The organism is Polaromonas sp. P4_F9 (assembly GCF_056401235.1).
The window spans coordinates 1-56665 of record NZ_JBFUJT010000029.1; the positions used below are offsets into that span (position 1 = coordinate 1).

The 56665-nt window shown below is 58.5% G+C and carries 56 protein-coding genes and 2 pseudogenes (1 of these 58 cut by a window edge); 37 read left to right on the forward strand and 21 right to left on the reverse strand.

Annotated features, from left to right (window positions below; genetic code table 11):
• Positions 1-290 precede the first annotated feature (290 nt).
• From AC1DUB_RS21460 to AC1DUB_RS21490, 7 genes are all read left to right on the forward strand, one after another.
• Positions 291-1127, forward strand: coding sequence for a substrate-binding periplasmic protein (locus AC1DUB_RS21460; RefSeq protein ID WP_477731209.1), 837 nt, complete (start codon positions 291-293; stop codon positions 1125-1127).
• Positions 1128-1188: 61 nt separating this feature from the next.
• Positions 1189-1968 (forward strand): amino acid ABC transporter ATP-binding protein, encoded by a 780-nt coding sequence (locus AC1DUB_RS21465; RefSeq protein WP_477731210.1) that lies wholly within the window; start codon positions 1189-1191, stop codon positions 1966-1968.
• A gap of 8 nt (positions 1969-1976) precedes the next feature.
• A complete protein-coding gene (locus AC1DUB_RS21470; protein ID WP_477731211.1) occupies positions 1977-2645 on the forward strand; it encodes an amino acid ABC transporter permease in 669 nt (222 codons plus the stop codon).
• A 13-nt stretch (positions 2646-2658) separates the two neighbouring features.
• Positions 2659-3324, forward strand: coding sequence for an amino acid ABC transporter permease (locus AC1DUB_RS21475; RefSeq protein WP_477731212.1), 666 nt, complete (start codon positions 2659-2661; stop codon positions 3322-3324).
• 102 nt (positions 3325-3426) lie between these two features.
• Positions 3427-4686 carry an NAD(P)/FAD-dependent oxidoreductase gene (locus AC1DUB_RS21480; RefSeq protein WP_477731213.1) on the forward strand — a complete coding sequence of 420 codons (1260 nt, stop codon included), beginning with the start codon at positions 3427-3429 and terminating at the stop codon, positions 4684-4686.
• 13 nt (positions 4687-4699) lie between these two features.
• Positions 4700-5776 (forward strand): proline racemase family protein, encoded by a 1077-nt coding sequence (locus AC1DUB_RS21485; protein WP_477731214.1) that lies wholly within the window; start codon positions 4700-4702, stop codon positions 5774-5776.
• A 290-nt stretch (positions 5777-6066) separates the two neighbouring features.
• Positions 6067-6279 (forward strand): hypothetical protein, encoded by a 213-nt coding sequence (locus AC1DUB_RS21490; protein WP_477731215.1) that lies wholly within the window; start codon positions 6067-6069, stop codon positions 6277-6279.
• A gap of 173 nt (positions 6280-6452) precedes the next feature.
• Here AC1DUB_RS21490 and AC1DUB_RS21495 read toward each other — a convergent pair whose 3' ends face one another.
• The 6 genes from AC1DUB_RS21495 to AC1DUB_RS21520 are packed head-to-tail and all read right to left on the reverse strand — an operon-like array spanning position 6453 to position 11159.
• Positions 6453-6962 carry a cupin domain-containing protein gene (locus AC1DUB_RS21495; protein WP_477731216.1) on the reverse strand — a complete coding sequence of 170 codons (510 nt, stop codon included), beginning with the start codon at positions 6960-6962 and terminating at the stop codon, positions 6453-6455.
• A gap of 31 nt (positions 6963-6993) precedes the next feature.
• Positions 6994-7566: an NIPSNAP family protein gene (locus AC1DUB_RS21500; protein WP_477731217.1), complete on the reverse strand. Its 573-nt coding sequence runs from the start codon at positions 7564-7566 to the stop codon at positions 6994-6996.
• A gap of 20 nt (positions 7567-7586) precedes the next feature.
• Positions 7587-8339: an SDR family oxidoreductase gene (locus tag AC1DUB_RS21505; protein ID WP_477731218.1), complete on the reverse strand. Its 753-nt coding sequence runs from the start codon at positions 8337-8339 to the stop codon at positions 7587-7589.
• Entirely contained in the window at positions 8336-9175 is an 840-nt protein-coding gene (locus AC1DUB_RS21510; protein ID WP_477731219.1) for an aspartate dehydrogenase, read from the reverse strand. Before AC1DUB_RS21510 ends, AC1DUB_RS21505 begins: the two co-directional genes overlap by 4 nt.
• Complete coding sequence (locus tag AC1DUB_RS21515; RefSeq protein WP_477731220.1) at positions 9172-9951, reverse strand: alpha/beta fold hydrolase; 780 nt, start codon at positions 9949-9951, stop codon at positions 9172-9174. Before AC1DUB_RS21515 ends, AC1DUB_RS21510 begins: the two co-directional genes overlap by 4 nt.
• Positions 9952-10010: 59 nt before the next feature.
• Positions 10011-11159: a LacI family DNA-binding transcriptional regulator gene (locus AC1DUB_RS21520; protein ID WP_477731221.1), complete on the reverse strand. Its 1149-nt coding sequence runs from the start codon at positions 11157-11159 to the stop codon at positions 10011-10013.
• A gap of 243 nt (positions 11160-11402) precedes the next feature.
• Here AC1DUB_RS21520 and AC1DUB_RS21525 point away from each other — a divergent pair, with 243 nt between their 5' ends.
• The 7 genes from AC1DUB_RS21525 (at position 11403) to AC1DUB_RS21555 (ending at position 18145) form a co-directional block, all read left to right on the forward strand.
• Complete coding sequence (locus tag AC1DUB_RS21525; RefSeq protein WP_477731222.1) at positions 11403-12368, forward strand: tripartite tricarboxylate transporter substrate binding protein; 966 nt, start codon at positions 11403-11405, stop codon at positions 12366-12368.
• A gap of 256 nt (positions 12369-12624) precedes the next feature.
• Positions 12625-13467 (forward strand): ABC transporter substrate-binding protein, encoded by an 843-nt coding sequence (locus tag AC1DUB_RS21530; RefSeq protein ID WP_477731223.1) that lies wholly within the window; start codon positions 12625-12627, stop codon positions 13465-13467.
• Positions 13468-13522: 55 nt separating this feature from the next.
• Positions 13523-14200, forward strand: a complete 678-nt coding sequence (locus AC1DUB_RS21535) for an amino acid ABC transporter permease (RefSeq protein WP_477731224.1) — start codon at positions 13523-13525, stop codon at positions 14198-14200.
• 3 nt (positions 14201-14203) lie between these two features.
• The gene (locus tag AC1DUB_RS21540; RefSeq protein ID WP_477731225.1) at positions 14204-14860 is read left to right on the forward strand and encodes an amino acid ABC transporter permease; all 657 of its coding nucleotides are present in this window, start codon (positions 14204-14206) and stop codon (positions 14858-14860) included.
• 181 nt (positions 14861-15041) lie between these two features.
• On the forward strand, positions 15042-15767 hold the full coding sequence (locus tag AC1DUB_RS21545) for an amino acid ABC transporter ATP-binding protein (RefSeq protein ID WP_477731226.1): 726 nt from the start codon (positions 15042-15044) through the stop codon (positions 15765-15767).
• A 19-nt stretch (positions 15768-15786) separates the two neighbouring features.
• On the forward strand, positions 15787-16785 hold the full coding sequence (locus AC1DUB_RS21550; RefSeq protein ID WP_477731227.1) for a 4-hydroxyproline epimerase: 999 nt from the start codon (positions 15787-15789) through the stop codon (positions 16783-16785).
• A gap of 121 nt (positions 16786-16906) precedes the next feature.
• Entirely contained in the window at positions 16907-18145 is a 1239-nt protein-coding gene (locus tag AC1DUB_RS21555; protein WP_477731228.1) for an NAD(P)/FAD-dependent oxidoreductase, read from the forward strand.
• A 106-nt stretch (positions 18146-18251) separates the two neighbouring features.
• Here the strand turns inward: AC1DUB_RS21555 and AC1DUB_RS21560 are convergent, their stop codons facing one another.
• Both AC1DUB_RS21560 and AC1DUB_RS21565 read right to left on the reverse strand, forming a co-directional pair.
• The gene (locus tag AC1DUB_RS21560) at positions 18252-19244 is read right to left on the reverse strand and encodes an ABC transporter substrate-binding protein (RefSeq protein WP_477731229.1); all 993 of its coding nucleotides are present in this window, start codon (positions 19242-19244) and stop codon (positions 18252-18254) included.
• Positions 19245-19364: 120 nt separating this feature from the next.
• A complete protein-coding gene (locus AC1DUB_RS21565; RefSeq protein ID WP_477731230.1) occupies positions 19365-20420 on the reverse strand; it encodes an ABC transporter substrate-binding protein in 1056 nt (351 codons plus the stop codon).
• A 173-nt stretch (positions 20421-20593) separates the two neighbouring features.
• Between AC1DUB_RS21565 and AC1DUB_RS21570 the strand changes: the two genes are divergently transcribed.
• From AC1DUB_RS21570 to AC1DUB_RS21580, 3 genes are read left to right on the forward strand one after another with little or no spacing between them, the layout of a single operon-like run.
• Positions 20594-22009, forward strand: coding sequence for an aminotransferase (locus tag AC1DUB_RS21570; RefSeq protein WP_477731231.1), 1416 nt, complete (start codon positions 20594-20596; stop codon positions 22007-22009).
• A complete protein-coding gene (locus tag AC1DUB_RS21575) occupies positions 22006-23100 on the forward strand; it encodes an ABC transporter ATP-binding protein (protein ID WP_477731232.1) in 1095 nt (364 codons plus the stop codon). Before AC1DUB_RS21570 ends, AC1DUB_RS21575 begins: the two co-directional genes overlap by 4 nt.
• Positions 23101-23134: 34 nt before the next feature.
• The gene (locus AC1DUB_RS21580; RefSeq protein WP_477731233.1) at positions 23135-23833 is read left to right on the forward strand and encodes a GntR family transcriptional regulator; all 699 of its coding nucleotides are present in this window, start codon (positions 23135-23137) and stop codon (positions 23831-23833) included.
• A gap of 13 nt (positions 23834-23846) precedes the next feature.
• Here the strand turns inward: AC1DUB_RS21580 and AC1DUB_RS21585 are convergent, their stop codons facing one another.
• The 7 genes from AC1DUB_RS21585 to AC1DUB_RS21615 form a co-directional block, all read right to left on the reverse strand.
• Positions 23847-24902: a histone deacetylase family protein gene (locus AC1DUB_RS21585; RefSeq protein ID WP_477731234.1), complete on the reverse strand. Its 1056-nt coding sequence runs from the start codon at positions 24900-24902 to the stop codon at positions 23847-23849.
• Between the two features lie 5 nt (positions 24903-24907).
• The gene (locus AC1DUB_RS21590; protein WP_477731235.1) at positions 24908-25951 is read right to left on the reverse strand and encodes an ABC transporter substrate-binding protein; all 1044 of its coding nucleotides are present in this window, start codon (positions 25949-25951) and stop codon (positions 24908-24910) included.
• Positions 25952-26033: 82 nt separating this feature from the next.
• Positions 26034-27071, reverse strand: coding sequence for a histone deacetylase family protein (locus AC1DUB_RS21595; RefSeq protein ID WP_477731236.1), 1038 nt, complete (start codon positions 27069-27071; stop codon positions 26034-26036).
• A gap of 29 nt (positions 27072-27100) precedes the next feature.
• Positions 27101-27856: an SDR family NAD(P)-dependent oxidoreductase gene (locus tag AC1DUB_RS21600; RefSeq protein WP_477731237.1), complete on the reverse strand. Its 756-nt coding sequence runs from the start codon at positions 27854-27856 to the stop codon at positions 27101-27103.
• On the reverse strand, positions 27853-28770 hold the full coding sequence (locus tag AC1DUB_RS21605; RefSeq protein WP_477731238.1) for an aminotransferase class IV: 918 nt from the start codon (positions 28768-28770) through the stop codon (positions 27853-27855). The genes AC1DUB_RS21600 and AC1DUB_RS21605 overlap by 4 nt, the downstream gene beginning before the upstream one ends.
• Positions 28767-29591: an ABC transporter permease gene (locus AC1DUB_RS21610; protein WP_477731239.1), complete on the reverse strand. Its 825-nt coding sequence runs from the start codon at positions 29589-29591 to the stop codon at positions 28767-28769. Before AC1DUB_RS21610 ends, AC1DUB_RS21605 begins: the two co-directional genes overlap by 4 nt.
• 9 nt (positions 29592-29600) lie before the next feature.
• Positions 29601-30854, reverse strand: a complete 1254-nt coding sequence (locus tag AC1DUB_RS21615; protein WP_477731240.1) for an ABC transporter permease — start codon at positions 30852-30854, stop codon at positions 29601-29603.
• Positions 30855-31226: 372 nt separating this feature from the next.
• On the opposite strand from AC1DUB_RS21615, the gene AC1DUB_RS21620 reads away from it, so the two are divergent.
• From AC1DUB_RS21620 to AC1DUB_RS21640, 5 genes and pseudogenes are all read left to right on the forward strand, one after another.
• Positions 31227-32681 (forward strand): NAD-dependent succinate-semialdehyde dehydrogenase, encoded by a 1455-nt coding sequence (locus AC1DUB_RS21620; protein WP_477731241.1) that lies wholly within the window; start codon positions 31227-31229, stop codon positions 32679-32681.
• Positions 32682-32748: 67 nt separating this feature from the next.
• Positions 32749-33624: a transketolase gene (locus AC1DUB_RS21625; RefSeq protein ID WP_477731242.1), complete on the forward strand. Its 876-nt coding sequence runs from the start codon at positions 32749-32751 to the stop codon at positions 33622-33624.
• A gap of 3 nt (positions 33625-33627) precedes the next feature.
• Complete coding sequence (locus AC1DUB_RS21630) at positions 33628-34614, forward strand: transketolase family protein (RefSeq protein WP_477731243.1); 987 nt, start codon at positions 33628-33630, stop codon at positions 34612-34614.
• Between the two features lie 126 nt (positions 34615-34740).
• A complete protein-coding gene (locus AC1DUB_RS21635) occupies positions 34741-36051 on the forward strand; it encodes a D-amino acid dehydrogenase (RefSeq protein ID WP_477731244.1) in 1311 nt (436 codons plus the stop codon).
• A 278-nt stretch (positions 36052-36329) separates the two neighbouring features.
• Positions 36330-37706, forward strand: a pseudogene (locus tag AC1DUB_RS21640) (IS4 family transposase).
• Positions 37707-37746: 40 nt separating this feature from the next.
• Here the strand turns inward: AC1DUB_RS21640 and AC1DUB_RS21645 are convergent.
• Positions 37747-38406, reverse strand: coding sequence for a TetR/AcrR family transcriptional regulator (locus tag AC1DUB_RS21645; RefSeq protein WP_477731245.1), 660 nt, complete (start codon positions 38404-38406; stop codon positions 37747-37749).
• A gap of 311 nt (positions 38407-38717) precedes the next feature.
• Here AC1DUB_RS21645 and AC1DUB_RS21650 point away from each other — a divergent pair, with 311 nt between their 5' ends.
• The 7 genes from AC1DUB_RS21650 (at position 38718) to AC1DUB_RS21680 (ending at position 44238) form a co-directional block, all read left to right on the forward strand.
• Positions 38718-39698 (forward strand): Bug family tripartite tricarboxylate transporter substrate binding protein, encoded by a 981-nt coding sequence (locus AC1DUB_RS21650; RefSeq protein WP_477731246.1) that lies wholly within the window; start codon positions 38718-38720, stop codon positions 39696-39698.
• The gene (locus tag AC1DUB_RS21655; protein WP_477731247.1) at positions 39698-40468 is read left to right on the forward strand and encodes an SDR family NAD(P)-dependent oxidoreductase; all 771 of its coding nucleotides are present in this window, start codon (positions 39698-39700) and stop codon (positions 40466-40468) included. Before AC1DUB_RS21650 ends, AC1DUB_RS21655 begins: the two co-directional genes overlap by 1 nt.
• An 11-nt stretch (positions 40469-40479) precedes the next feature.
• Positions 40480-41253 (forward strand): alpha/beta fold hydrolase, encoded by a 774-nt coding sequence (locus AC1DUB_RS21660; protein ID WP_477731248.1) that lies wholly within the window; start codon positions 40480-40482, stop codon positions 41251-41253.
• Entirely contained in the window at positions 41250-42200 is a 951-nt protein-coding gene (locus AC1DUB_RS21665) for an aspartate dehydrogenase (RefSeq protein WP_477731249.1), read from the forward strand. The genes AC1DUB_RS21660 and AC1DUB_RS21665 overlap by 4 nt, the downstream gene beginning before the upstream one ends.
• Positions 42201-42208: 8 nt before the next feature.
• Entirely contained in the window at positions 42209-43036 is an 828-nt protein-coding gene (locus AC1DUB_RS21670; protein WP_477731250.1) for an aspartate dehydrogenase, read from the forward strand.
• Between the two features lie 79 nt (positions 43037-43115).
• Positions 43116-43688, forward strand: coding sequence for an NIPSNAP family protein (locus tag AC1DUB_RS21675; RefSeq protein ID WP_477731251.1), 573 nt, complete (start codon positions 43116-43118; stop codon positions 43686-43688).
• Positions 43689-43725: 37 nt separating this feature from the next.
• Positions 43726-44238 (forward strand): cupin domain-containing protein, encoded by a 513-nt coding sequence (locus AC1DUB_RS21680; protein ID WP_477731252.1) that lies wholly within the window; start codon positions 43726-43728, stop codon positions 44236-44238.
• 577 nt (positions 44239-44815) lie between these two features.
• On the opposite strand, the gene AC1DUB_RS21685 is transcribed toward AC1DUB_RS21680, so the two are convergent.
• Positions 44816-45778: a LysR substrate-binding domain-containing protein gene (locus tag AC1DUB_RS21685; RefSeq protein WP_477731253.1), complete on the reverse strand. Its 963-nt coding sequence runs from the start codon at positions 45776-45778 to the stop codon at positions 44816-44818.
• Positions 45779-45863: 85 nt separating this feature from the next.
• Here AC1DUB_RS21685 and AC1DUB_RS21690 point away from each other — a divergent pair, with 85 nt between their 5' ends.
• The 5 genes and pseudogenes from AC1DUB_RS21690 to AC1DUB_RS21710 form a co-directional block, all read left to right on the forward strand.
• Positions 45864-47060: a threonine synthase gene (locus tag AC1DUB_RS21690; RefSeq protein WP_477731254.1), complete on the forward strand. Its 1197-nt coding sequence runs from the start codon at positions 45864-45866 to the stop codon at positions 47058-47060.
• Positions 47061-47093: 33 nt separating this feature from the next.
• A complete protein-coding gene (locus AC1DUB_RS21695) occupies positions 47094-48059 on the forward strand; it encodes a tripartite tricarboxylate transporter substrate binding protein (RefSeq protein ID WP_477731255.1) in 966 nt (321 codons plus the stop codon).
• 194 nt (positions 48060-48253) lie between these two features.
• Positions 48254-48490, forward strand: a complete 237-nt coding sequence (locus AC1DUB_RS21700; RefSeq protein ID WP_477731256.1) for a S26 family signal peptidase — start codon at positions 48254-48256, stop codon at positions 48488-48490.
• Positions 48487-48822: a hypothetical protein gene (locus tag AC1DUB_RS21705; protein WP_477731257.1), complete on the forward strand. Its 336-nt coding sequence runs from the start codon at positions 48487-48489 to the stop codon at positions 48820-48822. The genes AC1DUB_RS21700 and AC1DUB_RS21705 overlap by 4 nt, the downstream gene beginning before the upstream one ends.
• A gap of 430 nt (positions 48823-49252) precedes the next feature.
• Positions 49253-49519, forward strand: a pseudogene (locus AC1DUB_RS21710) (FMN-binding negative transcriptional regulator); the annotation flags it as partial.
• Between the two features lie 563 nt (positions 49520-50082).
• Here the strand turns inward: AC1DUB_RS21710 and AC1DUB_RS21715 are convergent.
• The gene (locus tag AC1DUB_RS21715; RefSeq protein ID WP_477731258.1) at positions 50083-50334 is read right to left on the reverse strand and encodes a hypothetical protein; all 252 of its coding nucleotides are present in this window, start codon (positions 50332-50334) and stop codon (positions 50083-50085) included.
• A 443-nt stretch (positions 50335-50777) separates the two neighbouring features.
• Here AC1DUB_RS21715 and AC1DUB_RS21720 point away from each other — a divergent pair, with 443 nt between their 5' ends.
• The 3 genes from AC1DUB_RS21720 (at position 50778) to AC1DUB_RS21730 (ending at position 53884) form a co-directional block, all read left to right on the forward strand.
• Positions 50778-52121 carry an MmgE/PrpD family protein gene (locus AC1DUB_RS21720; RefSeq protein WP_477731259.1) on the forward strand — a complete coding sequence of 448 codons (1344 nt, stop codon included), beginning with the start codon at positions 50778-50780 and terminating at the stop codon, positions 52119-52121.
• 93 nt (positions 52122-52214) lie between these two features.
• Positions 52215-52433 (forward strand): hypothetical protein, encoded by a 219-nt coding sequence (locus tag AC1DUB_RS21725; RefSeq protein ID WP_477731260.1) that lies wholly within the window; start codon positions 52215-52217, stop codon positions 52431-52433.
• Positions 52433-53884, forward strand: coding sequence for an amidase (locus tag AC1DUB_RS21730; protein WP_477731261.1), 1452 nt, complete (start codon positions 52433-52435; stop codon positions 53882-53884). Before AC1DUB_RS21725 ends, AC1DUB_RS21730 begins: the two co-directional genes overlap by 1 nt.
• Positions 53885-54342: 458 nt before the next feature.
• Here the strand turns inward: AC1DUB_RS21730 and AC1DUB_RS21735 are convergent, their stop codons facing one another.
• The 3 genes in view from AC1DUB_RS21735 to AC1DUB_RS21745 are tightly spaced (at most 23 nt apart) and all read right to left on the reverse strand, a layout consistent with a single transcriptional unit that may run on beyond the window.
• The gene (locus AC1DUB_RS21735) at positions 54343-55521 is read right to left on the reverse strand and encodes a pyridoxal-phosphate dependent enzyme (RefSeq protein ID WP_477731262.1); all 1179 of its coding nucleotides are present in this window, start codon (positions 55519-55521) and stop codon (positions 54343-54345) included.
• Positions 55518-56543, reverse strand: a complete 1026-nt coding sequence (locus AC1DUB_RS21740; RefSeq protein ID WP_477731263.1) for a succinylglutamate desuccinylase/aspartoacylase family protein — start codon at positions 56541-56543, stop codon at positions 55518-55520. The genes AC1DUB_RS21735 and AC1DUB_RS21740 overlap by 4 nt, the downstream gene beginning before the upstream one ends.
• 23 nt (positions 56544-56566) lie before the next feature.
• On the reverse strand, positions 56567-56665 hold the end of the coding sequence (locus AC1DUB_RS21745; RefSeq protein WP_477731264.1) for a M24 family metallopeptidase. Its footprint extends 1104 nt past the window's final position; only the last 99 of its 1203 coding nucleotides appear in the window; its start codon lies off the right edge, out of view; its stop codon occupies positions 56567-56569.

The window sequence follows — 56665 nt, forward strand, 5'->3', positions numbered from 1 at the left end:
GCGGCATGGATACGAACCGCATGGGTGCAAGACAAGACTTGACGGCTCCCGATTAGACCATTCGGGTTTATCCCCATGAAACAGTTGACCACAAATACTTGCTTACATGCAAGTAAGTTTGGTAGACTCCCCATTGCCTGCGCTGGAAAACGCCGGCATTTCCCTTACATCACCAAGGATATCTATGTCGAACTTTTCCTCTGGCCTCAGCTGGACGCGCTGCGCGCCTGAAATCGGTTCCGTTTTTACCAACCATGGCGTAACAAAGCGCCTCGACCTGGAGATTTAAAATGCACCTGAAGTTGCCCCAACTGCTGAGCAAAGTTTTGCCTGTATTGGCATTGAGCTTTGTGGCTTTGACCTCCGTATCTACATCCGCGCAAACCAGTGAAAGCTACTGGCAAGGTGTGCAGAAAGCTGGCGTCCTGCGTTGTGGCGCAGCGGTGGCGCCACCGTATGTGATCCGCAACCCCGCTACCGGTGAGTATTCGGGCTTCTTCGCCGATATGTGCAAGGACTTTGCTGCGGTGTTGAAAGTCAAGCCCCAGTTTGTCGATACGACGTGGGACAACATTGTGGCGGGACTTCAATCCGGCAAGTGGGACATGGCAATGGGTCTCAACCGCACACCACTCCGGGCCATGGCCATCAACTTTTCTGTCGCGGTCGTGCAGACCGAAATCACCTTCGTCTACAACAAGACCAACAAGAAGATCCCCGCTTCACTGAAGTCCGTTGCCGACATCGACAAGCCCGGTGTGACCCTTGCCGTCATGTCCGGTAGCGCGCAAGAAAAGGCCCTCACCGGCGCTGTGACCAAGGCCACCATCTTGCGCCTGCCCACCAATGACGAAACACGTCTGGCACTGACTGCAAAACGTGCGGACATGGTGGTCGATGCCGATGACAGCAATCTGCTGCTCGTGCAGAGCAACCCGGATTGGGCCGTGGCGTTCAACCCTAAGCCAGCGCTGACCAAGCAAGGCGTGGCCTTCGGCCTGCCAAAGCAGCTGAGCTACAGCGACATCGAAGCCGTGAACATCTTTGTCGAGGAAAAGATCGCCACTGGTGCTGTCGATGGTTACATCAAGAAAGCTGTGGGCGAGCTGATGAAGGCTTCCAAGTAATTTTTCCTATGCCCTGGCGCAAGCCAGGGCAGCGCAGACTTAAAAACCGCAATACATCACGATGACCATGCAAACTTCATCAGCCCTCGTTTCCGTGTTGGGCCTTTACAAGAACTACGGACCGAACATCCAGGTACTCAAAGGCCTGAACATCGAAATGCGGGCAGGAGAGCGCCTCGTCATCATCGGTCCGAGCGGTGGCGGCAAAAGCACCTTGCTGCGCGTGATGATGGGCCTGGAGCAAATCGATCGCGGCAGCATCACCTTTGACGGCAAGCCTTACATCAGCGCCGACGGCAGCGGCAAGCCGACGAATATCGAACTGAAAACACGCCGGAAAATCGGGATGGTGTTCCAGCACTACACGCTATTCCCACATCTGAGTGTTCTGGAAAATATGATTCTTGCGCCTTGCAAAGTCAAAGGAGAGTCGAAAAAATCGGCGTCGGATCGGGCCAAGGATCTGCTGACCAGGTTCGGTCTAGGCAACAAGGTAAACGCCTATCCCTCACAACTTTCGGGCGGCCAAAAGCAGCGCGTGGCAATCGCGCGCGCTCTGATGCTGGACCCGAAGCTCATGCTGTTTGATGAAGTGACCTCCGCGCTCGATCCTGAGTTGGTCGGCGAGGTGGAACAGGTGATTTTGCAACTAGCAAAGCAAGACATGCCCATGATGATCGTGACGCACGACATGTGGTTCGCTAAAAACATTGCTTCTCGGGTGATCTTCTGCGCCGGCGGCGAGGTGGTCGAAGACGGCCCACCAGAACAGGTTTTGGGCAACTCCAAGGAGGAGCGCACAGTCGAGTTTCTGAACCGTGTTTTCCACCTGAGCCATTGAGGCAAGACATGGAATACAGATTCGACTTTTTCTCGGTGTTCAGGGACATGGATCCCCTGGTCAACGGGTTGATCATTTCCCTGCAGCTGACGGCGGCCGCCAACATCATCGGGCTGACCTTCGGATTCGCACTTGCGCTGATGGTTTTGAGCAAGTGGGCGATCGTTCGTTTTCCGAGCATGCTGTTCATCGAATTTTTCAGGTGCACGCCGGCCATCGTGCAGCTGATCTGGTTCTTTTACTGCGTGCCGATTATTTTCGACGTTTATCTCGACGCGATCACCATGGGGATACTGGCGCTCGGGTGCAACGTCGCCGCCTTCAACGCGGAGGCTTATCGGGCATCCATTCAGTCGGTTCCCCGCGAACAGCTGGATGCCGGCGTCGCACTGGGCCTCAACCATTGGCAGCGGATCAGATGCATCGTCCTGCCGACTGCCATCAGATCGTCGATACCGGTGCTGGCGACCAATGCGGTTGTGATTTTCCAGCAATCCTCGCTGGTGGCCATCGTCGCCATCCAGGACCTGATGTACGCCGGGAAATCCTTGGCGACGCAAACGTACAGACCAATCGAGACCTTCACCTTGGTAGCCGTCATTTACTTTTTGGTCTCCTTTCCCATTACGCAAGCCGTGGAGTACTACACCCGGCGCCGCGAATCAATGACCGGCTGAACTGGAACTAATCATGGAACTTGATTTCTCGGTCGTCTTCCGTTTCAAGGAAGCCCTCGCCACAGGCCTCTTGCTCACCGTTCAGCTCACGTTGATCTGCATCGTGTTGGGATGTACCTTGGGGTTCATCACCGGACTGGCAAGGAGTTCGAAGAGCCGGATCGCTCGCACGATCGCCAGCGTCTACGTGGAATTTTTCCGCGGGACACCCGTCCTCATTCAGCTGTTCTGGGTGTTTTTCTGCCTCCCATTGCTTTTGAAGGTCGAACTCAGCAATCYGACGTCCGGCGTGCTGACCCTGACCCTCTACATGGGGGCGATCAGCAGTGAAACCTTCCGGGCATCGCTCAAGATGATCGGCAAGGAACAATATGACGCCTGTGTCGCACTGGGCCTTTCCCGGTGGACGCAGACCATCAGTGTTGTGTTGCCCCAAGCCCTGTTGCGCGCCGCGCCGGTGTTGTTGTCCAACTGTGTGAGCCTGTTCAAGGAAAGTGCCCTGGTGTCAGCGGTGGGCCTGGCAGACCTCATGTATGTCGGACAGAACATTTCTAACAACACGGCCCATCCGGTGGAACTGCTGACCGCGGTCGCGGTGATTTACTTTGTCATTGCGTTTCCCCTGACCCGGGCTGTCACTCGGATCGAGCGCCGGATGCTGACCAAGCTCGCTGTGTGACTTTTTCAATTTCTACCCATTTCCTTAAAAAGAAAAACCACGAGCGAAATCCTCTGCGTCGTCACCGCAGCGTTTGAGATGACAGATTAGGAAGGAAATCAAGTGAACACAAGTGGAAACGGCGCTGCACCAATAGCCGTTGTAGGCGCCGGCATCATAGGTGTGAGCATGGCTTACGAACTCAAGCGGAGGGGGAAATCCGTCCTCTTGGTGGACGGAAATCCGCCCGGCATGGGGGCCTCCTATGGGAACATGGCGAACATCGGCCTCACGGAGTTCATGCCGGCCTCGAGACCTTCCGTCTGGGCCCGTATTCCTGGCTGGCTGCTGGATCCTGAAGGGCCCGTGCGGGTGCGCCCGGGCTACCTGCCCAAACTCATCCCCTGGTTCTTACGCTTTTTAATGGCCAGCCGCCCGGGCAAAGTGCGGGAGCTCGAGGCCCAGGGTGCGGCCCTGTGCAATCGCGTATACGAAGACCTCATGCCCATGCTGGAGTCCGCGGGTCTTTCCCACATGCTGAGCCAAGATGGTTGCCTCAGTCTGTACGCCAACCGTGCGGAGTTGGATGCCGACCGGGAGCACCTGGAGGTGATACAACGTTTCGGTTTTGCGAATCGGTTGCTTAGCGGGTCGGACATCCGGCAGCTGGAGCCAGCCTTATCGGAAAAAATCGAATACGCGGTTTTGTTTCCCCAGAACCGGAATATCAGCAACCCCCATCTGCTGGTCAAAGCGCTCTTCGATCGCTTCATGACCATGGGCGGGCAATTTGTGCAGAGCCATGTGCAATCGCTCGAACGCAGCGACGCTGCAGTAACCCATATCCAAACCACGCTTGGTCAGCGTCTGGAGGTGTCACAAGTCGTATTGTGTGCCGGTGCCCGTACCGGCGCGTTGTGCCGATCGATCGGGGACTTCATTCCTCTGGAGACCGAGCGTGGCTACCACACCCAGATCATGGCGCCTGGCATCGAAATGCGTCACTCCATCATTTGGCCCGCCAAGGCCTTCATGGTGACACCGACAGCAGGTGGCATCCGCGTCGGCGGGACCGTAGAGATGGCCGGCCTGGAGGCGGCGCCCGACTACCGACGAGCCAAGGTCCTGGTCAGACACGCTCAGCAGGCCCTACCCGGACTCCAGTCCGAGAAGATCTCCGAATGGATGGGCCACAGACCCGCCTTGCCCGATACGGTACCTGTCATAGGACCGTCAAAAACAACCCGAGGTGTTTATGTCGCCACTGGACACGGTCATCTGGGCCTGACCTTTGCGGCCACCACCGCGCGGCTCATGGCGGACATGGTGACGGGTCAGCCCACCCCAATTGACATGCACCCCTATCGCTTGGATAGATTTTGAAAGCTAACTGACCATGGAAACGCTAAAACAAATGAACAGCAATCTCAACCTACATTGGACGGACTCCATCAAGCTTGTCCAGGTGCACTGCCAAGGCGAAATCGGAAAGGTTATTTTCGGCGGTGCCCCAGAAATTCCAGGGGAGTCGGTGGCCGACAAAATGGACTATATCAACAATGTGGATGACTCCTTGCGTCGTTTTGTGACCCTGGAGCCACGTGCATGCGTTCAGATGTCCGTGAACCTGTTGCTGCCGCCGACCAGGCCTGATGCCGATGCGGGCTTCATTATTCTGCAATCGGACCGGGCGCATCCCATGTCTGGCAGCAATACCATTTGTGTGGTCACTGCGCTGCTGGAAACCGGCCGCGTGCCCATGCAGGAGCCGCAGACCGTGGTGCGCCTGGATACCGCGGCCGGGCTGATCACGGTGCATGCCCGTTGTGAAAATGGACGATGCCTATCTGTCAGCCTGGACAACGTCCCGGCCTTCGTCGAGCTGCTGGATCAGGTGGTGGACACCCCTAAGTGGGGGCCCATCCGGGTGGATATTGCCTTCGGCGGGGTGTACTACGCCGTGATCGATGTCAAGCAGTTGAATCTGAGCATCACACCCGAAAATACGCGAGCGCTGGCCGAAGCGGGCATCGCCCTGGCCGATATGTTGGCCGAGACGGTAAAGGTGCAACACCCGGAAATTCCGAGCATCAACAGCATTGCCTACGTGATGTTCGCAGATATGGAACCGGACGGCAGTGTCCGAACCTGCACGACCCTTAAGCCTGGGCGCGTGGACCGCTCGCCATGTGGCACAGGAAGCTCGGCATACCTGGCCATCCTGCATGCCCGTGGTCTTGTTCAAGCAGGGGATACGCGCGTGACCCGCTCCATCATCGGGGGAGAGTTCAAGGCGCAAGTGCTTGATATCACGTCCGTGGGTGGACGGCCAGCGGTGCTGCCCCGAATCACCGGCAAGGGATGGATTTATGGCGTCGAAGAACTTCGCGTGGATCCTGCCGATCCATTCAAGACAGGCTTTGCCCTGTCGGACGCCTGGGGCCCGGACATTGAAGCAACGCAAAAAAAGTGAACGCCATGTCAAATGAAAATCTGCCGCTGGCCAATCAGATGATGTTGGTCGCTGGCGCGTCGTGAGAAATCGGCTGTGCCATTGTCCAGTTCTTGGCCAGGCTGGGCGCAAGACCCATCAGCCAAAAAACAGAAGTTCACTACTGGTAAATAGCCGCTGGTGAGACTTGGCGCGGGTTTGCACGGATTTGGCACACCCCCCATGGGTGAGAGCAAACGCAAACGAATGGTGGCCCATGCCAAGGCCGAAATAGGCGGCGATCAGGCGCCGGTGGTGGACTGGGTTGGCGCATGCATGTGCGCTGGGACGCGGGTGTCGCAGTCACGCGGCACAGCCAATTGGTGTTCTTCGCCGAGTTTTTGGCCGCCACCGGCGTGTTCGAAGTGACTCGGGCTATTGGCAACGAGGGCATCCTGCTGGAGCTTGACGTTCGCAATCAACTGTATCTGCTGCGGCTGCGCCATACGGCCAACGTGCAGAAGGATTGGCAGGGATTCATGTAAAAAACGGTTGTGGTAGGGACGGGGGTTACCCCCCGCCCTCCGCACAGATCCGTACGTGCAGCATTACCGCATAGCTGCACATCGGGGAGGACAGCCAAAGCGGCCTGGCGCACAGCGCCATGGCCACGGCGGTCAATGTGCATTACAAGCTCCCGCGCTTGCTCGGTGCGGTGTTAGCTCTTGGCGAAAACTGTCGCAGCTTCAATTGCCTTAACGTCCTCCGGACGTGCAAATGGCTCCGGCGTCGGCTGGCCCACCTCACGTGGTTTTCCGATTCCTTGGAAGAAATCTTCAAGTCCTCCCGGCATGAAAAACCAGACCCATTTTAACTCCGTCGTCCCATCGTTGACAAAAGTGTGCGTCTGGTTGTGCCCAAGATAAAGCGTCGTGTTGGGCGCCATGCGGTAGCTTTTTCCGTTTACTTCAGCCGCACCTTGGCCTTCTAGCACGTAGAGAACTTCCTCGCTACGATCATGTGCGTGAAGCCGGACTTTGCCACCCGGTGGAAGCATTTGGGTACCGCAAGAAAATCTGTGAACAGAGCGAATGTTTTGCGGCGAGAGGATGACTTCCGCGTATCCATTGGCTGGTTGAGGCTGCCAATAGCTCTTTGACGTGTTTTCTGCAATAACTGCAGACTGGCCATTGGGGGCATCAAAGCTAAGGGGTTGAGAATCGCTCATGGGGTTCCTCGTCTGTAAATTGCTGTGGGCATTAAAGCCACTTGCTGTTGATAGGGTTAAGTCTGATGCTCCGAGAGGAAAGAATATTTGCGGAAGTCTGATTTCCTGCGGATAGCAATCCGAGTGGATCCGCGTCGTCAGTAAGACAGGCCACCTCGTTCGGATCCGAAAATTCTGTTGTCCAACTGGCGTTGCTAGCAGTATTGAGCTGTTCGGCGAGTACGGGGGAATAGCCGACAGCGCAGCGGTATCGATGCAGATAGCTTAGGCGGCAGGCTGAAGGCTTCAACGCCCCACAGCTCCCAACTGGGTTCAAAACGCTCAACGTCTGGGCCCGAATCAGCGGACGTGCAGGAATGATGAATTGATCTATCCAGGCGGGAATCCTTCCTAGGAAATTTCGCGCCGCGGCTCTCGTATCCAGAGACTCGTAGGCCCAAAGATGAATAAAACCAATCAAGTTGTCTTCGGCCTCGCAATCCCAAGCAGCTAGAAGGCGACCAAATTGATTGCGACGAGCAGACATCCCCTTTTCCTCAAAGAGAATCTGATATGTTGGCCAGTCCTCCCGCCTAAAGCGGTATTCGCGAAGCTCATGAATCATTATTCGGTCCGGCCTTTTAATTACCAGGCCGTGTAGCCGCCGTCCACGGTGAACATGGCACCGGTGGCGAACGAAGCCTCTTCGGATGCCAGCCACAAAATCATCGTGGCAATCTCATTGGGCGTACCCATGCGATTGATTGGCGAACGAGCTTCGAGGCCCCTCTTGAATGCCACCGGATCAGGTACCTGCTCGAACATGCGATCGTAGTAGCTTGAAGCGATGACACCAGGGGCTACGCTATTGACACGAATCCCCTGTGCCGAGTGATCCAGTGCCATGGCACGGGTTAAGGCGGCAACACCGCCCTTCGCGGCGACGTAGGCTGCGCGGTCCTTGATGCCGACGACGGATATCGTTGAAGCCAGATTGACAATGGCGGATTTTCCGCGTTTCGCCAACTCAGGGACGGCGTACTTTGAACAGAGAAAGACGCCTTTGAGATTGACGTCCATTAGATCATCCCATTCCTTTTCTTCAAGCGATACGACCGTGCCGAGGCATCCGTAGCCCGCGTTGTTGACGAGGATGTCCAGGCCGCCAAAATGGTTGACCGTGGCCTCCACCATGGCCTTGACTTCGGCAGATTTAGACACGTCGGCTGCGACTGCAAATGCGTTATCACCAAGCTTTTTGGCCGTGTCGCGTGCTTTTTCGATGTCGCGGTCAGCCACCACGACCTTGGCACCTTCCTTGATGAATAGTTCAGCAGTCGCGGCACCGATACCGGCTGCGGCGCCTGTGATAAGAGCAATTTTGTTGGCTAGTCTCATGGTGAATCCGTAGGTTGAGTTGTGTTGAACGAAATGCGTAAATGCTTCCGAAGCGCAGACTCGATGCTGAGTGCGGCAAGCCAGGAAGTCTTCGGGTTATCTGGAAGAGGCTTGTTCTCGAGCCGTATGCTGAAGCGACCGAAAGGACCGTGAACGTCGAGTTCATGTACGTTTTGCTCGATGCCGGGATCCGCGATGAGACATACATCTGTTTGATCGAATCCAATACCAGCCAATGCCACGGCAGCTGTGACATTTGCGTTCTTGGGATACAGCCGGGCGGCCTCGCCGGCAGATCCACGGAAAATCTCTGTAGGCGCTCTGATGCTGTCAAGGTTGAAAAGGCCGTCTGCGGGCGTCCCACGCCAGGCTCCAGGTGGCTTTCGACCGGTGTAAACCACGGTATCAAGACCGGCGCTTCGTGCAGCGTCCAGCGCGTCAAGCCCGCCGATAGCGCCCGAGACAGTCAACAACCTTGAGCCCCCTTTTAAAGATGCGCTTTCAAGGCGATGCCGAAGTTCCTCGTCTACCAGTGCACCGATTGAGACGACCATCACATCGACCCCTGCAGATAACAGTTGCGGAACAATGGACGACACGACTCCATGTCCCGCGCATTCGATAGCGAGTTGGGGGTGCCAGTTGATCAAATCGGTCACGTCCGAAAAGTGGGATACCGTCGGCCAAGCATCGGCGTTGCTCGGTGCTTCGGGGCGATCAAATGCGGCGTAACTCGCATCAGGCACCAGGGAGCCCTGCAGGCTGGTGAGTACGCGCCGTCCGATGGCGCCGATGCCGAGTACCGCGATGCGCGAGACAGTGGTGGTTTTTTTCAAAGGGAGTCTCCGAGGAATGCCGCGACCAAGCGGACATAGTCGGCCGTACGTGTGGTCGACGAGAAATGTCCACCGGATAATTCCGCGAGCTGTGCCTGCGAAATGCGGGAAGCCAGGTCTTCGGAATGCGAGAAGGGAACAATGTTGTCGTCCTTAGCCCCGACGACCAGTGTGGGTTGTTTGATTCGATGCAATTCTTCTGCTCGTTGATAGCCCAAAAGCATGTCAATCCGCTCGAGAGCCAACGAAACATTCAAGCCACTCAGCCGATTGAACGCTGGCGCATCGCTTTTCGCCATGTTTGTTTCGTACCAGTCCGACGGGAAAGCCAAAAGCTGACCCAGCATTACGTAGGCTTCAGAACCGGCATGACGTAGAACCTGCTGGCGTAGCCTGAACAGATCACGGAATCGGAGATCCGGCTTTGCCCAAGTGCTACTTAGCACCACTCTGTTAATTCGGGTGGCGTGATCGAGGGCTAGCGCCTGAGCGACCAGTCCCCCTGTCGAATGGCCCACGACACTGAACTGCTCGATGCCAAACTCATCCATTAGATGAGCGACCTGTTCGACGATCGTCGGGATTGACTGCGGGCCACAGGGGGGTGACGCACCAATGCCTGGATGGTCGATCGCAATCAGCCGATGACGCATCGCCATATGGGTCATCACTGGCTCCCAAAACCTCCCGAGACCTGCCAAGCCCGGGATGAGGACAACCATGGGCCCTGAGCCCATTTCCCGGTAAGCCAATGACGAATTTGAAGAACTTGCCATGGAATGAAATGTAATCGATTACAAATCGCGCCGCAAGCCCTGTCGGAAAAAGTCTGCTCTTAACGTTGGTTTTTCGGCGCTTTGCCTGTGGATTCGCGAATTATCAGCGTGGCGTCCAGGCGTTGGCCTCCACCTGTTTTTCCGTGTTCCAAGGCTTTTAGCAAGGTCTGCGCGGCGCCGTCGCCCATGGCGTCTGCGTTCACGGATATCGTGGTGAGGGGTGGGTTGAGGAGGGCGGCAAACTCTTGGTCATCGAAGCCTGTTATTGACATTTGTTGAGGGACTTGGATGCCCATGCGGTTGGCTTCCAGCAGCGCTGCCATACCGTAGCTATCGCCGTTACAGACGACGGCCGTGACTTCGGGGTGCTGCTGTACCAACGTCCTGAAAGCCGCAACGCCATACTGAAGCGAATAGCTTTGGGCATGCTCAAAGATGCGTGGCTCGCCTTTGATGCCGGCGCGAAGTAGTGCGTCTTGAAATGCCCGGCGACGAGCCTGCTGTCGATCATTCCCCTGAATCGGCCCTGACAGCATGGCAAACTCCCGATGTCCAAGAGTCAAAAGATGATCCATCACTTTGGTCGTCGCTGCATAGTTGTCTATCCCGACAGATGGGAATGGCGCATCTTCAAGGGCCGAATAAGTGCAAACAACGGGGATCCGTTTATCCAAAAGATAGGCGAGAAGCCGGTGATCATCGATCCGGCCCACAATCATTAAAGCCTCGACTCCACGATCCACCAGTTGCTTCACGGGGTCAAAGATATGAGAGTTGTCAAAGCCTACTTCAAGCAGCACGGATAGATATCCGGCCTGGCTCATGCGCCGTTGAAAACTGGAAAGGACACGAGCGTACAGACCATAATCCGTGGTGGGAAATATTGCGCCCACCATAAATGAGCGCTGCGAGCGAAGCGCTTTTGCGGCTGGATTGGGACGGTATCCGAGCCGAGTGGCCGCCTCCAGCACAAGTTGCCGGGCGTCATCACTTACGGCCGTCGGCAGATTGAAAGCCCGCGAGACGGTAGCGACCGACACTCCCGCGGCCCTCGCTACGTCTTTAACATTGGCTGGTCTGCTTTTCTCGGAGTGCGTGGACTCTAGGTTGCTTGCAGATTTCATTGCTTTAATGTAATCGGTTAAGTGTCTTGAACCCAAAACCCAAAGAAGAGCCTCGGCGATAAAAGATGCACCAGAATGGCTCATTGGCCCGAATAAAGTGCAGCCAGGGAGGTGCATACCCAACCAAACAAGCTGATTACTGGCGCGCAACCTGCTTAAAGGAAGCGCCCTGCAAGGGTTTGCACTAATGTCTGCCGGAAAAATTCCACTGACAATGTAATTGATTACATAGCACGTGTGAGCCGAAAATTTCCGACTATGCTGGCGCTAAAAATGTAATCGATTACTTTTGCGCAAATCTTCTCACCTCTATTATTTGGAGCCCACATGATTTCCATGAAGACTATTCTCCCCTTGGCACTGCTGGGTTCGGTCGCATTGACCTCCCCTGTAATTCAAGCCGAAACCTCATATCCGTCAAGGCCGATAGAGCTGGTTGTCTCGTTTCAGCCCGGTGGCGGCACAGATTCCATGGCACGCGCGTTTGCCGAGGCGGCACGTCCTTATTTGTCCCAGCCGATCATCGTCAGCAACAAAGCGGGAGCCAGCGGATCAATCGGATTGTCGTACGTTGCCACCGGGGCGCCAGACGGCTACAAGATGACAATGGTCTTTGCCGAGTTGCTAACGATCCCGCTCATGGGCATCAGCAAGGTCAGCTACGAAGACTTTCAGCCAATTGCAAGGTTCACTTCTGATCCATCGTCGATCACCGTGCGAGCTGATTCGCCCTGGAAGACCGTCGAAGAGTTCCTCGGTTACTCGAAAGCCAATCCCGGCAAAGTGACGGTAGCGAACGCCGGCAATGGCTCCATGCCCCACCTCGCGGCAGCGTCTCTAGGAGACAAACTGGGAATTACCTTTAACCATGTGCCCTACCTCGGATCTTCCCCAGCGATTCTCGGCTTGGTGGGTGGACAAGTCGACGCGACCACGGTGGCCTACGGCGAACTCAAGGCGCACGTAGAAAGCGGAAAACTGCGTACTTTGGCGGTCATGGCTGACAAGAGACTTCCAGGCTTGCCGAACGTACCGACGCTGAAAGAGCGGAGTATCAACATGACCTCCAATGTTTGGCGTGGCGTCGCTGTTGCCAAGGGCACCCCACAGGAAATCGTCGACAAGCTGCGCGACGTAGCGTCAAAGGTGGCCGCCGAACCGACGTTCAAAGAAACCCTGCAAAAACAAAACCTTACCTACTCTTATGCGGATGCCTCCGAGTTCCAAGCCGCCATGGCCGCGCAAAGCGAGGTTTACAAAAAGCTAATACCTGCGCTCAAACTTAAGGAATGAGGTCCGTGAAAGCGGTGTCAGCCCGCGCCTCAGGGGCTGAAAGAACATCGTGCAACAGTGGAGGCCGACTCGGGTGTTCAAGCTCGGGTAGTCCATCAAGCTTGCCGAGGAACCTGTTGAAGGCACCGCAGCGACCGCGAAGCCGCTTGTCTAAATCAGGCGGGAGAAGAGCGCAAACGCATCAATGCGATTACTTTGAAACCCATTGCCCTATCTCTGGGCAATTGAAAATGAGTCCAACTTTGAAGGAAATATCATGAAGCTGAAATCTCTAAAATCTTCACTGGCTCGCATGCTATCTGCGCTAGCTGCAGGCTGCGTTCTGGTGGGGCCAATATGGGCCCAAACTACGTCGACGCTGGATAAGGTACTCGCATCGAAGACCTTGCGATGCGGCGTCCAGCTCGACCAACCGCCCCTGGGCTTCCGCACGCCGCAAAACGAGCCAGACGGCTACGACGTTGCCTATTGCAAGGACATGGCAAAGTCGTTGGGCGTTACCGCTCAGATCATCGAAACGCCATCCGGAGAGCGCATCCCGGCGCTCGTGTCGAACCGCATCGACGTGCTCGTCGCGGGCACTTCAATCACGCCGCAGCGCGCCTTGACGGTCGCGTTTTCGCAGCCGTATGCGAGCTTTATTAACGTCGTCCTGACAACCAAAGATTCCGGCATCCAGAAATTCGATGACCTGAAAGGTCGCTCGATCGGTGGTGTCACCGGAACCACGACCGAGCAGGAGCTACGCGCCAGTTTCGACCGCTGGAAAGACCCGAAAGGAAAATATATTGGATACGGGAATGAATCTGAGAGCTACCTGGCGCTGTCGCAGAAAAAAATTGATGGCTTGATCGTGCAAGCAGGAACTGCTGGTGCCTTGCTAAAAAGTGGCCAGTTTCCTAGCCTGGTGATCAGGGGGGCCGCTCCGACGCCGGCCGATATTGCGGGCATCGCCGTACGCAAGTCCGATACCGATCTGCTGCGATGGGTGAATGTTTTTATTTGGAATCAGGTCCGCACAGGCCGCTACAAGGAGCTTTACACCACCTACTTTGGCGACAGTAAAGCGCCATCTCTAAACGCCGAAGGCAGCTTCTGAAGAACCCTCACGCTTAGGACACGGCAGACTTGTGTCTGTCGGCGAAGCGTCTCAAATGAATGATCGCACTATGCTCGACTACACCTTCTACTGGTCGGTTGTCTGGGACAAATGGCCAGTTCTACTGGATGGAGCATTGCTCACCATCGAAACGACCGCTTTGTCCATGCTGATGGGCACCTGCATTGCGCTCCCGCTCGCCTTGATGCGGCGGGGCGCTGGTGCCGGTTACCACTTCGCCACTGCTTGGGTCGAAGTGTCGCGCAACACGCCTGCCTTGTTCCAAATCTACATGGCCTATTTCGGTCTGGGTGCCGTCGGCATAGACATTCCGAGCTTTGTAGCCTTGCTGGCGGCGGTCACTTTTAACAATGCTGGCTACTTGGCGGAAATCTTTCGCGGCGGGCTTACCTCGGTGGCACCCACGCAAATGGCCGCCGCTCGCTCGCTCGGCATGTCTGCTCCGCGTGCTTACATGCACGTTATCTTTCCGCAGGTCTTCGTTTTAGTGTTCTTTCCTTTCATCAATCAGCTCAATTGGGCGCTGCTCAACACTTCGCTGGGTTCGATCATTGGCGTGCGAGAGTTGACCGGTGCGACCCAATCGGCCCAGTCGGAGTCATTTCGCACCTTCGAATTTTTCATCGTTGCGGCCGCTATGTATTACGTAATCTCGAAGTTGATCACTTTCGTTGCACGCTTATTGGCATGGCGCCTCGTGGGCAAGGGGTAAGCCATGCAATTTCAGCTTGCCTACTCTGGACTCCAATGGTCCGATCTGCAGTTTGTGATACTAGGTTTCTGGCGCACGATTGTTTTGACGGTTCTCGCCGGATCGCTCGGCACGCTACTGGGTGGCGTCATCGGCTGGGCGCGCGAAAGCAGCGCTATCGCGCGCCACCTACTGGCACCTTACGTGGATGTGACACGCAGCGTCCCGCTCGTCATTCAGTTCATCCTGATGAATAGCGCATTCGCGGCTTTTGGTTTACCGCTTGAGCCCCTTGAAGTTGGAGTACTGACCCTGAGCCTATATATGGCAGTGCTGACCTCTGAACTGGTGCGGTCGGGCTTGTGCTCGGTGCGGCCGGAACTGAAGAAAGCATCGCGTTCTCTGGGCATGTCGTATTGGCAGGAACTTCGCTTGGTGTCGATCCCACTTGCCGTGCGCACGGTGTTTCCCGGTTGGATCGGGACCTTGATTGGTCTCACGAAGGATACCGCACTGGTGAGCGTCGTGGGTTACGTCGAACTGCTGCGCGCTTCTCAAATATTGATCAGCCGCAGCAATCAGGCCTTGCTACTGCTCACAGGTGTCGGCATTGCCTACTTTCTTATGTGCTACCCGATTTCCCGCTACAGCTTGGTGGTGGAACGGAGGATGGAAGCATGAGGCAGAACATTGTTACCGCAGTCGGCACACATCTAACTTGGTTGGCGGAGGCCAATACCGGGCCGTGGCGGCGGTCGGCGAGTTTGTGTCATGAATTCAAGTCCTGCCAGTGGCCACACCGTACCCCGATCTTTATTGACCATCCCTCGCTGCCCATGGGTAGTGCACCGGAGAAATTGCCATGATTGAAATAAAAGCCGTCCGAAAGTCCTTTGGGACGATCGAGGTGATCAAAGGAATCGACCTCACTATCGAGCGAGGGGAAGTGCTCTGTCTGATCGGTGCAAGTGGGTCGGGAAAATCAACCCTCTTGCAATGCATCAACGGCCTCGAACCGATTCAAGGCGGTCAGATCGTCGTCGACGGCATCGATGTACATGGCAGGTCCACCGACCTCAACAAGCTTCGTCAGAAGCTCGGCATCGTGTTCCAACAGTACAACGCCTTCCCGCATTTGACGGCGCTGGAGAACGTTGCATTGGCGCCGCGGGTTGTGAAGAAGATGTCGACCACCCAGGCGCTGGAGCTGGCGCGCGAACATTTGGACTATGTGGGCCTTGGTGAGCGCGCCGGCGTGCGTCCAAGCAAGCTCTCCGGCGGTCAGCAGCAGCGCCTGGCCATTGCCCGCGCACTGGCAATGAAGCCAGACTACATGCTTTTCGACGAAGTGACTTCGGCGCTTGATCCTGAACTCGTCGGCGAAGTGCTTGACACGATGCGCAATCTGAAAGCGACTGGCATGACAATGATCGTGGTGACGCACGACATTTCATTCGCCCGCGAAAGCGGTGATCGCGTGGCGTTCTTCGACCGGGGCACCCTGTGCGAGATCGGGCTGGCCAAGCAAGTGATTAATGAGCCGCGGGAAGAACGCACGCGCCAGTTTCTGCAGCGCATTCTTAATTAATTCAACTATCAAAAAACGTATGAATCACACCTTCTTCTGCATTGACGGCCACACATGCGGTGAACCCGTCCGCCTCGTCTCCGGTGGTGCACCGGCGCTCGCCGGCAGCACCATGATCGAACGCCGCAAGCACTTCGAACGCGACTTCGACTGGATTCGCACTGCATTGATGTTCGAACCGCGCGGCCATGACGCGATGAGTGGGACGATCATCTATCCGCCAACGCGGCCAGACTGCGACGTCGCGATCCTTTTTATCGAGGTCAGCGGCTGTCTGGCGATGTGCGGTCACGGAACGATCGGAACCGTCACGTTCATTATCGAACACGGGTTGGTCAAACCAAAAGAGCCAGGCGTCCTGCGGCTAGACACGCCGGCAGGTTTGGTGTTGGCGCACTACAAGCTAAACGGCGAGCACGTCGACTCGGTTCGGTTGATCAATGTCCCTTCTTTCCTGCATTCGCGCGACTTGTCCGTTGAGCTCGACGGTTTCGGCGAAGTCCGATTTGATGTCGCTTATGGGGGCAACTTCTATGCGATTGTGGAAGCCCAAGAGTCTTATGCCGACCTCGAGCAATTCACTCCTTCGGACATTCAGCGGCAGAGCCCGGAACTTCGCCGGAAGGCGAATGAAAAGTACAGCTTCACTCATCCGGATACACCGGCGATCAACGGCGTCTCCCATGTAATGTGGACGGGCAAAGCACGCATGAATGGCGCTTCCGCGCGAAACGCCGTGTTTTACGGTGACAACGCAATTGATCGATCGCCGTGCGGTACTGGCACTTCGGCGCGCATGGCCCAGCTCGTGGCAAAGGRCCAGTTAGGCATTGGCGACGCGTTTATCCATGAAAGCATCATCGGCACCTCCTTCAACGGCGTGGCCTTGGAACACTTAAAGGTGGGCGAGTACGAGGGCATCCGCCCGAGCGTCGAAGGCTGGGCGCGGGTGACGGGGCACAACACGATCTTCGTGAACGATCGAGACCCACTTCGCCACGGATTCATGCTCAAGTGAGCCAGCAAATGACCCATCTCATGACTCAAGCGGTTCGGCTGCCGCTGCAGAAAATGCACGAGGACGCCGCGCGGGTACCGTCCCGCAGCGAACTGTCTGACGTAGGCACAGGAGTAGCAAAGTGCGCCAGCTGATCATCGTAGGCGCCGGCATCGTGGGGTTGAGCTGTGCGTGGTCTGCACAGCGACGCGGCTGGCAAGTAATCCTGGTTGACCGTGATTTCGAGGGTGACCGCGCATCGCATGGCAACGCTGGCGGCGTTGGGATCAGCGAGTGCGCGCCGCTGAACCTTTCCGGTCTCGGCTTGCAACCGCTGCGTTGGCTGCTGGACCCCTTGGGGCCGCTCGCGGTTCGTGCTGCACACGCGCCGCGGCTGCTGCCATGGTTTCTAGCGCTGCGAAAGGTGGCAGAACCTGCGAACTATCTGCGCATCGCCAATGCATTGGCCGCGCTGAACAATCTTGCGCTGAAAGACTTTGAAGCCGTCCTCGCAGACATTGGGATGACCTCAGATCTGCACAAGCGCGGAGCTCTTACGGTCTACGAGACAAAGCAGGCGTTCGAGGCTGACGCAAAAGAATGGCTGCTCAAACGTTCGCTCGGCGTGCGACTGCGCAACGTGGATGCGGCGGAACTGCGAACGCTCGAACCGGGCCTGGCGCACGTGTTTCAGCAAGGAGTGATGTTGGAGGACTGGGCCCACCTCGATGACCCGCAGCGCATCGTCACAGGGCTTCGAAAGCGCGTTCAGTCATTGGGTGCTGCCTTGGTCACCGGCGATGCGGTCAAAGTGAGTCTGCAAAACCCTGCGCAGCCAAGTGTGGTTCTGGCGAATGGTCACCATGTCGAGGGGGATCGCGTGTTGGTGGCTGCGGGCGCTTGGTCCGGGCAGCTTGCGCGCTCAATCGGCGATCGTGCTTTGCTTGAGAGTGAGCGCGGTTACAACACCACGCTGCCGCAAAGTGCAACCCGATTGAATCGCGAGGTAATCTTTGCGGAGCGCAAGTTCGTTGCGACCCCACTGGCCATTGGCCTGCGCATCGGCGGGGCTGCCGAGTTTGCCGGTCTCGAAGCGCCTGCCAACTACAAGCGCAGTGATGCGTTGCTGCAGCTGGCCCGCCGATACCTGCCGGATCTTGACGAGCGCGATGCCAAGCAGTGGATGGGTCACCGTCCCACTACCCCTGACTCGTTGCCGGTGATCGGCCCATCCCCGGTCGATGCTCGCGTCCTGTATGCATTCGGCCATGGTCACTTGGGCCTTACGCAATCGGCTGCCACAGGGGAACTGGTGAGCAATCTACTTGAAGGAACTCGACCGCCCATCGACCTAGGCCCATACGCGATCACGCGCTTCTGACGGCCGAATTGGTCGCCCCTGAGAAACCCATTTTTCAATAAGTCTAGGGTGAATGGCACTTACTTAAGCCGCAGACCCTTGAAGTCACGGGCGTAAGCATTTGAATTTAAAGAGAAAAGGAGGTGGCGTGATTCATGGGTCGCTGGGCCATGCGTTGCTCGAGTGGAATGAATCCACCTTCAGGCTTGGCTTTGCTGCCTCCAGCTTCGGCTTGATATGCCTGCTGAAAATCGCGTGTTAGTCGAATGGTTGGTTTGCTCGGGCTTGGCGTCACCTGCGCAATCGAGATGCCTGCAAGCTCGGTTTCACCGATGCGCCGCCCAAGCTGCTCAATATCGAGGTCTGCAGTTGCAAATAGCTGCGCGGTCCCGCCAGCAGCACGGTACCGTTCCACGAACGGGCCGGCAGAGGACTCTAGCTGCAGGAGTATGGCTTGCGGCTGCGCAACTAGCAACATTCGAACATTTTTCGTCACTTGATCTGATGAGGGGGTCTGCATTGCAGCTGCGACCACGTTCAAGCCACGCTTTGCGACGCTGTCGCGTACGAATTGCAGCACACTTGCGGCCTGAGGTCCGCTTTCGTATAAAAGTCCTAATCGCTGAATGCCCAGGGTTGCGAGGTGTTGGACAATTTTGTCGAGCTGCTCTGGCAAGCCTGCGCGTACGCTGTAGACAAAGGCGCGGTTCTTGGGGACTTGCGCGCCGCGGAAACCTACAAGCGGAATTTTTTCCTGCTCCAGCAGGCCACTAGCTAGCAGGGTCGACATATTGGCTGCGCCGAAATATCCAGTTAATGCAATCGGACGCTGCTCAGCCACCAATTGTTGCGTCACCAACAATGCCTGCTTCCGGTTTCCTGCATCGTCACGCGATACTAGAGTTAGTGTGTTGCCGGCGATGCCTCCTGCCGCATTCACTTGGTTGAAATACAACTGAATCCCGACGGCGTACGCGCGTCCCTGATTGGCCTCTGTTCCAGCGAGAGGGCCTACTTGACCGAATATGATTTCCGCAGCTGATGTTGGCGAGCTGATCATTAGTGCGAGTATTAGCGACGTCAGTGATCGCTTTGCTATGGATGGCAATGATTTCAGCATAGTGGTTCCTGCGATGTCTTCGCGACATGTTTTTTCATCTTGAAAGTGGCCAGTCGACTATTTGGCAAGCCAACCCGCAGTCTTAGCCGGGCAGGGCGGACACGTCCGCCCTGTCGGTATTTACTTGCCTACCCAGTTAGTGAATCGCTGGAGCAGTTCTGTCTCATGGTCGAGCCAGAAGCCGGTGTCTAGCAACACCGCGCTCTTGAGATGTTCAGGGGTAGTCGGCAGCAGGGCTTGGGTCGCCGTGGAGATCATTGGAATGGCTCGCTTGTTCAGCGTTCCATAGGGAATTGCCTGGGCAAATGCTGCTTGGTTGTCCGCGGCTAGCGAAAAATTGAGCAAGTCCAGCGCCTGAGCCTTGTTGGGCGTGCCCTTGATCACCGTCCAATAGTCCATGCTGTACAACTGATTGGTCCACACGATAGGGAAAATCTTGCCTTGTTTTGCTGCGACGGCGATGCGACCGCTGTAAGCCGCTGTTACTGAGACCGCGCCTGAGTTCAGCCATTCCAGCGGTTGTGCACCGGTCTCCCACCACACGATGGAATCCTTTAGTTTGTCGAGTTTGGCGAATGCACGGTCCTGCCCTTTTTTGCTGGCGAGTACCTTATAAATATCCGACACGGGGACACCATCGGCCAGCAGTGCGATTTCCAGCGTCATCCGCGGCTGCTTGCGTAGACCACGTTTGCCTGGCCATTTTTTTGTGTCCCAAAACTCCGCCCAGTTTTTGGGACCATTGGTGCCGAACTTCGTGGTGTCATAGGTCAACACTTCTGACCAAATGAATGCGCCTACGCCGCATTTTGCAAACGCCGATGCGTCGACGTCCTTCGCATTCGTGAACAGTGCTTTGTCGATGCGTTCGAGCAGGCCTTGCTCGCAAGCGGCGGTCATCTCGTTTTCATCCATCTGTACAAGGTCCCAGGTGACGTTCCCGCTTTCCACCATGGCCTTTTGCTTGGCAATGCCGCCTTCATAGGAGTCTTCGACGATCTTGCTGCCTTTGGCTTTGGCGTAAGGCGTGAAGTAGGCGGTTCTGAACGCTTCTTGGAGCGCGCCGCCGAAGCCTACGACCGTGAGGTCTCGGGCTACGACATTTCCGGAGGCGAAGGCGGCTAGGGTGACCAATACGGCTAAGACGCCGTAGCGAGGAGAGGATGTGAATGGCATGTGAAATCCCTTGAGTAATGTCAAACATGTAAGCTAGCCTATCTAGAATACATGATATATCCTATACTCTAATTAAAGCGTGATCAAAGCTTTTTTAGGCTCCTAGATGAGGGAATTCCCAAGTTCATAATGTCTTGATATATGATATATCTTGTGTCAATTGAGGAAATCAGATGAAATCTTTAGACGGTGTTTATCCTTCGAACTTACCGCTTACGCGCGTTGGCTCGGCCGATGCCCAACATCACCTGCACTCGCAATCCAACCTGCAATCTCATCAGACGCAGGGCCCGCTAGTGATGGTCCGTGGGGACGGCCCATACGTGATCGACGAACATGGCAATCGCTACCTGGAAGGTATGGCCGGCTTGTGGTGTGCTTCGCTGGGGTTTTCGAATGAAAGGCTTGTGGAAGCTGCAAGTCGGCAGATGAAAAAACTGCCCTACTATCACACCTTCAATCACCGCTCTAGCGACATTGCGTCATTGCTGGCGGCCAAGATCGCGTCCCTCAGTCCCATGCCGGACGCACGGGTGTTTTTCGCGACGTCAGGGTCTGAGGCTAACGACAGCATGGTCAAGATGGCTTGGAATTACCACATAGCCCGAGGAGAGCCGGCGCGCCGGAAAGTTCTCGCTAGGGACCGTGGATTTCATGGTTCGACGGTGATGGGCGCCAGCCTCTCCGGTCTGACCAACATGCATCAGGCCTTCGGCTTGCCTATTGACGGCATCGTGCGTGTCGACTGCCCATACTTCTACCGGAACGCACGTGATGGCGAGTCTGAGGCGGCCTATGTTCATCGCCTAATTCAAAACCTAGAAGTGACAATTGCCGAACACGGTGCGCACACTATTGCAGCCTTCATCGCGGAACCCATTATTGGCGCGGGCGGCGTGATAGTTCCGCCGGCTGGCTATTTCGAGCAGGTGCAACAGGTTTTGCGCCGACACGGCATCTTGATGCTGGCCGACGAGATCATCTGTGGTTTCGGTCGGACCGGAAACTGGTTTGGCTCACAGACTTTCGATATCGAGCCGGACATGATGGCTTGCGCCAAGGGGCTGTCTTCGGGTTACGCGCCCATCTCCTGTGTGGTCGTCAGTGCCCCTGTGTTCGAGGTGATGGAACGCCATAGCGGCAAGACCGGTGGCTTCGGGCACGGCTTTACATATTCTGGCCATCCGCTCAGTGCCGCAATCGCCCTTGAGGCGTTGGCCATCTATGAAGAGATGGACCTGCCCGTTCGCGCGAAGGAGTTGGGAGATGTGCTGCATCGCGAATTGCGCGCACTTACGAGCCATGGCCTAGTGGGCGAAGTCCGGGGCACAGGGTTTATCGCCGGCATCGAACTGGTGGCGGATAAGCGCACCGCGGAGCCATTCGACAGCCGTCTCGCGGTCGGCGCACAGGTCGAGCGCGCCACGCGCTCGCACGGTCTAATAGTGCGCAGTATGGGCGACGTGATTGCTCTGAGTCCTCCTTACATTATGGACGAGTCGCAGATCGTCGGCATGGTCGCTACGCTGAAGCTGGCCCTCGACGATGTAGCCGATCGCCAGGCTAACTCGCTGGAGGTGCTGTCATGAGTCATGACAACCTGATTGAAATGATTGGCGTGCAAAAGAGCTATGACGGCACGCAACTGGTCATTCCCGATCTTAATCTGTCGATACGGCGAGGGGAGTTCCTGACCCTGCTGGGCGCCTCGGGTTCGGGCAAGACCACGACGTTGATGATGCTGGCTGGATTCGAGAACCCGACCCGCGGCCAGATCTTGATGGACGGCCGCCCGATCCAGGACGTTCCGGCCCACCAGCGTGGCATCGGCATGGTGTTCCAGAATTACGCGCTGTTCCCGCACATGACGGTGGCGGAAAATCTCGGCTACCCACTGAAGATGCGTGGACTGTCCAAAACCGTGCTGAAAGACAAAGTTGAGCGGGCTATGGAGCTGGTGCAGCTCAGCAGCATGGCCAACCGCAAGCCGGCACAACTGTCGGGTGGTCAGCAACAACGTGTTGCGTTGGCTCGAGCGCTGGTGTTTGATCCGGAGCTGGTGCTGATGGATGAACCCCTAGGAGCGCTGGACAAGAACCTGCGTGAACACATGCAGTTCGAAATCAAGCAGATCCACAGGAAACTCGGTGTGACCATCGTCTACGTCACGCACGATCAGAGTGAAGCGCTGACGATGTCCGATCGCGTGGCTGTCTTCCATGATGGCCGTATTGAGCAACTGGCGCCGCCCGCTGTGATCTACGACGCACCTGCCACGTCCTACATTGCGACTTTTATCGGAGAAAACAACGGTCTTGACGGCGTGATAAAGGTCAGCGGCAGCGGTGCCACGTCGCTAGAGCTGGGCCAGGGCAGTGGCATCCGGATCCCAATGCCGACGCATGGTCTGGCTCCAGGCCAGCATGCCAGGGCTCTGGTGCGCCCGGAAAGCGTCTCTCTGTCCAGGGGATTAACCGTCAGCGTTGAGGCCACCATTGCGGACATGGCCTATCTTGGTGACCATACCCGGCTGGTCGCCATGCTGAAAAATGGCAATACCATGGTCGCCAAGCTGACAAGCGGCGAGCTGCCCGTCGATACCAGTGTGGGCGCGCCTGTTACTTTGGGATGGGAGCCGCACGATATGTTGGTGTTTGCTCACAATGCCTCAAGGTTTTAATGTCAAAATTCGAAGGTAGCGCAACGAGGAACCTGTGAAACCCCCCAATAAGCCCATCGACAAGACGAATCTCGCCTCGCGGGTCTATTCCGAGATTCGTGAATCCCTGATTGCTGGCCGTTATATGCCGAGCGACCGGCTTCGTATCAACGAGACGGCCCAGATGTTCGGGACCAGCGACACTCCGGTGCGCGAGGCCTTGCTGAGGTTAGTCAGCGAGCATGCCTTGGAGATGGAAACGGCTAAGCAAATCGCGGTGCCCCCTCTGGGGCTGGCGCGCTATATTGAAATCCGTACCGTTCGATTGGCGCTCGAGTCAGCGGCCGTCGAGGTGGCCGCGAGCAACATCGGTGCGCGCGATATTGCCGAGCTGGTGCGCATCAACAAGAAATTCACTCAGGCTGAGGCCAGCCACAACGCGGAGCAGCAATTGCGCTACAACCGCGAGTTCCATTTCGGCGTCTACGTGCACTGCCGCTTGCCGACCTTGCTGGCGATGATCGAGAATATGTGGACGTCGATGGGCCCCATCCTTCGCGCCTTCTACGAGAAGTCCGGCGGGACCTATGACCAGGGCCACGGTCAGCACGACTTGCTGCTGGCTGCACTGGAAAAGCATGATCCCGCCGCCGCCGTCAAGGCCATACGCGCAGACCTAATGTCGGCAGCGCCCAGTATCGAGCGCTTCCTGAAGGAATATGAGGCCAGCCAGGAAGAACAAGCCGCTGCCTGAATTGGCGGCTGTATCAACGGCCGTCGTCCAGCCACGCGGATAGGAAGGCCACCAGCGTCGAGCCCACCACGCCGGGGTTGTAGCCGCCTTCCTGCACCAAGACTGACGGCAGATTTAACTGCCGGACCAGCCGGCCGATGGCCGAGAATCCAGCATCAGTCAGCAGTAGGCCCTGTGCCGGATCGTATTCGTGAGCATCGAGCCCGAGCGACACCACCAGTGCTTCAGGTGCGTAGGCAACGATGCAGTCCAGAGCGACTTCTAGCTGGTTCAGGTAATGTAAGTCCGTGGTTCCCGCAGCCAGCGGTACGTTCAGGGTATAGCCTTCGCCGGCGCCTTCGCCAGTCTCGTTAGCGTAGCCGCTGAAAAAGGGGTGGTAGTCTTCTGGGTGGCGGTGCAGCGATGCAAAAAAGATGTCTGGCCTTCGCCAAAAGATGTCCTGGGTGCCATTGCCGTGGTGAACGTCGAGGTCGATCACCGCAATGCGAGCAAAGCGCGTGCGCAGATGTTCTGCAGCGATAGCCGCATTGTTCAGGTAAGTGCCGCCACCAGCCATGTCGGCATAGGCGTGGTGCCCTGGCGGGCGACACATCGCATAGCTGCAGGTAGCGCCGTTCATTACGGTATCGGCGGCCGCAACCGCGAGGTTGGATGCCGCCAGCGCTGCTTCCCAGGTATTCAGCCCTATGGGCGCGAGTTGGTCGTGAAAGTGATAGGCAGCGCGGCCGACGATAGATGAAGGATAGCTACTCTGATGAGGCCGGCGCATAGCGAAGACGTTGGCATGCACCTCTGGCGATGTGCCCGGGGTCCTGGACCATTGCTGATGTGCCTGCGTCAAGAAGTCAAGGTAGCGACTTTGGTGCACGCGCCGGACCGGCTCCAGGCCGAACGTGGCTGGCTCGCGCACCGCCACACCCAATGTCGCCACTGCATCCAGCATTCGGTCGATGCGGACGGGGTCGTCGCGCGATGGACGCCAGCCGCCCAGTGCGCCTAGTAGGCCAGGTCGGTGCAGCGCGTGCAACGGAGTGTGGAACACCTCGATGGGCTGCACCGGTTGGGCCATGTCCTTCAGTTGGACACCCACTTGGCAAAGCGCTGTTGCAATTCGTCCAAATGGTCGGCCCAGAAAGCGGTGTTCTGCAGCAGCGGCGCATCGGTGTTCTGTGGCGCGTTGGGCAAGCGGTCGAGCACTGACTTGGAAAGTGCGCTCTGCGCCTTGGGATTGACCGGGCCGTAGGAGATGGTCTCGGCGAAGAGCTTTTGCTGCGGCACCGAGGTCATGAAGTTGATCAACGCGACGGCTTTGGCTTTGTTCGGCGTGCCTTTGACTACTACCCAATAGGTCGGGCCATAGATCTGGTTCTTCCACACCATCGCCAGCGACTTACCTTCCTTGTTCGCAGCATCGACCCGGCCGTTATAGGCGGACGACATCGCCACGGCGCCGGACGTAAGCCATTCGACCGGCTGCGCACCAGACTCCCACCACTGGACGTCTTTCTTCAACTGATCCAGCTTGGCGAATGCGCGATCTTGGCCGGCTTTAGTCGCCAGCACCTTGTAAACGTCGGATGCCGGTACGCCGTCGGCCATCAGCGCGATCTCCAGGGTTTGCTTGGCCTGTTTGCGCAGCGCCCGCTTGCCCGGCCACTTCTTTGTATCCCAGAAGTCCGCCCACGACTTTGGTCCGTTTGCGACGCGCTTGGTGTCGTAGCTCATGACCTTAGCCCACAGCATTGTGGGCACGCCACAGGGGCTAAGCGACTCTTTGGGTAGATCGAGCGTGGAGGGCGCAACCGCACGCCAGTCAACTTTCTCGAGAAGGCCGGATTCGCAGCCCACCACAACGTCTTCTTCGTCCATCTGTACCAAATCCCAGATCACGTTGTTGGCTTCGACCATGGCCTTAACTTTTGTCAGCCCCACGACGTTTGTGTCCTCTACCAGTTTCTCGGATTTGGCGGCCGCATAGGGCTGCCAGTAGGCTTTCCGAAAAGCCTCTTGGAGCGATCCACCGACGCTGACGACGGTTAGGTCGCGTGCGCTAGCGGCGGTAGAGAGTAGGGTCAGTGCGGCGATAGCGAGAAGGCGAATGCGAAACGAGGAAGGCATGGAAAACTCCTTGAGGTTAGCTAAGATCAGGGTGGAGAAGCAGACGCGAGTAGAACGATTAGTCGAATTGGGTCGGCAGCGTTCAAGGTTTGAGCTTGCTGGTCAATCCATCCAGGAAGTGGACGAGGTTGGTGCCAATGTGGTCGCAGTCGTAACCGCCTTCCTGCACCATGACGCAAGGGAACCCGAGATGACCCAGTCGCTCGCCGATGCGGCGGAATCCTTCGGTCGTGACGCGCAGGCCCTTGAACGGGTCGTTCTCGTGCGCGTCCAGGCCGAGCGAGATCACCAGCGCGTCCGGCTGGAAGGAGTGAAGCCGGCGGCAGGCGTGTTCCAGCGCCACCAGGTAGGCGTCGTCGCCGGTGTCGGCTGGCAGCGGTAGATTGAGGTTGTAGCCCAGACCGGCGCCTGAGCCGCGCTCCTGTGCATAGCCGCAAAAGTAAGGGTGGTAATTCAGGGGGTCGCGGTGAATTGAGACGAAATAGACATCGTCGCGCTCATAGAAGATGCCCTGCGTTCCGTTGCCGTGATGGACGTCGATGTCGATCACAGCTACGCGTCGTCCGTGACGCCTGAGGGTCTGCGCCGCGATGGCTGCGTTGTTGAGGTAACAGACACCGCCGCCCCGTTCGCGGTAGGCGTGGTGCCCTGGCGGGCGGCAGATTGCATAGGCCGCCGGCGCGCCGTCGATCACACGCACGGCGGCATCAACGGCCAAGTTGGCCGATGCCAGGGCCGCCGCATAGGTGCCGGGGCCGATGGGCGAGGCCAGGTCCTGCATGTGGTACCCGGCCTGGCCGACCACGCGCTCTGGGTAACCGTGGTGAAGGCCGTGTACGGCGAAGACGTTGGGGACGATTTCGGCCGACGCTCCGGGGATATCGGACCAACGTTTGTGACCGTCTTCTAGGAAGCAGATGTAGTCCGGCGTATGCACGTCGGCCACCGGTGCCAGGCCATGCTCGGCCGCGGTGACTAGCTCGCAGCCGGCCGCAACTGCAGCGTCGCGCAGGAACTCTGCGCGGTCGATGCGCTCCTGCGCCGGCGTGAAATTACCGGCGACAAAAAAGAAACTTGGTTCATGCTGGCGGTGCAGCGGCGTGTATAGAACGGGAAGCATTTGTTGTCTTTCGAGAGGGAGAGGGGGTGTTACCTGTTTGGCTCAGGGGGTACCACGGGCGGCGTGCGGTAGCCCGCCGTCTCGCCGCCATCGACCGTCATGATGGCGCCGTTTACAAAGCTGGCTGCGTCCGACAGCAGCCAGCAGATGAGCGCGGCCACCTCGCCGGGTTCACCGAGTCGACCTGCGGGGATGCGCCGTGTCAGGGCCGACAGCCGCGGGCCGTCCTCGATCACGCGAGCCATCATTCGCGTCGCGATCTGGCCAGGACAGACCACGTTGAAGCGGACGTGGTCGCCGAACTCCAATGCCAGCGCCTGCGTCATCGCGATAACCGCACCTTTGGATGCGCAGTACGCGGCAAGCCCCTCCTCGCCTACCTTGCCAGCGATAGATGCGACGTTGACGACGGCACCGCGCGAGGCGATTAGTGCTGGCAGGGCCGTGCGGGTGAACTGAAACACAGACCGGGTATTCACCGCCATTACTCGGTCCCACTCTTCCACGCTAGTTTCGAGGAAGGCCGTGCGCGACGAGGTGCCGGCGTTGTTCACGAGACCGGTGATACGCCCGTGGCCGAGGGCGAGCGCGCGGTCGCAGGCCGCCTGGACCGCGTCCGGATCAGCCCCGTCCGCCATAGCGAAGGTCGCGCCAGGGGTTGTGTCTTGAAGCGCTTTTCCAGCGGCAGCATCCCGTCCGGTGAAGAGAACGGGCGATCCGCCCGCTGCCAGTTGCTTGACCACTGCCGCGCCGATGCCGTGGGTACCACCAGTGATGATGATCATATGTTTTCCTTTTCCATTTCGTACGGCACCGGCGTATTGCGTGGGTCGCTGCCGGTGCGGTGCCAGTAGCTGCGCTGCAGCTGCTCCGTCATAGGCCCGATCCGACCGTCACCGACGGGTCTACCGTCCAACTGCGTGACAGGCATGACGCCGCCGGCCGTACTGGTAATGAAGATCTCATCAGCGTCTTTCAACTGCGCGCGTGGCATAGCCGTCAACTGGCATGGAATGCCGAACTGTCGCGCCATGTCGATCACCGTGCGACGAGTCATTCCTTCGAACACGTTGCGCTCGGGCGTGGTAAGCGCGCCGCCTTTCACCGAAAACACGTTAAAGCCTGCGCCTTCCGTGACGTTGCCTGCGCTGTCGGACAGCACGGCTACAAGCGCACCCTGGTCGTAGGCATCGAAAATGCCCATCGTCAAATCCAGCCAATGGAAATTCTTGATGCGTGTGTCCAGTGCTTCGGGTGCGATGCGTTGCACGTCGCTGATGACCATCGAGACGCCGCGCTGCTGCTGTTGTTGTGTTGCGATCCAGACGAAGGGTTGCGAGAACGCGTAGAAGCGGTTTGTGCATTCGCGGGGGTCGCGCGAGCCGCGCGGCGGAACGCCTCGGGTGCAGGTCATCTGCACATAGGCATCGCGCAGGCCGCTCTTGGAAACGCATTGCTCCAGAATGTGCCGTATTTCCGCATGGTTCAAGGGCAAGGACATCCGCAGCTGCTCCATCGACCAGAAAAAACGCTCGATGTGATCGTCCAGCCGGAAGAAATTGCCTTTCCACACATGAGCTACGTCATAGGTGGCATCGGAGCGCAGGAAGCCACGGTCCGTAATCGGGATGCGTGCGTCGCGCAGGGGGACGTAATGGTCGTCGATGTATGCGACGCCTTCGGAGTAGTCTGAAATCATGCAGAGGCCTTGTCGGTTGGAACGGTATGCGGTGCGCGTTGGCTGAGCCATGCGGACAGTGTCAGAGCGATCGTCGCGACGACCATGAGAAAGGTCGACATGGCGATGATGGATGGGTCAATGGTGTCGCGTATTCCATCGAACATTTGGCGCGGGAGGGTACGCTGGCCAGGACCACCAATAAAGATTGCCACCACCACTTCATCGAACGAGGTAATGAAGGCGAACAGGGCGCCCGACACAATGCCTGACAGAATGAGTGGCATAACAACGGTGAAAAAGGCGCGCAGGGGAGATGCCCCCAAGCTGTAGGCCGCGCGCAGAAGCGTCATGTCGAACTGCTGCAGCGTGGCGGTGACAGTGATGACGACAAAGGGCGTGGCCAAGATGGCGTGAGCCAGCACCAGGCCAGTCAGACTCGCGGTGAGGCCAAGTCGCGAGAACAGAAAGTACATACCCAGACCGGTGATGACCGAAGGCACGATCATCGGTGCCATCAGAAAGCCAAGCAGTGTGCGTTTCGCCGGCAGGTTGCGCCGTGCAAAGGCAAACGCGGCCAACGTGCCTAGCGTTGTGGCTATTAAGGTAGATAACACACCTACTATTAGGCTGTTGCGCAGTGAGTCTGTCCACGGGCCAGATGAGAACACTCGCTCATACCACTGCATCGACAGGCCGGGCAGTGGGTACGAGAGGAAAGAGCCCGCACTGAAGGAGATCGGAATCATGGCAAGCAGCGGAAGTAGCAAAAACGCCACCATAACTGCGCCGAAAATGAAGTGTGCTTTAGTAGCCAGCCGTGCGATTGTTTGATGCGTCATGCTCTGTCCTTACTTAATACCAGCGAGTTGTTTCACGCCGAGAGTGGAAGCAGCAATCAGGTAGACCGCCATGATGCAGCTCAGCAGTACTAGGCCCAGAGCCGATGCCATGCCCCAGTTGACCGTATTGTTGGCATAAAAGGCGACGAAATAGCCCAGCATCTGTTCGCGCGCACTGCCCACTAGCGAGGGTGTGATGTAGTAGCCCGCTGCCACGATGAAAGTCAGCAACCCGCCGGCGGCGACGCCCGGAAGACTGAGGGGCAGGTATACGCTGAAAAAACCACGAACCGGGTGAGCCCCCAGCGAGGCCGAGGCGCGCATAAGGTGCGGCGGAATTCCCTTGAGGCTGTTGTAGATCGGCAGGACCGTGAAGGGCAAAAGAATGTGGACCATCACGATGTAGAGGCCCGTACTGTTGAAGATCAGCGTCAACGGCTGATCGACAATGCCGGCCGCGCTGAGCAGGCTGTTGATTAGGCCATTTTCTTGCAGCACAACGATCCAAGCAGTGGTACGTGCCAACAAGGACGTCCAGAACGGCAGCATGATCGCCAGCGTGATGACATAGGCGACCGACCGCGAGGCTTTGGTCAGCAGCGACGCCAACGGATAGCCCAATAGCAGGCAGGTCAGCGTCACGCCGGCGGCAATGCCCAGCGTACGACGAAGGATGTCCAGGTAGATCCGCTGATCCGGCTCTGCTCGGACGATGTCGCCGCTGTCGGCTTGTTTCAAGTCGAGCGCGGCCAGCAGGTAATGACCAGTCAACGGAGTCGATGCTCGCTTCAGCGCCGCCCAGTAGCTCACGTCACCCCAACGTTCGTCCGCGTCTATCAGCCAATCTTTGGCGCCCTCTGCAGGAGGTGGCGACTCGCCGAGCGTTCGGGCCGTTTTCATCACCAGAGTGCGGTAGCCGCCGATTTCATAGTTAAGTCGTCGTGCCAACTCGCCGACCACCCTCGTTCCTTGGCCTTCCGCCAGATCGGCGGTCAGTGCCGCGAAGGCATCGGGACCGGGTAGTTGCTGCCGGTCTCCCCGCCATGTCGCTAATGCCGCCACCGTGCGCGGCAGCGCCTGGCCCACTTCAGGGTTATCCACGGCGCGGTAAATCATCATGGCCAAGGGAAGGATGAAGAATACCGTTCCGTACAACAACACGGGAGCCATCAGTAACAGCGAGATCACCCTTTGCCGGCGGTCAGCGCGATGGGTGGCCTCCTTGAGTGAATGCGCCGGTCGCTGAGGCTCGTTGGTGGGCACGGCTGTCGCCGGCGGCGACGTTTGCAGGGAGGGGATCGCGGACATCAACGCGTACCTGCGAAACAGCGGGACGGCCAGACTCCTGCGCTGCGCGCGCCATGAAACATGCGTTTCAACATTGTTCGACTGAACGAGATCAGCAGAAGGGCAGGTTGGGCGCTTGGTTGGTTGCGCGCGTCGTGGGTGATCGACATAAGGACTCCATAAATGTTTGAAACCACAAGACAAGCTCTGCTCAAGTGGTGTAGGATATATCCTATATTACATTTTTGCTAACTACAAGTTTTTTTACGCATGAAGGATAGAAATGTTGAAACCCATCGTTCGCTCCATCCGGCCAGCACGTTGCAGAACCCTACTGAGGGAGTTGCTATGCTGCAATTGAAAGACACGACACTTCTTCGCGAGCGGGCCTACGTTGCCGGTCAATGGGTGGGGTCTCGCAGCGGTCAAACCGTGGAGGTGATCAATCCTGCCAGTGGTGCGGTCATCGGCAGCGTCCCGCTGTGCGGTGCAGACGAAACGCGCCAGGCGATTGCTGCAGCGGAAGTCGTGCAGCGCGCATGGGCTGCGGTGCCACCGAAAGACCGCGCACTGATCCTGCGCGAGCTGTCCGGCCTGATGCTCGCTAACGCCGGGGATCTCGCGCTCATCATGACCCGCGAGCAGGGAAAACCGCTGGTCGAGAGCCGAGGCGAAATCGCTTACTCGGCCTCATTCATCGAATGGTTTGCGGACGAGGCGCGCCGGGTATACGGAGACACAATTCCGTCGACCCAAGGCGACCGTCGTATCCTGGTCATCCGGCAGCCGATTGGTGTGACGGCGGCTATCACCCCTTGGAATTTTCCCATGGCCATGCTGGCGCGCAAAGCGGGCCCGGCGCTAGCGGCCGGCTGCGCGATGGTGGTCAAACCTGCATCTCAGACGCCGTTTTCAGCGCTGGCCTTCGCTGTGCTGGCCGAAAGGGCAGGCGTGCCGCCTGGTTTGTTATCCGTGGTGACGGGTTCTGCCAGCCAGATTGGCGGTGAGATGACTTCGAGCCCGATCGTGCGAAAGCTGAGTTTCACTGGCTCGACAGATATCGGCCGGCTGCTGATGCGGCAGTCTTCCGACACCATTAAGAAACTCTCGCTGGAGCTCGGCGGCAATGCGCCGTTCATCGTGTTCAATGATGCTGACATCGACGCGGCCGTCGAGGGCGCCATGGTTTCCAAATACCGAAATACCGGACAGACCTGCGTGTGCGCCAATCGCCTGTATGTGCAACGCGACGTGCTGGAGTCTTTCACACAAAAACTGGTTGCACGGGTTCATGCGTTGCATGTAGGCGATGGGATGCACGAAGGCGTGACGCAAGGCCCGCTCATAGACGACAAGGCTGTGGTGAAGATAGAGGAGCACATCGCTGACGCCGTAGCGAAGGGCGGGAAGGTGTTGGCCGGCGGCAAACGCCACGCGCTAGGCGGCCGGTTCTTCGAGCCGACGGTGATCGGCCAAGCGACGCGCGACATGCTGGTAGCCCGCGAGGAGACCTTCGGCCCACTGGCCCCCATTTTTGCCTTTGACACAGAGGAGGAAGTTATCGCCAGCGCCAACGACACCGAGTTCGGCTTGGCCGCCTACTTCTATAGCCGTGACGTCGGACGCGTGATGCGTGTGGCCGAACAGCTGGAAGCCGGCATGGTGGGAGTTAACACGGGGCTGATCTCTACTGCCGAAGCGCCATTCGGCGGCATCAAGCAGTCGGGTCTAGGCCGCGAGGGCTCGAAGTACGGCCTCGATGACTATCTGGAACTCAAGTACATCTGTCTGGCTGGCCTGTAGTACATGCCCCTGAAAACGCTCCGGCCTCTGTGAAATCAGGATATATGATATATTATCGAAAGAGAAAATGACATCTAATCACAACCAATCATCAACAGGCTTCCTGCCGACTTCCGCACAGATGGCTTTATTGCGCGAGAAGGCGCGTTTCGTGCGGCTGGAGACAATCCGGCTCATCGAGATTGCCAAAGTCGGGCATTACAGCTCGGTGTTTTCAGCCGCCGAAATCTTTGCTGCGCTGTATTACGACGTGATGCGCATCCGCGCGAATGAGCCCAAATGGCCCGATCGCGATCGCTTCCTCATGGGCAAAGGTCACGCCGCAGTGGGCCTGTATCCCGTGCTGGCCGAGTACGGCTACATCGACAAGGAAACGCTGGACGGCTATACACGCCTAGGAAATCCATTGGGCGATCACCCCGATATGCGCAAAGTCGCAGGCATCGACTTCAGCTCCGGTTCCATCGGCCATGCTCTTTCCGCAGGTGCTGGCATGGCTTACGGCGGCCGCATCGCTGGACGCGACTTCCATACCTTCGTCATGCTTGGCGACGGCGAGATGCAGGAAGGACAGGTTTGGGAGGCCGCGATGTTCGCAGCCCATTACGACCTGAATCGCCTTGTTGCCATCGTGGACCGCAACGGCTTCCAGCTCGATGGGCGCGTCGATGACGTCATTGGCGTGGAGAGTCTGGTCGATAAATGGCGCGCCTTCGGCTGGGAAACTCACGAAGTTGATGGTCACGACCTGAGCGCCCTGACAGCGCTGTTGCGCCGGATCAAGGCCGACACCGACCGATCAAGGCCTGTCTGTGTAATTGCTAAGACGCTGAAGGGCAAAGGCGTCTCCTACATGGAAACCGAACCGGGATGGCATTTGGGCTACCTTGCGCCCGAAGACGCCGCGTTGGCCGTGCAAGAAATTATGACGAATGAGATCTGATACATGACTTACCTAGTTTCCCCCGATAGCTGGCAATACCGCTCCCTCAATGCGATCACGCCAGGACTGAGCGCGCTATCTGATGCTCTCATCGAACTGGTTGAGGCCGGCCACCCGGTGGTGGCCGGATCGGCCGATCTGCAGTATTCGAACGGCCTGAGCAAGTTTGCTGAAACCTATCCCGAGCGGTACATCCAGTTTGGGATCTCCGAGCAGAACATGGTGTCGGCTGCGGCTGGTTTGGCGACGACGGGGCAGATGCCCTTCGTCGCTACTTTTGCGTCCTTCCTTGCGTTGCTGTGCTGCGAACAAATTCGCATGGACGTGGCCTACAGTGCGTTGCCGGTTCGGCTGATAGGGCATCACACGGGCATCTCGCTCGGCTTCTACGGCACTTCGCACCATGCGACCGAGGACATCGGCACCATGAGGTCAATTGCCAACCTGACCATCATCTCTCCAGCCGACGGCCCGCAGCTCAAAGCCGCAATCAAAGCTTCTGTGAATTGGCCGGAACCGATTTATTTCCGTATCGGCCGCGGCCGGGATCCGGATATCTATACGGATGACACGCCATTTCAGATTGGCAAAGCGATTGAACACGGGGAGGGCAGCGAACTGACAATCATCGCCTGCGGCATGCCTGTGAAATCTGCTCTTGACGCGGCCGCGGCGCTCAACGCCGAAGGCCGGTCAGTTGGCGTAATCGATATGGCCACCATCAAGCCGTTGGACCGGAACGCTGTGCTTAGAGCTGCCGCGCGTTCTGCCGCGTTGATGACGGTGGAAGAGCACAATATTATGGGTGGTCTAGGAGCGGCAGTCGCCGAGGTTCTAGCCGATGAAGGTTGCGGTGTGAAGCTATTTCGCCACGGCATTAAGGACGAATACAGCCTGATTGCCCCGCCGACTCATTTGTACCGTGAATACCAACTTGACGCGGTGGGTGTCGAAGCCGTCGCACGCCAAGCACTAGCCAAGCAAACCTGATCCGCGCTTGGTGAGATATCCCAGGCAATGATTTGTTGCGCAAGCGGCGTCTTCTGAACCCTCTATCTCTGCAGCGCAGATGTTGTACTCCGGTGCACTGCTGTCGCCGCCTGACTAAGGAAAACTATGAAAGTCATTGTTCTGGGCGGTGGTGTCATCGGCACCAGCACAGCTTATTACCTGGCTCGTGCGGGCGCGCAGGTCACTGTGCTGGATCGTCAGCCTGGCCCGGCGCTTGAAACTAGTTTTGCGAATGCGGGGCAAGTGTCGCCGGGCTATTCGACGCCGTGGGCGGCACCGGGCATTCCGCTAAAGGCGATGAAGTGGATGCTCCAGAAGCACGCGCCGCTTGCAATTCGATTGGACGGCAGCCTGTTCCAACTGCGCTGGATGGCCGAGATGCTGCGCAACTGCGAGCCGGATCGGTATGCCGTCAACAAGGAGCGCATGATGCGCGTAGCCGAATACAGTCGCAGCTGTCTGCAGAAGCTCCGTGCCGACACCGGCATCCAATACGAACAGCGAGCCGGCGGCACGCTCCAGCTTTTCCGCACGCAGGCTCAGCTCGACGCGGTGCATCGAGACATCGCCGTGTTGCGCGAGTGCGGTGTTCCCTACGAGCTGCTGTCGCGCGATCAACTCGCCGGTGTGGAACCTAGCCTGGCGCAGGCGCGTGACCGCCTGGCCGGTGGCCTGCGCCTTCCCAACGACGAGACCGGTGACTGCCATCGCTTCACCACCGCGCTAGCTCAGCTCGCGCAGGGCTTGGGGGTGGACTTTCGCTTCAACCAGTCGGTCGAGCGCCTGGTGATAGAAGGCGGACGGATCGCAGGGGTGATCATTGACGGTGCGACCGGCCAAATAGTTCACACGGCCGATCGTTATGTGTTGGCCTTCGGCAGCTATTCCCGCAATGTCCTGGCTCCGCTGGACATCGACCTTCCGGTCTATCCTGTTAAGGGGTATTCGCTGACTGTTCCTTTGACTGACCCAGCCTTCGCGCCGCAGTCTACAGTCCTGGATGAGTCCTACAAGGTCGCTGTGACACGCTTTGACAATCGCATCCGCGTCGGCGGCATGGCCGAACTAGCCGGCTTTGACCTGCGCCTTAATCCGCGCCGCCGCGCCACGTTGGAGTTGGTTGTCAAAGACCTTTTCCCTGGCGGCGACGTGGCGAACGCAACTTTCTGGACAGGCCTGCGTCCGATGACACCTGACAGCACGCCTATCGTTGGCTCCACAAGGTACGTCAATCTATTTTTGAACACTGGCCACGGCACGCTGGGCTGGACTATGGCCTGCGGCTCGGGCAAACTTGTCTCGGACTTGGTGACCGGGCGGCGGCCTGATATCAGCACTGCTGGACTCGGTGTTGATCGTTATCTTCCTCGGAGGAAATTGGCCGAGCCCATGTCGCCGTCAACTGCTGCGTTATGACGCGCCTTTCCGAGGCTCGAATCGACCTAGAAGCACTGAATATGAGTTCAAAAGGCTCAAAACAGGTGGGCAAACCCCGAATAGCTCGCTATCACTGAAAGACATCAGCGATTTCGACTCAGGCGGCTTTAGGTGGAATGGCACTTACATAAGCCGCATGACGTTGAAGTCACGGGCGTAAGCACTTGAATTTTAAGGAAAAAGGAGGTGGCTGACCCATGGATTGATAGGATGGTTGTTACTACGCACCCAAACCATCTTTCCGAAGGCCAGCCACCATGGATCGTAACGCCCGAAGCGTTTTGCATCAACGTCGAACCCGTATCGGACGCCGGTCGCGGGCGACCCAGGCGGTGGAGTTCTTCAACGTGCTGACGAGTCCCGAGTTGCTGGAGACGACCGAGGCGTTGCGGCCCGAACACCGCGAGCGGCTGTATCCGCCAACGGTTGCGCTGTCGATGTTCATGCGCCAGGTGCTGGAGGCCGATGGCTCGTGTCAGAAGGCGGTTAACGGCTGGACTGCGCAACGCGCGGCCGATGGTTTGAGGCCATGCAGCGTTCGTAGCGGCGGGTACTGCCGAGTGCGCCAGCGCCTGCCGCTGGAGATGGTCAGTACGCTGACACACGAAACAGGCCCGTTTGCTCAGCGAGAAGGCGCTGGCGCAATGGCTCTGGCGTGGGCGCTCGGTCAAGCTGGTGGATGGCACCGGGATATCGATGCCCGATACCCCGGAGAACCAAGCCTTGTATCCCCAGCCCAACAGCCAGGCCCCCGGGGTGGGTTTCCCCCTGGCGCGACTGATCTTGGTGATTTGCCTGGCCACCGGCGCGGCGCTCGATGTAGCGATAGGGCCGCACAGCGGCAAAGGCAGTGGCGAGCTCGGACTGGTGCGCCGTCTGCTCGAAGGTTTCTCCCCAGGCGATGTGATGCTGGCCGATGCCCTGTATTGCAACTATTTCCTGATCGCCACGCTGATGGCCGCGGGCGTGGATGTGCTGTTCGAGCAGAACGGCTCGCGCATCACCGACTTTCGCCGTGGCCAGTCGCTGGGCACGCGCGATCACCTGGTGCGCTGGCCCAAGCCGGCCCGCCCAGAGTGGATGACGCCCGAGCAGTACGCGCGCGCCCGATGAACTTACACTGCGCGAAGTCAAAGTCGCGCACCAGGTGCTGGTCACCACGCTGCTCGATCATCGACGGGTCAGCAAGGATGATCTCTCGGCCCTGTACGCGCGTCGCTGGAACATTGAGCTGGACCTGCGCAACCTCAAAACCACGATGGGCATGGACGTACTGAGTTGCCAGACGCCGCAGATGAACGAGAAACAGCTGTGGGTCCATCTGCTTGGCCTACAACGTGATCCGTCTGCTCATGACGCAGGCTGCCTGCAATGCCGGGATAGACCTGCGCAGCCTGAGCTTCAAGCACACGGTGCAACTGTGGACCGAGTGGGTGGCGCGAGGACTTTCTGCCACGAAGGATTGCCAGCGACTGTTCACGTTGAGCGCTCAATGCCGGGTTGGTCATCGGCCCGGACGCATCGAGCCGCGAATGCGAAAACGAAGGCCCAAACCCTATCTCTGGCTGAAGGTTCCGCGCGACCAGGCTCGCCAACATGGCGAGAAGTATGGTCATGCGTATGAGCCAAAGTAAGTGCCATTCTCACTAAGGTGGCAGATCGCTGTCGCAAAGGCTACAGCCCCGCGGGCGGCTTTTTCACGCGGCTTTTTCCAACACTGGAGTGACCTTGGCCAGAGACCCTGGCCCGCCCGTACGCGGCCAAGAGCATCCGAAGAAAGCTTCGATACACGGCCTCCAAACGAGAAAAATCAAGTGCGTCCATGGTCGTCAACCCGGCACAGTTAATGATGTTTACCAATTGAACGCAGATCTCCTGCGCTGGGGCGTCGGATCGCAACTCGCCGACCTGAATAGCCTGGTTCAAGCCGATCAGGACAGCGTCGGCGAGGTCCTTGGAGAACTGATGTACGGTCTTTGAGCTTTCAGCGCTTAGAGCATCTTCCTCTCCGCGCATTCTGGTAATTAAGCTCCAGCCCTGACCCCCGCCGTTCGCATTGAAGTGTTCGTAGCGAGCGCGGTTGAGCGCGATGGTTGCTTCCACCTTCTGCGCGACGGTCATCGCCTCGTYCACCCACACACTGCGAAAGCGCTCGGTCACCTCCGAGATGTACCTCGCGATCACCGCGTCGATGAGGTCACTCTTGCTGCCGAAGTGGTAGTGCACATTGGCGCGCGTGATCTGAAGYTTCTCGGCGATGTCGCCAAACGTGCAGCCTCGAACGCCGAMYTTGACGAGAAGCTCTTGCGCGACGTACTGGATTCGCTCACGCATGTCGCTTCCGGCATCCGGCGCCGCGTCTCCCTCTGGGGCGTTTTCAGGTGAAGGCTGTTTTTGTAGCAAATCCAARTTCTCCCAGTGTGTGTCTAACAAGGTGCACCGTCGCCCAAATGTTGCGCASGCGGCATGGATACGAACCGCATGGGTGCAAGACAAGACTTGACGGCTCCCGATTAGACCATTCGGGTTTATCCCCATGAAACAGTTGACCACAAATACTTGCTTACATGCAAGTAAGTTTGGTAGACTTCCCATTGCCTGCGCTGGAAAATCGCCGGCATTTCCCTTACATCACAAGGATATCTATGTCGAACTTTTCCTCTGGCCTCAGCTGGACGCGCTGCGCGGCCCTCGGCGCACTGTTGTTCAGTGCTCTTGTCGCCTCGGCACAAACCTTTCCTGCCCATACGATTGAACTGGTCGTGCCCAACCCTCCGGGTGGCGGAACGGATGTCGTCGGGCGAGCGATCGCTGAAGCCGCGCAGAAGCATCTGAGCCAGCCCATGGTCGTGATCAATAAGCCGGGCGCAAGCGGCAGCATCGGCTTGGGCGAGGTTGCACGTGCGAAGGCGGATGGCTATAAGCTGGCCGTCCTGATTCCTGAAGTCACCTATCTCGCAACTCTCGGCATCGGGACGATTTCGAACGAAGACTTCGTTCCGCTGGCACAGTTTTCGCAAGATCCTGCCTCAGTTACGGTCCGTGCGGATGCGCCCTGGACGACAATCGAAGAGTTCCTGGCGGATGCGAAGGCCCGACCAGAATCGGTGCGCATAGCGAACTCCGGCAATGGGGGGAGCTGGCACGTTGCCGCGGCCGCCCTTGAAGACAAGACCGGTGTGAAGTTTCTGCACGTCCCGTACCAGGGTTCGGCTCCAGCATTTATGGCGTTGCTCGCAGGCCAAGTGGATGCCACGACCGTTGCCCCCGGGGAGATGGCGCAGCACATCAAGGCCGGAAAACTCAAAGTGCTCGCAGTGATGGCGCCTCAACGTCTCCCCGGCGAATTCAAGACCATCCCGACCCTCGCTGAGCGGGGTGTGAACGTCACGGTCACAGTCGCACGAGGCGTCGCAGCACCGAAGGGAACGCCCGAACCAGTCATCTCCTTCCTGCGCACGACGCTGAAGCAAGCGAGCCAAGACCTCGCCTTGCGCAATCGGATCGCAGCGCAATCGCTGAACTTCCACTACGCAGACGGGCCTGAGTTTGCTGCATCTTTGGCACGTGATGCTCAGGTCTTCCGGCCTCTAGTGAGCCGCCTCAAACTGAACCGGGAGAACTGATGTACCAACTCGAAAACAAGACCGCCGTCATCACTGGAGCCGGCGTTGGCATCGGAAAGGGAATCGCCCTGCGCCTCGCAAGCGAGGGGGCCAATGTCGTCGTGCTCGATCGAGACGAGGAAACCGCCCGCGCCACGGCCGACGAAGTCAGGCGGATGGGTCGCCGGGGTGAGGCGCTATGCGTTGACGTCGGCGATTTCGAGCAGGTACGTCATGCGATCAAACATTCCATCGAAGTATTCGGCGCCGTCGATGTGCTGGTGAACAACGCTGGCATCAGCCCTATGGGCCTCCTCGTTGACACATCGCTTGACACGTTCGACCGCGTCATGCGAGTCAACGTAAATGGGGTATTTCACGGCTGCAAGGCCGTGGGCCCTCATATGATGGAGCGCAGGAGCGGCAAGATCGTCAACATCGCGTCGTGGTTTGGCAAAGTCGGCAAGCACAGTTTCGGGGCCTACTGCGCGTCCAAGTTCGGCGTGATCGGTTTGACCCAGTCGCTTGCGATGGAGATGGCTGAGTACGGCGTCAATGTGAACGCCGTCTGTCCTGGAACGATTGTCGAGACGGCCATGCGCGAGGAAACCGACCGTGAAGCGATCCGCCTGGGTCGACTGACCGCCAAGCAGCGCGAGGGTCAGATTCCAATCGGTCGCGTGGGCTTGCCGTCCGACATCGCCAACGTCGTCGCGTTCCTTGCTTCGGCAGAGTCGGACTACATGACCGGGCAATCGATCAACGTGACTGGCGGCTTGCTGATGCATTGAGCGAGGCAGAGATGAGTGACTTTCGTCTAGGGTACTTTGAGGCTGGCCATGGCGAAGCAGTTGTGCTTGTGCCAGGCCTCGGGGGACTGGGGCGCTTTTGGCGCCCGGTGGTCGATGAGCTTGCGCCGCGACATCGAGTGATCGCCGTTGACCATCCGGGTTTGGGTGGTTCGTCGCCCTGTGAACGGCATAGCATTGAAGGCATTGTCGAAGGTGTGTTGCAACTGCTGGACAAGCTCGATATAGGCAGGTGTGTGGTCGTTGGCCACTCCACCGGAGGCCTGGCAGCCCAAGCACTTGCGCTAGACCATTCGCAGCGCATTCGGGCTGTTGTGCTCAGCAGCACATGGGCTGCGGCGGACCGACGCTTTCGTGACCTGTTCCGGTTGAGACAGCACGTCCTGCAGCATGCGGGGCTTGCCGCGTACGAGTCCCTGGGCCAGCTCATCGGCTATCCGGCTGAGTGGTACGAGGCACAGCTCGCCAGTAATGTGCCGCCGACCCTCGCCGGTGCACACCAGGACGAGAAGGTCACGGTCATTCACGAGCGCATAGACATGCTTTTGGGGTACTCGCGGGCTGAGAGCCTTGGCCAGATGTCACTGCCGGCTCTTGTTCTTGGCGCCGAAGACGACCAGATTGTGCCGTTGTCCCACGCCTACGACTTGCAGGCGCGGATACCTCAGGCGCGCTTGGCAACGCTGCGGGGCGGCCACTTTTCACCGCTAACCCGAACCCGCGACTACGCGGCCACGCTCTTTCAATTCATTCGCGACTACACATGACATTACCGAGCACCCCACCGCGCGTTGCAGTTTTAGGATGCGGCGTTATTGGAAGTCGCGTCCTTCAACTGCTCAGTGCCCACTTCCCCGAAGTTCCCAGCGCAGTTCTGCCGCGGAAGCCAGCTTCGGCTCCCAAGGGCATTGAACAACTCTGGTCAGCCGCTGCCCTCAAGGCGTGGGCTTCGCAGGTCGTTGTTGAATGTGCAGGCCATGAGGCGGTGAGATTAATCGCGGCACCGCTGCTGATGGCCGGCTGCGATGTGGTTCTGGCTTTCATTGGTGCGCGTGGAGACGGGGCATTGCGCTCGCAGTTGCAGGGCGCCTCGCGTTCTTCAGGTGCCCGCCCAATTACCGTGGCTGGCGCCATCGGAGGGTTAGATGCGCTGACTGCCGTACGGCTTGCGGGCCTGGATGCGGTCATCTATACAGGGCGCAAACCGCCCCTTGCGTGGAAGGGCACGCCTGCGGAATTGAGCCTCGATCTCCTGAACGTGAACGTCCCGACCACTGTGTTCGACGGCAGCGCCGCCGACGCGGCTGGCTTGTATCCCAAGAACGCGAATGTCACGGCGGCGGTTGCCTTGGCAGGCATCGGGTTTGACAGAACGCAGGTTCGGCTGATTGCTGACCCGGCGGTGTCGCGCAATGTGCATGAGCTTCACGCTGTTGGGCCCTCCGGAGATCTGTCCGTGCGGCTGGAGAACGCTCCGCTGCCCGACAACCGAAAACATCGTGGCTCACATTTCTCAGTATCGAGGCCGAGCTGCGCAAGTATCTCGACGCACCGTGATTCACGAACTCAGGGAATACACACTCGCCGAACAGGATGGGCCTGTCTACCGAGGCCTTCTGCTGAATGCGAACTGTCCGGAGGACATTTCACCCCCACGACCCGGACGGCAGACTATATGCGCCTTGTCGCCGCCTTCCTTGGAGAGTCACTTTGAAAGCAACTATGTCAGTTTCACGCATCGCGGTACTTGGGCTGGGCGCCATTGGGAGGCGCGTGCTTAGCAGCCTGCAAGGCAGTTTGATGCCAGAGGCCAGCTACGCCGCATTCGATCACCAAGCCCTCACAGGCACGACAGCTGAATGGCAGGGCGTTGAGCGATTTGTGAGTGCAGAGGGGTTGATCGACTGGCGCCCACAGCTTGCTATCGAGTGTGCAGGGCACGCCGTGGTGTCATCGTTGGTCCCTGATCTGTTGCGGCGGGGTGTCGACGTCCTGATCGTGTCGATTGGTGCACTGGTCGACGAGGAATTGCGGAGTTGCCTACATAGCGCAGCACTTGAAGGAGGATCAAGACTGTTGACGGTATCGGGGGCCATCGGTGGTCTCGACGCGCTGGACGCAGCCCGCAGCGCCGGATTGGACGCCGTTGTCTATACCGGCCGCAAACCGCCCATTGCGTGGCGCGGAACACTCGCGGACGGTCCATTTAATCTGGCCAGCATAGCGGTTCCAACGGTAATCTTTGAAGGCTCTGCAGCTGATGCGGCCCGCTTGTATCCCAAGAATGCCAATGTCACTGCAGCGGTGGCCCTGGCAGGGATCGGCTTTGATGGTACGGATGTGCGCCTGATCGCAGATCCAGGCATAGAGCAAAACGTGCATGAACTCGATGTGCGTGGTGCATTCGGACGTTTCAGCATCCACCTCGAGAACAACCCTCTTCCGGATAACCCCAAAACTTCGTGGCTCGCGGCACTCAGCATTGAAGCGGAGCTCCGAAAACACTTACGACTTTCCATCAACCCAACCCAAGGAAGGGATTCGCTATGAGATTAGCCAACAAGTGGTGCGATGTTCACCGTGGACGGTGGTTACACCGCGTGGTAGGCGACTGTTCGGAAAGCGAAACATGATCCACGAGCTTCGTGAATACAAATTCAAGCAGCAGGACTGGCCCAAATACAGGCTTCTGTTTGAAGACTATGGCATGCCTGTGCGCCGAAATGATTTCGGTCGCTTGCTCGGTGCGTGGGAGTGCGATGCCGAAGTCGGCATGGTGGGTTTTGTGCATATCTGGGCCTACGATTCCCTGCATGCAAGGGCTGAACTGCGGGTTCGCCTTGGCCGCGAGAAGGCTTGGACCGATCAATTTATTGTCCCGGCCCGCCCACTCATTCAATCCCAGATCCTTAGCGTTTTGAACCCTCTTGGTACAACGCCGGAATTGGCCGAAGCTGTCAGTCGTCTTGGCTATCTGCACCGATATCGTTGTGCAGTGGGCGGTGCGCCTGCACTTGCTGACCACCTCAAAGGGCTTCACAACGTGTGCTGGACAACAGAGTTTTCTGATCCGAACGAAGTAGCTTGCCTGACAAACGAAGTTGATCCGCTTCGTGCAATGAATGCTGAAGAGGCGAACCCCGTAAAGAAGCTCTCCATGCGAAGCTTCAAATTGAATCCCATCAAAACCAGATGGCTTTAGCTTTAGCCCAAAAAAGAAACCAACTCACGAGGCCTTTATGAACCAAAAACTCCAACCCCTCAGCTTTGACGACCCGAACGGTCAGTCCGCAGTAATTGCAGCCGATGTTTCGGAAAGTTACTGGCAGCCGCAGCCGGCGAATGGATATGCAGAAGTCATCTTGTCACCRCGAAACATTCGCTCAGTGCATCGCTTCTCCTGCGGCACACAAATGCTTCCTCCGGGTGGAAGCGTACGGCTCCATTCCCACGATCGGAGCGAGGAAGTTCTCTACGTGTTAGAAGGTGAGGGCGCTGCAGAGGTAGATGGTAAGAGCTACCGGATGGCCCCCAACACGACGCTCTACCTTGGACACAACCAGAGCCACACGTTTACTAATGACGGAACCACCGATTTGAAGTGGGTGTGGTTCTTTATGCCCGGTGGACTTGAGGACTTTTTCCAAGGGATTGGCACGCCTCGCCAGGCCGGCCAACCTGCGCCGGAGTCGTTCGCACGTCCCGATGATGTAAAGGCCATCGAGGCAGCGACAGTATTCGCATCGAACTGATGCTCTTTCGTCGGAACTCGACTGAGCGCAACGGGTTCAGTACCCGTTTCTCACGCCACCAATGACGGACGGGCCGATGCAGTCCGCTTTGCTTTGAAGCCGAGCTGAAGTTTCCTGAATGTCTGACCCTGACCCGGTTTCCTTACCGCTCAGAAGTTGGGATTTCCGGCTCCTGGTTGCTCTGCAGAACGGGATTGGAATCCGTTCTGCAGAGCGAACTCTTTCGGTGTTTGCCAGTCTAGCGCACTGTGAGGACTGGCCTCGTTATAGAAGCTCCCACTGCTCTATTTTCTCCTGGGCATCGGCCAAACTCGAGCGTGAAGGGTTACATGCTGATGAAACAACAAACCCGGACTTGACCCGTTTCCACGGACACGTTGAGCTTCTTCAATGGACATCTGATGACGTTCCCCCCGAATTTGGGGGGCCGGCAGTTCAGACGGCAATGATGCTAAGGCAAGCGTTTCGGAGGAGCTATGAAGTATTTTGGATGCTCAATGTAGATACACCGACACGTTGCATGCACTCCACCCAACTGTTTTTCGAAGTGGATGTATAACTGCTGACGAGCTTTGGATCAGGTAGTTAGTCCGTGAATGTTGGGCTTAACCAACTCGTCAAGCAACGAACCTTCGGGCAAACTGCGGACGATATGTCGGCGACAAAAGCTCACGAATTCCTGTGCCGCGCGTGATTGGGCCTGGCGGGGGTTGAAAGCCAGCAATGCACGAAAAGGCAAACCGAACGCCAGCGGTATGCAGCGCAGGCCAAGCGCGACGTAGTCACGCGCCACCAAGGGGTTGGTCACTGCCAGGCCGGCGCCCGCCAGCACAAGCGCGCACTGCGTCGCGCTATAAGGGGTTTCAATCACAAAGCGCGGCTCGATGCCTGCTTGCGCAAATGCCACTTCCAGGCGCCGCTGCGCAGGGTCCAGCGATGACAGGCCCACCAGTGGCACCTCTCGCAGATCCTGAATCTGCAGCGACGATTTCCGCGCCAGCGGATGGGCTGCAGGCATGACGCACACGGCAGCTACCTCATAAAAGAGTGAGGAAATCAAGCCGCTTGTGTCGGCCTCATCGCCAAGAAAGGCCAAGTCAACAGCACCCTGAAACAGGGTCTCTCGCAGCACCTTGGAGCTGTCCACCAGCAACTGGCAGCGGGTACGCGGGTAACTGCGCTGGAATTCAGCCAGCGCCCACGGCATGACGCTGGCTGCCAGGGCATGCAGCGAGCCGATCCGCAACACGGTTTCTTCGTGCGACTGTAGCGCCACGATTTTTCGCTGCACCGCATCCAGGCCGTCATAAACCCGCTCCACCTCTTCCATCAAGGCATGTGCCTCGGGGGTCGGCAGCAGCTTGCCTTTAGGGCGCTCAAACAGCTTGAGGCCTGAGCGAATTTCAAATTGCTGAAGTATCTGTGTCACAGCTGGCTGGCTGACATGCAGCGCGGCGGCGGCGCGATTGGCCGTCCCGAGTCGCATGACCATACGAAACACTTCTATTTGACGCGCGCTGACGTCTTTGAGATCGTGCACCAGCACTTCCTTTATATAAGGTTTACTTATTATAAAGTGCAAAACACTGAGATCCGGCGGAGGCGAACTTCCTTACCATCTGCTCATGAATCAGATTTCTTCTACGGAAAGCGAAGGCACCACTTCTCACCTCGCCATTCAGCGAAATTCCTCGATGCATGGCCTGCGTTGCATCTGCTGCGGGCATAACTATCCAGTGCAGGATTTGCCAACAGGCTGTCCGCGCTGTGCGGGCAACGGTACCCCGGCCAGTTTGGAAGCTGTGTATGGCGCGTTGCCTAAAACGCTTCAGACCGCGAGCTCAGGTTATAAGTGGGGCGCCTGGCTGCCATACACGCATGGCATTTCGCTGGCTGAAGGCAACACGCCTTGCCTTGACCTTCCCCGGCTGGCGCGAGAGCTTGGCATCCGCCAGCTGACAGCCAAGCACGAAGGGATGAACCCAACGGGCTCGCACAAGGATCGTATGTCCGCTCAGGGCATCAGCCGGGCGCTGGATGTCGGTGCGCAGACCGTCGTGCTGGCCTCCAGCGGCAACGCCGCAGTTTCGGCTGCCGCTTATTGTGCGGCCGCCGGCCTTCGCTGCGAGGTCGCCACGTATGGCGACATGCCCGAGCCCTATGCCCGAGCCCTCTATCGCTTTGGGGCAAAGCGCCTCGTATTCGAGAGAAGTTTTGACCGTTGGGAGCATGTGCGCCAGCAGGTCGAGCGTGAAGGCGCGTTCGCACTTACCAACTACAGTGTTCCCGCTGTTGGTAGCCCGGTATTCGGCGTGGAAGGTTACCGCGCTGTAGCGCTGGAGTGCGTTGCCGACGGCTGCCTGCCCGATCACGTCCTGGTTCCGACTTCACGAGGCGACCTGCTTTGGGGCCTGTACAGCGGGCTGCGCGATTTGCTGGCTGCCGGTCTCATCCCGCACATGCCCAGGCTTTGGGCGGTTGAACCTTTTCCACGCCTCAGCTTCGTGCTGGCGGGCGCTTCGCTTCAATCGGAGTTTGTGGGGCAAACCGCGCAGTTTTCGATTGCTGGCAGCACAGTCACGCTTCAGCAAAAGCTTGCGGTCGAGCAGTCCGGCGGCGGGGTCGTCGTCATGAACGACGTCGACGCTGCCAAAGGCGTTTCTCAGCTAGCGGCCCAGGGCTTGTGGGTTGAGCTATGTGCTGGCTCTTGTTTTAGCGCGCTGGCAAGCCTTTGCAAGCAGGGCCAGATATTGCCTTCTGATCATGCCTTGCTGCTGCTAACCGCCAAGGGCGATCGTGACACCTTCGATGTTACGTGTTGATTCGATTTCCCTCACCTTTCAAAAGGAGTTTTCATGCTAACCCGATCGCTTCAGGCCCTTCTTCTTGCATGCACATTGCTGGGCGTCAGCGCCCACGCCACCTATCCTGACAAACCCATCCGCCTCATCGTGCCTTGGGCTGCCGGTGGCAGCACAGATGCTATTGCCCGAGCAGTCGCGCAGCGCATGAGCGAGACCATGGGCCAGAGCGTCGTGGTGGACAACCGCTCGGGCGCGTCCGGACGTATCGGCACGGAAGCTGCGGCCAAATCCCTGCCCGATGGCTACACGATCGCCATCGTTGAATTGCCCCACGCCATAGCGCCAGCTGTATTCATCAAGATGCCATATGACCTGCTGCGTGATTTCACGCCCATCTCGATGCTGGGCACTTCGCCGCTGATGCTATTCGTCAACGCATCGCAATATAAAACCGGGGACATCAAGGGTTTTCTTAAAAACGGCCGAGTCAGCGCAGCGCCGTTGGCATTTGCGAACAGTGGCAGCGGCTCCATCAGCCATCTCTCCGCTGAGTTGTTCGGGAGTGCAACGCACATGAAAATCAATTCCATCCCGTACCGGGGCTCCGCGCCGGCCCTGATTGACGTGTCCGCGGGATTGGTCACCGGCCATTTCTCGACACTCGCAAGCGGCACTCCATTGCTGGCATCTGGCAAGATTTCGGCGCTGATGGTGACGGGTTCATCTCGCTTTGCCGGCATGCCCGACGTGCCAACCGCCGCGGAGGCAGGTATCGCCGGCATGCAGTTTAACCAGTGGTGGGCATTGGTGGTGCCCGCTACGACGCCAATCGAGATAGTGCAGCGGCTTAATAAAGAGGCTATCGCAGCGCTGGCGCATCCGACAACACGCGAGCGACTCAACACGCTGGGCATTGAGCTCAAGGGCTCCAGCTCCAATGAGTTGCGCACCTTTATGCGCAGTGAAGTTGAGCATTGGGCCGATGTCGTGCGCAAGGCCGGAATCAGTCCGGAGTAGACCTCAACAGGACCGCCAAGAGTCGGTCTCGTTGCTGAGCTGCGGTTGAACCCATTTAAATCCTCCAAAGCCAGCTTCAAGACCACGGCAAATGCCAAGCAGGACGAATACATGGAAGAGCTCCCAATTCTGATGGTCAGGAGGAGCAACCATGACGCGATTTCACACGTTGGTGCCGTGGCTCCGCAACGGGTGTGCGTTATGCGACATCGGTGCGCATTGACGACGTGACGGTGGCCACCGTGATGGGTGCCGATGGGCATGGCCGTTCACTGTTTTCCTGGCCGCAGTGCCGACGACTGTTGCGCGGCGAGCTGTTCCTTTTGAGCAGAACCAACCCGGCGTCGTTCGACAGCCGTTACTTCGGCCCCATCCGTGTATCGGATGTGATTGGCAGTGCGCAGCCACTGTGGACCTGGAGTGCGCCATGAAGATGTCTTTTATCGTGCAGATGTCCTGTCGCCTGCGTGCAGCGATCGCTGCACTGGCGTTGCCGATCGGGCAGCTTGGCACGCTTGGCGTGCGGCTGGCGCGCAGTCGGAGCCCGAACCTCAGGGAACCGGTGAAGACAGAGGGCAAGATAAAAGGGCCGGTACGTGCCCGGCCGCTAAGCCAGTCTGTGCGTGGGGTTGGCGCGGCACGGCGGCTTGCAGCCTGTGTGCCGCGACTGAGCACAAACCCGCAGGGCATCAGGGTTAGTCACGTGTCGCCTTTGATGCGGTTCGCTGCATTGCGCTGGAGCTTGTGCCATGGCCTCACGTGATGATGACCGTTTCAGGGTCAAGCCAGGTGCGCCCAAGGGCGGTGCTGGCGCGGGTAACGGACAACGTGACTCGCCACGAAGGCGTACGGCTGCAACCGAGGGACTGGCGACGCGTGCGGTCCGCCCAACAGACGTAAAGAGGAAGCCTTCGGCGGCAAGCTGTTCGCAGGCGGCCGTCACGGTTGTTCGCGAAACCCAAGGTCTGCCGCAAGGGCTCGTGTAGATGGCGCGCGTGCGCCTTCGGGGAGCGTGCCGTCGGCGATCTGCGCTCGCAAAAACTCGTATACATAGCGCCCCGTGCCAGGTGGACCCGGATCGTGTCCAGAAGATGAAGAAAACTGGCCCGTACAAAATGAAAAAACCGGTCCTTCCTATTGGCCGGCTTTTTGCCAAAGTTGTGAACTCTGCTTACTTTCTCCGAACGAAATCGATGTATATCCCTTCTCATTTTGCTGAAAACAGGCCTGACCAACTGCAGCGCATCATCCGTGCACATCCTCTGGGCGCGCTTGTCACCCAAGGAACTGCCGGCCTGGATGCCGACCATATTCCTTTTGAGTTCGATCCCGATCCAGGGCCTCACGGCCTGCTTAGTGCACATGTCGCCCGTGCAAACCCTTTGTGGCAACGATGTCCCAGCGGTAGCGAGGTTATGGTGATCTTTCAGAGCGCACAGGCATATATTTCGCCCAACTGGTAGCGCTCCTTAATTTGGAATATTGCTCCGGGCCGAGGCATCGTAGGAAAACGTAATCCCATCCGACGAAATGGAAGGCCTGTTGACCATGAACTGCCCAAAAGAAGCGTTCTAGGGCGTTCCTGACTCAGGTTACAGCACTGAAGATGCTCAAGGTTACTGCCGTCGGCCAATACCCATGATTCCCAATCCGTGCGAGACCCGCGCATTGACCTTAGTCATGTGCCGGCCGAATCGGAGGAAAGCATGTCAGGTATTGAAGAACCGGGTGCAACGATGACCACCTGGCGAACGCGCAGCATTGGTGATCATCATTCGGCCAAAGAGAAGCCTGTTTGGTCATGAGCTGCCCCAAAAGGCAGTTTTGGGGTAGTAGTGACGCTCGTTACTCCGCTGGACATGGTCAACGTTACTGCCGTCAGCCAGCGCGCTTGGGTATCAATCCTTTCAAACTTCGATGCCGACTGATGTGGTGTGTCAGGCGACATGAAAGACTGGCCGCTGTGCTGGCTTTGAAAATCAAGCCAATGACCGTCCACGGGAGTCGGTCAACTCCAGTTGGACTATTCGAGCGCGGCTTTGGCGAAGTTGAGAAGGTCGAGGATTGGGACTGATGTCACCGCACGAATCGCTTTCCGGAAATCGGGCACCAACGTGCATTCGACCACCAGAATGCCGACATCATTGAAGATGCCATGTTCGGCGAATGCCTTGGACAGCCTCGCAGCGAGCTGCTGTGCCATGCGTTCTTTGGTCCAGCCGCTTGACGTCTCGGAGGCGTACGGGTCCAGGGGCCATTTGGCCCAGTCAGACAAGAGTGGCGCCAAGCGTTAGCCGTTCCTGCTACAGGTTCCGCCGTCAGACTCGCTTGACAAGTACGGTACATAGAAATATACTAGGTATATCTAGATGATCAATAGCAGCCGGCTGGATGCTACAGCGAGGAACGAACGTTGGAAAAACACCCGGGCGCAGCTTGTTACAGCCGTCGAATCGCGCGCAAGCGCGATTCGATCTATCACTACTTACGCGAGGAGATTTAATGAAGCGCTTTTGGTTTGCATTGGGAGTAACCACTGTGGCCAAAAATCGCACTTTGGCTGTCGGGCTCAGGCACAAGTTCGGACAGGCAACTTCGAAGCTCCTAGCATGCCGATCTGGAGAGCTTCGACCACGCTTTTTCTCGATGCGCGCTCCCTAGCTGCAAGGAGCGCTTTTTGACGACCACACCTATGACCTCGCCGGGAACTACGACGCTATGACCGACACTGCAATTGAACTTGCTCACTTCGTGAGCGGCACGACATCAAGCGACGTCCCTTCGGCCGTCCTCCGACGCACTGCGCTAAATGTGCTGGACACGATAGCGTCCGCTGCCGGCGGATATGCCACAAAAAACGCGAGCGAAATGCGATCATCGGCCGCCGCCATTTTTGGCGGAGGTCAAAGCGGAATCTGGTTCTCTGGCTCGAGGACTCATAGAGCGGCTGCCATCCTGGCCAACTGCGCCGCAGCAAGTGCGCTCGATATCGACGATGGCCACCGGGGCGCCAGCGGCCATGCGGGCGCGTCCATCGTACCGGCAGTGTTACAGGCTTGCTGCGAATCGGAGCGCGAGGTAAGTGCTCGGGAGTTACTCGTCGCTTGCGCGATCGGCTATGACATCGCGTGCCGGATCGCTGCTTCACGGCTGCGAGGCATGGTTAAGACGTACTCTTCCGGACGCTGGGTGGGCTATGGCGTAGCCGCTGCGCTCGGATGGCTGGAACGGCTCTCGCCGGAAACAATCGCGCACGCGATGACCATTGCAGGGGTGGAGGCGCCCGAGAATCTTCCGGCCGGCTCATACCGCCGCATGAGCAGTGTGAAAGGCGGCAGTCCGTGGTCGACATTGACTGCCATGGTCGCTCTGGAGCGCGCAAAGGCGGGCGCCGAAGGACCGTTGGACAGTTTGGATCGCGCCGATGTGTTTGACGTGAGTTTGATGAAGCGCGGGCTCGGACAACATTGGGAAATCGCGCATACCTACCTCAAGCCCTATGCTTCATGCCGGTACGCTCATGCCGCCACAGATGCGGTGCTGGCGCTGGTCGCAGGCGAATCGCTATGTGCCGCTGATATCGATGAAGTGATCGTTGAAGTCTTCCCGGAGGCATTTACGATCACCAACGAGACGTCGCCGCAGACTTTGGAGGGGGCACAGTTCAGCATTCCTTTTAACGTCGCTGTCGCGGCGCTGCACGGTGCCGCGGCGTTTCGCCCGATGCGATCCGAGCTGTTGCACGACCCAGAAGTGCTCGCCCTGTCGAGCAAGATCCGGCTCCAGGAATGCGAGGAATTCCGCATTGCGTTTCCCAGATTCACGCCTTCACGCGTGAAGCTCAATGTCAAAGGCGAATGGCACGTGGAAATGGTCACGCACCCGCTGGGCGACGTAGACAACTCAATGTCGTGGATACAGGTCGAACAAAAATTCCGCGACTTGACGGCGCGCGCCGATGCGCCGATGCGCGCTCAGAGTGATCGCATTATCCAAGCCTGCAGCGCAATAGCCGAAGACTTTGATCGGCCCGCAACTGAGCTGCTAATTGAGCTCAATTGAACCAGTAAGAGGTGAGCGCTCACGACATGGACCGCAACCGGATTGAAACCGCACAATGAACCGAAAAAACTGTCTCAGCGCAGGGAGCGATGCATGACAAACAACTCACGCGACGACCTCGAGGCGCTGATCCGCCGAGCCGGCCTGTCGCTTTCGCTGACGCAGATCGGGCAGATCCATGAAGCCTGGGCGCTGGTGGAGCCGATGCTCGACCGCATTCGCGGTCCTGGCCGCGATCGCTCCGCCGAGCCCGCGCAGATCTTTCGCGCCAATGCGTATGTGCAGCGCTCCAACGATACGGAAACCGCCTGATGCAGACACCCACAATCGCTGAAGCCGCCGCCTTAATCGCCGCGCGGAAGCTCTCGCCAGTGGAGCTGGTGGAACACTGTCTCTCCCGTATCGAAGCGCTCGATGGCGCCCTGCACAGCTTCATCGCAGTCACCCCCGAGCGAGCACGTGACGACGCCAAGGCCGCCGAAGGCCGCATGATGGCCGGCACTTTGCGCGGCAAGCTCGATGGCATCCCGATTGCCCACAAGGACATCTATGGCACTCGGGGGATCGCCACGACGGCGCATTCCAAACTGCTCAAAGACTGGGTGCCGACAGAGGATGCCCACATTGTGGCGCGATTGGCCGAAGCCGGCACATCGATGCTGGGTAAGCTCGCCACACATGAATTCGCCCTAGGCGGCCCGTCCTTCGACCTGCCATGGCCGCCGGCCCGCAACCCCTGGAATACCGATCATTTCACATCCGGCTCGTCCAGCGGGACTGCAGTGGCCATAGCAGGCGGGCTGATTCTCGGCGGCACCGGCACGGATACGGGCGGATCAGTCCGCGCACCTGCCTCTTTTTGCGGCATCGCCGGCATCAAGCCGACCTATGGGTTATGCAGCCGACGCGGCATTCTGCCGTTGGCCTTCTCGCTCGATCACGCAGGACCGATGGCCTGGACTGTCGAGGACTGCGCGCTCATTCTGCAGGCGATAGCGGGCTATGACGAAGCCGATCCCGCCAGCGTCAATCGGCAGGTACCCGATTACAGCGCCGGCATCGGCCGCGACGTGAAGGGCCTGCGCATCGGAGTGGTAACCAACTGGCACGAGATCGACAACCGGGTGAGCCCCGCCGTTCAGAACGGGATCGAGGACGCTCTAGCAATCTGGCGCGCCCAAGGGGCAGAGATCGTCGAACTCGCGATGCCGTCCTTGTACGAGTATCAGGCGGCGAGCTTCGTGATCATGACCAGTGAGGCGTTCTGCCTGCATGAGCCCTGGATGCGCACCCGCTTCAGCGAGTACGGCGAATTGCTGCGCGATCGCCTGGTGATGGGCGCGCTGATGACCAGCGCCGACTATGTGCAGTCGCTGCGCCGTCGCCACGAACTGTGTGCCATCACGGCCAAAAACGCTGCGGACGTGGATGTGCTCGTCACCGCCGGTGGCTCCGGCGAGGCGCCGCGCATCGACAGCGTGCCGAAGTGGGGCGGCCTGTCGAATCCCGGCTTCTACGACCCGTTCAACATTACTGGATGGCCAGCGATGTGCGTCTGCTCTGGCTTTGGCGAAGGGGGGCTGCCGGTAGCGGTGCAGATCGCCGCCAAGCCGTTTCAAGAGACTCTGCTGCTCCAGGTTGCGGATGCGTTCGAAAAGGCGACCGACTACCGTGCCCGTCGCCCCTCCGTAGACGCTGCGCCAGGCGATAGGGCAAGGGCTTTGCTGAATTCGGACTGCAGTAATGCGATCTTGGAGGCCTGACCAACTGGTTCGCGAACTGGACTCGGGCGCGGTTGCGCTGCCCCGGCCACCCTCGCCCAGTCATCCTCACACGACCGGCTATGAATCGGCAGGCACCTTCCGCCTGCCGATGCAGCCTTATGCGTGAACGCTGACTACAACTCAACATCGACGTTGTGGGATTCGCCGAGGTCTCGGTCCAGATCCGCGCTTGCAAGCTGTCGCCCGAAGCTTGTACGCAAGAGGCGATTGAAATCTCGCACAGGCTGCTGTCGCGATCTAAGAATTCACAGGCGCCTCAGACGTAGAACTGGACGTCCTGCGCCTGTTTCGGTGGCGCGACGAACAGATCCCCCTTCAACCTGTTGTCCGCCGCGCTGAAAATCGGTGCTTCGGGGTCGTTGTTGATCGCCACAATCCACCTTGAAGTGCTTCATGCCCGTCGGGGCGGAATCGCGCTTCTGATGGAATTGGTGACCTCATGCAGCAGAGACCGTCGCGATCGGCTGCTCGTAGCGGGCTTCTTCCTTATAGCCGTGCGAGGTGGCAACAAGGACCACGCGGGCTTCGCGCGATATGGTTCCCGCCCGCACAAGCGTTTTCAGGCCACTCAGAGCTGAGGCGCTGGAGAGTTCCAGATAGAGGCCCGCATGGGCTAGCTCGATCTGGTCCCGGAGGACCTCTCTTTCGTCAACTGAGGCGGCTGTGCCTGCGGTGATCCTCAATGCTTCCGTTGCCTGAAAGGTCACAGTCGAACCACCGAGCGAGACCAGCGCCGAGCTGCCCGGAAAGCTTTCGCGCACGTCGGCGCCGCCTAGCACGCGCGTCATGCGCGGGAACGGCTCGACCGCATGCACCTTCGGGACTTTGGAGATCAGGCCGGCCTTTTGGAGATCGCGGTATCCCTTCGCGACCCCCCACAGGACATCTCCGCGCGAAGTCGGCACGAGAATGTCGGTCGGTTGACCGCCTTGACTCTGGCCGAAGAGCTCGAAAGCGATCGCCCGGTAGCCATCGACCCCGAACGGGTTGCTCCCAACCGGAGGCGTGAGGTAGTTGGTCGCGGGATACCACGCCCCGGCCCGCGATTTGCGGGCGACGAGGTGCCATCGCTCTTCGGCGGTCTCCGTGGCGATCAATTCGGCCCCATGCATATCAACCGCGCGGCGCCAGTTCGCATTCATCTCCGGCGTGGTCACGATCACGCACTTCAGCCCGGCATGCGCGGCATAGGCCGCCAGCGAAACACCCGCATTGCCGCTGGACGCGGCCACTACAGTAGTTGCTCCCACTTCCCTGGCCCGCTGAACCACAAGCGCACTCATCCGGTCCTTGTGAGATCCGGTCGGATTGGCGCCTTCGTATTTCGCGGAGAGGCTGCGCACTCCGATCTGCTCTGCGAGGTGGGGAAGCGCGACCAGCGGAGTCCGCCCCTCGCCGAGAAATGGGCCGCCCGGATAAGCCAGCCACGCTTCCGGGCGGAGAGGATCGAACGTTCCGAAAGCGGCTTCATAGTAGGGCGCGACGCTCGCAGGGAAGCCTGCCGCCAGGCATTCCGGACACCCCTCAAAGTACTCCCCGATGGGATGCATCATGCTGCAACGGATGCAGCGCATGCCCGTCATGTGCGGATTGAGCGATGTCTTGCGCATGGTCATGCCCGCTCCACCTCCAGAGCGACGTCCTTCATTAGCCCATAAAGGCAGTCGCCGCGCTTGGTTAGCGTCGGAAAACGGCGGCAGGCGACTAGCCCGGAAGCGGGGAAGAACAGAGAAAGAGGCGGCTCGGTCGGGTGCTCGATCGAGTGCAGGTATCCTGCATGCTGGCCCGCCGATACGTCCTCGCCTATGGCCACTGACGGCTCGAACAGGCCGTCCGCATCTGCGTAGAGGAAATAGTCCCGTCCCGGCACTTCCGTCATCCGGGTGGGGGGGGCTTCTTCAAGCACATCGTCCGGGCGTATTCCGAGATGACTAAGAAGGCGCCGGACGCCCGAACGGGCAAGATCCGTTCCCATTTTCTGGAGCGTGGCGCCCCCGCCAAGCTCGGCGGTGATCACAGGCACGCCCAGCTGCTCGGCGGCTGCGGGCAAGGTGGTGTTGCCACCACCGCCCTTTCCGTCAGTGAGGTAGCTCACCGGCGCGCCGAAGACGCGCATAAGCTCCACGAGGCGTTTGTGTCGATCCCGATCTGTGGAGGGGCGAATAAGAGCGCAGGGGAAATACTCGAGCGAGCGCCCTCCGGAATGGAGGTCGACCACAAGATCCGCCATCGGCAGAATCACTTCCGTAACGTAGTGCGCGATCATCTCGGTCGCCGTGCCGTGTGCCTTTCCCGGATACACGCGATTGAGATTGCCCTCATCGATCGGTGAGACTCGACGACCTGCTTCGACGGCAGGGAAGTTGAGCGCCGGGAGGATGATGATCCTGCCCTTGATCTCCGCCGCCTCAATCGAGCGGGCAAGGTCGAGAAGGGCGATCTGTCCCTCGTACTCGTCGCCGTGGGTGCCGGCGATGAGCACGGCGGTCGGTCCGGCGCCGTTCCTGATGCAGACAACGGGTATCGGTATCCAGCCATAGGCGGAAAGGTCGGTGGAGATCGGAAGCCGCAAGGCCCCGGCCTGCTTGCCGTCCAGCTCGAAATCGATGGGCGACCAAATGCGCGTTGGTGTTGACATGTCGTGAGAACTTGAAGAAGGGTCTAACGGATGACCGGGAGCGTTTCCGGCGAAAGCGCGCTCAGGAAGTCGATCCCATCGTCGCGCACGTAGATCACCTCCTCGAACTGGAAGACCGCGCC

Excerpts from the sequence above, each read along its gene's own strand:
- AC1DUB_RS21460 (WP_477731209.1), top strand. The coding sequence starts at position 291 with ATGCACCTGAAGTTGCCCCAACTGCTGAGCAAAGTTTTGCCTGTATTG.
- AC1DUB_RS21465 (WP_477731210.1), top strand. The coding sequence starts at position 1,189 with ATGACCATGCAAACTTCATCAGCCCTCGTTTCCGTGTTGGGCCTTTAC.
- AC1DUB_RS21470 (WP_477731211.1), top strand. The coding sequence starts at position 1,977 with ATGGAATACAGATTCGACTTTTTCTCGGTGTTCAGGGACATGGATCCC.
- AC1DUB_RS21485 (WP_477731214.1), top strand. The coding sequence starts at position 4,700 with ATGGAAACGCTAAAACAAATGAACAGCAATCTCAACCTACATTGGACG.
- AC1DUB_RS21490 (WP_477731215.1), top strand. The coding sequence starts at position 6,067 with ATGCATGTGCGCTGGGACGCGGGTGTCGCAGTCACGCGGCACAGCCAA.
- AC1DUB_RS21495 (WP_477731216.1), bottom strand. The coding sequence starts at position 6,962 with ATGAGCGATTCTCAACCCCTTAGCTTTGATGCCCCCAATGGCCAGTCT.
- AC1DUB_RS21500 (WP_477731217.1), bottom strand. The coding sequence starts at position 7,566 with ATGATTCATGAGCTTCGCGAATACCGCTTTAGGCGGGAGGACTGGCCA.
- AC1DUB_RS21505 (WP_477731218.1), bottom strand. The coding sequence starts at position 8,339 with ATGAGACTAGCCAACAAAATTGCTCTTATCACAGGCGCCGCAGCCGGT.
- AC1DUB_RS21515 (WP_477731220.1), bottom strand. The coding sequence starts at position 9,951 with ATGGCAAGTTCTTCAAATTCGTCATTGGCTTACCGGGAAATGGGCTCA.
- AC1DUB_RS21520 (WP_477731221.1), bottom strand. The coding sequence starts at position 11,159 with ATGAGCCATTCTGGTGCATCTTTTATCGCCGAGGCTCTTCTTTGGGTT.
- AC1DUB_RS21525 (WP_477731222.1), top strand. The coding sequence starts at position 11,403 with ATGATTTCCATGAAGACTATTCTCCCCTTGGCACTGCTGGGTTCGGTC.
- AC1DUB_RS21530 (WP_477731223.1), top strand. The coding sequence starts at position 12,625 with ATGAAGCTGAAATCTCTAAAATCTTCACTGGCTCGCATGCTATCTGCG.
- AC1DUB_RS21535 (WP_477731224.1), top strand. The coding sequence starts at position 13,523 with ATGAATGATCGCACTATGCTCGACTACACCTTCTACTGGTCGGTTGTC.
- AC1DUB_RS21540 (WP_477731225.1), top strand. The coding sequence starts at position 14,204 with ATGCAATTTCAGCTTGCCTACTCTGGACTCCAATGGTCCGATCTGCAG.
- AC1DUB_RS21545 (WP_477731226.1), top strand. The coding sequence starts at position 15,042 with ATGATTGAAATAAAAGCCGTCCGAAAGTCCTTTGGGACGATCGAGGTG.
- AC1DUB_RS21560 (WP_477731229.1), bottom strand. The coding sequence starts at position 19,244 with ATGCTGAAATCATTGCCATCCATAGCAAAGCGATCACTGACGTCGCTA.
- AC1DUB_RS21565 (WP_477731230.1), bottom strand. The coding sequence starts at position 20,420 with ATGCCATTCACATCCTCTCCTCGCTACGGCGTCTTAGCCGTATTGGTC.
- AC1DUB_RS21570 (WP_477731231.1), top strand. The coding sequence starts at position 20,594 with ATGAAATCTTTAGACGGTGTTTATCCTTCGAACTTACCGCTTACGCGC.
- AC1DUB_RS21575 (WP_477731232.1), top strand. The coding sequence starts at position 22,006 with ATGAGTCATGACAACCTGATTGAAATGATTGGCGTGCAAAAGAGCTAT.
- AC1DUB_RS21585 (WP_477731234.1), bottom strand. The coding sequence starts at position 24,902 with ATGGCCCAACCGGTGCAGCCCATCGAGGTGTTCCACACTCCGTTGCAC.
- AC1DUB_RS21590 (WP_477731235.1), bottom strand. The coding sequence starts at position 25,951 with ATGCCTTCCTCGTTTCGCATTCGCCTTCTCGCTATCGCCGCACTGACC.
- AC1DUB_RS21595 (WP_477731236.1), bottom strand. The coding sequence starts at position 27,071 with ATGCTTCCCGTTCTATACACGCCGCTGCACCGCCAGCATGAACCAAGT.
- AC1DUB_RS21600 (WP_477731237.1), bottom strand. The coding sequence starts at position 27,856 with ATGATCATCATCACTGGTGGTACCCACGGCATCGGCGCGGCAGTGGTC.
- AC1DUB_RS21605 (WP_477731238.1), bottom strand. The coding sequence starts at position 28,770 with ATGATTTCAGACTACTCCGAAGGCGTCGCATACATCGACGACCATTAC.
- AC1DUB_RS21610 (WP_477731239.1), bottom strand. The coding sequence starts at position 29,591 with ATGACGCATCAAACAATCGCACGGCTGGCTACTAAAGCACACTTCATT.
- AC1DUB_RS21620 (WP_477731241.1), top strand. The coding sequence starts at position 31,227 with ATGCTGCAATTGAAAGACACGACACTTCTTCGCGAGCGGGCCTACGTT.
- AC1DUB_RS21625 (WP_477731242.1), top strand. The coding sequence starts at position 32,749 with ATGACATCTAATCACAACCAATCATCAACAGGCTTCCTGCCGACTTCC.
- AC1DUB_RS21630 (WP_477731243.1), top strand. The coding sequence starts at position 33,628 with ATGACTTACCTAGTTTCCCCCGATAGCTGGCAATACCGCTCCCTCAAT.
- AC1DUB_RS21635 (WP_477731244.1), top strand. The coding sequence starts at position 34,741 with ATGAAAGTCATTGTTCTGGGCGGTGGTGTCATCGGCACCAGCACAGCT.
- AC1DUB_RS21650 (WP_477731246.1), top strand. The coding sequence starts at position 38,718 with ATGTCGAACTTTTCCTCTGGCCTCAGCTGGACGCGCTGCGCGGCCCTC.
- AC1DUB_RS21655 (WP_477731247.1), top strand. The coding sequence starts at position 39,698 with ATGTACCAACTCGAAAACAAGACCGCCGTCATCACTGGAGCCGGCGTT.
- AC1DUB_RS21660 (WP_477731248.1), top strand. The coding sequence starts at position 40,480 with ATGAGTGACTTTCGTCTAGGGTACTTTGAGGCTGGCCATGGCGAAGCA.
- AC1DUB_RS21665 (WP_477731249.1), top strand. The coding sequence starts at position 41,250 with ATGACATTACCGAGCACCCCACCGCGCGTTGCAGTTTTAGGATGCGGC.
- AC1DUB_RS21670 (WP_477731250.1), top strand. The coding sequence starts at position 42,209 with ATGTCAGTTTCACGCATCGCGGTACTTGGGCTGGGCGCCATTGGGAGG.
- AC1DUB_RS21675 (WP_477731251.1), top strand. The coding sequence starts at position 43,116 with ATGATCCACGAGCTTCGTGAATACAAATTCAAGCAGCAGGACTGGCCC.
- AC1DUB_RS21690 (WP_477731254.1), top strand. The coding sequence starts at position 45,864 with ATGAATCAGATTTCTTCTACGGAAAGCGAAGGCACCACTTCTCACCTC.
- AC1DUB_RS21695 (WP_477731255.1), top strand. The coding sequence starts at position 47,094 with ATGCTAACCCGATCGCTTCAGGCCCTTCTTCTTGCATGCACATTGCTG.
- AC1DUB_RS21705 (WP_477731257.1), top strand. The coding sequence starts at position 48,487 with ATGAAGATGTCTTTTATCGTGCAGATGTCCTGTCGCCTGCGTGCAGCG.
- AC1DUB_RS21720 (WP_477731259.1), top strand. The coding sequence starts at position 50,778 with ATGACCGACACTGCAATTGAACTTGCTCACTTCGTGAGCGGCACGACA.
- AC1DUB_RS21725 (WP_477731260.1), top strand. The coding sequence starts at position 52,215 with ATGACAAACAACTCACGCGACGACCTCGAGGCGCTGATCCGCCGAGCC.
- AC1DUB_RS21730 (WP_477731261.1), top strand. The coding sequence starts at position 52,433 with ATGCAGACACCCACAATCGCTGAAGCCGCCGCCTTAATCGCCGCGCGG.
- AC1DUB_RS21735 (WP_477731262.1), bottom strand. The coding sequence starts at position 55,521 with ATGACCATGCGCAAGACATCGCTCAATCCGCACATGACGGGCATGCGC.
- AC1DUB_RS21740 (WP_477731263.1), bottom strand. The coding sequence starts at position 56,543 with ATGTCAACACCAACGCGCATTTGGTCGCCCATCGATTTCGAGCTGGAC.